The sequence below is a fragment of the Pseudomonas sp. 15C genome, from assembly GCF_055484735.1.
The window spans coordinates 57,672-115,342 of the sequence record NZ_JBUDGD010000009.1 but is presented as its reverse complement, the minus strand read 5'-3'; the positions used below and the strand labels follow the sequence as shown (position 1 = coordinate 115,342).

The window sequence follows — 57,671 nt, the reverse complement described above, 5'->3', positions numbered from 1 at the left end:
TTGCACCGATGCGCAAACCTGAGGATCATGCCCAGACACCCGAACCAGAGAGCCCGCGCCTGCGCGCGCGATGGGTCGGTATCGTCCGTCGCAGCGCCGCAGGAGTGAGCTGTTGAGTCTTTCCCCGAATCAGGCCATCGGTTTTGGCCCCTATCGGATTCATCCCGGACAACGCCGCGTATTCGAAGGCGAGCAACCGCTGCGTCTGGGTCGGCGGGCAATGGACATTCTGCTGATGCTACTGGCGCGTGCCGGTGAAGTGGTGAGCAAGCAGGAACTGATGGCCGGGGTCTGGCCGGACAGTGTTGTCGAAGAAATCAATTTGCGCGTGCACATGGCGGCATTGCGCAAGGCGCTCGGTGACGGTCAGGCCGGCCAGCGTTACATCGTCACGGTGGCGCAGCGAGGCTACAGTTTTGTCGCGCCGCTCCTGCTGCATTCCATGGAGGAGCGTCCTTTGGACGATGCCGGCGGTCGCCACAATCTGCCCTTGCGGCGCACGCGCATGATCGGCCGCCAGCCACTGGTCGACAGCCTGATGAGCGACCTGCCGCGTCGACGCTGCATCACCCTGGTCGGCCCTGGCGGAATCGGCAAGACCACCGTCGCGCTGCGGGTCGCCGAGCAGTTGATCGGCTTTTACCGCGACGGTATTCGCCTGGTGGATCTGGCGCCGCTCAACGACCCCACGCTGATCGGCTCGCACCTCGCCACCCTGCTTGATCTGGTGCTGCCTGAGGGCGACTCGCTGGCAGCGTTGGTCGACGCGCTGCAACCACGGCAGATGCTGTTGCTGCTCGACAACTGTGAGCACCTGATCGATGCCGTCGCGACCCTCAGCGAAAGCATTCTGCGCGGCGCGCCCAAAGTGCACATTCTTGCCACCAGCCGCGAAAGCCTGCGGGCCGAGGGTGAATGCGTCCAGCGCCTGGACGCGCTCGCCTACCCGTCGATGAGTACGATGCTGAGTCGCGAACAGGTACTCGAATTTTCGGCACTGCAACTGTTCATCGAGCGAGCCACGGCCGCCCAGGAAAGCTTCGAACTGAGCGATAGCCAACTGCCGCAAGTGATCGAGATTTGCCACCGACTGGACGGGATGCCACTGGCGCTGGAACTGGCGGCCGCGCAGGTTACCGAGCTTGGCCTCGACGGTCTGCTCGGGCAGCTGCAGGGTCGCCTGCCACCGTTGAACAAAGGCCGGCAAAGCAGTCATGAACGGCACCTGACGCTACGCGCCACGCTGGACTGGAGTTTCAATCTGCTGGAGCGCTGCGAGCAGACCTGCCTGCGTCGTCTGGCGGTGTTTCGCGGCGGCTTTACTCTGGAATCGGCAGCGGCCGTGATCGTTGGCGAGCAGATCGATCCCAGTGTGGTGTTCGTCTCGATCACTCAATTGGTCGCCAAATCCTTGCTCAGCGTCGAGGTCGGCGATGAACAGGTGTTCTATCGCTTGCTCGACACCACCCGCCGTTATGCGCTGGAAAAACTCGAGCAGGCCGCCGAATTCGATGACACCCGCGAGCGCCATGCCGAGCGCTGCCTGGCGCTGATGCAGCAAGCGAAAAACGAGTGGGAACATACCCCGACGGCGCTGTGGATCGAACGCTACGCCCGCGGGCTCGAAGATTTGCGCGCGGCGCTGGAGTGGAGCCTGCACGGGGCCGGCTCCGGGGGGTTGGGAATTCGTCTGGCGGCAGCCTCGGCGCCGTTGTGGCAAGAACTCTCGCTGCTCAAGGAATACGGCGGCCATGTGCGTCGGGCGCTGAGCCTGTTCGATGAACGCGACGAGCCTTGCCCGCGTCTGAAGATCACTTTGAAACTGGCGCTGGGCAGTGCCTGTTACCACACCTGGGGCGGCACCACCGAAACCATCGACGCCTTTGCCCAGGCACAACAACTGGCGCAGGCGAACAACGACGTTGCCGGCCATTTGCGTGCGGTATCCGGGTACATGGCGGTCAATCTCAGTTGCGGGCATTACCGTCTGGCGCTGGCCCAGAGCGAGCAGTTCGACCGCCTCGGCCTGCACGGCGATCCGCTGCTGTCACTGAGCACCCACCGTTTGCGCGTACTGGCGCTGCATTATGCCGGCGACCAGTCGCAGGCGCGCACTCATGCCGAGCAGGTCCTGCAGCGGATGGCGCACAGTGGCAACGTCAACCGCTTCACCCACGGCTTTGGCGTGCAATACGACCAGAGCGTGGCCTCGTTGACGGTGCTGGCGCGCATCTTGTGGATGCAGGGCCTGCCCGAGCAGGCGTGGCGTGCCGCGCGACAGGCGCTGGACATCGCCGTGCAGATCGATCACGGCACTTCGATCTGTTACACCCTGGCCTTGGCCAGTTGCCCGATCGCTCATTACAACGGCGATCAACAAAACGCCCGCATGCTGCTGCGTCTGCTATTGGAGCAATCGCAAAAACATTCGGTGCTGCTTTTCAATCATTGGGGTCGGCATTACGCGCAGGTCATTGATGCAGGCGCCACCGACCTGCCGCCGACGGAGCGCGGCGGGTTGATTGGTGAAATCATGGTCACGCTGGATCCGCGTTTCGTCGACGATGCATTGCTGCAGCGTGCATTGAGTGGCGAGGCGGGATGGAGCACGGCAGAGATCTTGCGCGCTCAGGCGCAGGCGTTGCTATCGCAGAATTCTGGATGCGCCTCAGATCCCTGTGGGAGCTGGCTTGCCAGCGATGGCGTCCTGTCAGACAGCGCCAATATCAAGCAAGCCGAACACCTCCTGCAACAAGCCCTGACCACCTCCCGCACCCAGGGCGCCCTCGCCTGGGAGCTGCGCAGCGCCACATCATTGGCGCAACTCTGGCATCGCCAGTCGCGCGGTCATCACGCACTGAATCTGCTGGGCCCTGTCGTCGAGCAGTTCAGCGAGGGTTTTGCGACCCCGGATTTGAGCAGAGCACGCTTGCTGATCAATGCCCTAAGTGAAGACGTACATGCCTGAATGACTGCGTCGCTGATTGACGTAGCGCGCATGCCGACGCTCAAGCTCGACCCCTTCCCCGCTGCGTTCAAGCTGCTCGCGCGCATAACGTCGAGTGGTGTTGAGCATGCGGTATCGGCAAGCGCTGCCGCTCCCCTCCTGCGTCAGCAGCGATTTTTGCACCAGGCTTGTGATGATTGCGGCGAGGCGCGACGAGGCCAGTGGCGTGCAACTGACCACTGCCAGCGCCGCCTCCAATGTGAAAGGCATTTTGAACACCGACAAACGCTGCAATACGCGCTGCTCCGGCTCGCTCAAGCGCTGATAGCTGCTGTCCAGCGCGGCCCGCATCGACTGATGGCGCGGCACGGCGGTGCGCCGGCCCTGGCTGAGCACTTGCAGCCCGTTGGCCACGTGCGCGTGCAAGCCGATAAGACCCAGCACATCGATCTGCGCCGCCGCCAGTTCGATGGCCAGCGGCAAGCCGTCGAGTTGTCGGCAAATTTCGCGCAGCGGCTGCACATCCTGAGCGCGCAGCTGGAAATCATGCTGGCGCGCCCGTGCGCGACTGACGAACAACTGCACCGCCGGGCAGCCCATGGCCTCGGCGACATCGTCGACCGCCACAGGCTTTGGCAGGCTCAAGGGTGGCAGTTGCTTGAGGACTTCACCGCTGACCTGCAAGGGCTCACGGCTGGTAACCAGAATGGATATACGTGGCGCCACGCCTGACAGGGTTTCGGCCAGTGCCTTGCAGGCCGCGTGCTGATGCTCGGCGTTGTCGAGCACCAGCAAGGCATGACGTTCGCACAACCCGGCCAGATCGCTGCCGAGCCGGTGCAGACAATGCTCCAGCAATGAGCTGTTGCCGCTGATCTGCGCAAGATCGACATGCCAGACGCCGTGGCGAAAATACTGCACCAACAGTTCCGCTACCCGCAGGGCCACGGTGGATTTGCCCACGCCGGTCGGGCCGGTGATGGTCAGCAGCCGACACGCTGGCAGGTGTCGCATCAGACTGCCCACCAGCGCATCGCGGCCGATCACCGGAGTCAACCGCGCGGGCAAGTTGTGCGGTGGTGGCGCATTGGCAGGTGTTTGCGGCGCTGCACTGTCGCGATGCACCGGGGCGATGAAACTGTAGCCGCATTGCGGCACGTTAATGATGTAACGCTGACCGTTGCCACCGTCTCCCAGTGCGCGTCGCAGTGCCGCGATGTGCACCCGCAGGTTGATCTCCTCGACCACCGACGTCGGCCACACCTGGGCGATCAATTGCTCCTTGGTGACCACCCGACCGGCGCGCTCGACCAATACTTGCAAAATATCCAGTGCCCGACTGCCCACGCGCACTGGCTGATCCCCGTTCAGGATCAGTCGTTGTCGCACATGAAAGGCGTAAGGGCCAAAACGCAGCACTGACGCCGGGTTGAAATCATCGAGGCTGTTCATGCCAACCATCTTGGCAGCGTTCGATGACGCGACAACGGCGACACGGGGCGCAATACGGACATACCGAGGCGCCAGACGGACAGAAACGCTCTAGCTGAACTGTTCGCGATACTGCGCCGGGGTCAGGCCGAGCTTTTCGGCGAACAGTGAGCGCATGTGCCGGACGCTGCCAAAGCCGCTTTTGTACGCCACGGTCTTCAGCGGCAACTCGCTGGTTTCCAAAAGATTTCGCGCACAGTCGACGCGGGCGCTTTGCAGAAACTCCATCGGTGTCATGTTGATTTCCCGGGCGAACACCCGGGCGAAATGCCGCGCACTCATATTGGCAATAGCCGCCATGCGCTCGACCGTGAATGCTTCGTCAAGGTGCTCGAGCACGTAGCTCTGCGCGCGGGTGATCGGGGTTTCCTGCGGCGCCACGGCCGCCATCAACGGGCTGAACTGTGCCTGCCCGCCCTGCCGCTTCATCACCACCAGCAGGACCTTGGCGACATCCTGGGCAAGCTTCTTGCCGTGATCGCGGGCCACCACGGCCAATGCCATATCAATACCAGCGGTCACACCGCCAGAGGTGATCAGGTTGCGATCTTCGATATAGATCTGATCGGTGGCGACGTCGGCCTTGGGAAACGCCCGGATCAGCCGCTCGGTGTAATTCCAGTGAGTGGTCACCTGATAGCCGTCAAGCAGACCGGCATGTCCCAGTACAAAAGCGCCAGTGCAGATCGAACCGTAATACTCGGCCCGTTGCACGGCGCCTTTGAGCCAGGCGAACAAGGCAGGAAACTGCTGGTTGTAGGCGCCGGGGCCGCCGGGCACAAGCAACAGATCATAGCGCTCGGTATCTTCGTCGATTGTCCGATCAGCCTGGACCATCACACCGTTGGACGCTCGCAGCGCGCCGGGCTCGGTTCCCAGGGTGACCAACTGATAGTGCGCGTCAGGCTTGAGGTAGCGGTTGGCAACCGCAAACACTTCCAGCGGCCCGGCCATATCAAGCAGGAGAAAGTCGGGAAACAGCACCATTGCCACGGTTTTCATGGGAGCACGTCGCTTCAATCGGGGAACATGAGACAGGCCGGACATTATGACCAGGCAAGACGTCTCAAGCGCGAAAAATTGTGTGAGCGGCCTCGCACAACTGTCAACCTCACCGAGACAGTCTTTCAGTTTTCACCTACTTATTGGATTTCATGGTTAACAGTAACCTTCTCCTCACTCGGACGAATAAACGTCCCGCCAGGAGATCTTAATCATGCTGACTCTTCGCAAAGCCTCCGATCGTGGCCTCGCCAATCATGGCTGGTTGAAGTCGTTTCACACCTTTTCCTTCGCCAGCTATCGCAACCCTCGCGAACAGGGTTTCTCGGACCTGCTGGTGATCAATGACGACCGCGTTGCCGCCGGCAAAGGTTTCGGCCAGCACCCGCACCGCGACATGGAGATCTTTTCCTACGTGCTGGAAGGTGCGCTGGAACACAAGGACACGCTGGGCACCGGTTCGGTCATCCGCCCCGGCGACGTGCAATTGATGAGCGCCGGCAGCGGCGTGGCGCACAGCGAGTTCAACCATTCGGCCACCAAGCCTGTGCATTTTCTGCAGATCTGGATCGTGCCGGAAGTCAGCGGTGCCAAACCGCGCTACCAGCAGGAGCATTTCAGCGCGCAAAGAAAACGCGGTCGCCTGCAATTGATCATCTCGCCCGACGGCAAGGACGGCTCGCTGAAAGTTCGCCAGGACGCGCGCGTGTTCGCCGGGCTGTTCGACGGCGAAGAAAGCGCCACGCTGAAACTGCCGGCCGACCGTTACGCGTATGTGCATGTGGCACGCGGCAGTGTCGAACTCAATGGCCAGCCATTGCAGGAAGGCGATGGCGTGCGGGTTCGCGAAGAACAGTTGCTGACCTTGAGCAACGGTGTCGATGCCGAGGTGCTGGTGTTTGACCTGCGGCCGCAGGAGTTGCCGCAGATGCCATGACGCAGTGTTTCTACACTTATGAGAACGGCCTTCCAAAGAAGGCCGTTTTTTATTCGGGTGATTTGCTCCACGGCAGCATCGGCGGTATGGGCACGGTAAACTCCTTGCCCGCCTGAATCGCCGCCAACGTCGTCTGGACCGCTGCATAAGTGTTGGCCTGATTGGCATAACAGGCACCGACAACGATGGCGACGAGCCCCACCAACTGAACGGCGGCGGCGGCCCAGACATTGGCTTTCGTCGTGCTCGCCTGCCTGATGGCTTCTTTCGATTCCTGTGCAATGTTCTGGATCGCTGAGGACATCAATTCGAAGCGTTTGTCCCGCTCCGACTGCGCCCTGTCTCGCTCCGACTGCGCCCTGTCCATCTCTGACCGAATCCGGGAGTCTGCCTTGTCCCGCTCGGCCTGAGCCGCCAGAAATGCATCGATACGCATCGATACGCCCTCCATCCGCGCATCCATCCTTGCTTCTATGGTCTCGATCCTGGCATCGAACTCTTCGCGGCTTATGCTGCTCATGGTGTGCGTATTCCGGCTGTCGTTGAATGGATCACTGTCTGAACATTGCCTCATTTCCCTGGCTTTCAATTCGTCACCTTTGGTGGTTACCGAGACCTTCCGTGGTCGATCGTTTCAGTGCGAGCCCTGCGACTCTCACCAGACTGTGGAAACGATAAAGCCGTTACCCAATACCAACAAGCCGGCCGATTCGGCCACGTTTGTAGGCTTTTTCGTCAGCCGACGTAGCCTCATCCAAGCAGCCTTGAGCTCACTCATTTTCCTGCGCAAACGCTTCGACAATCTGCTCGATTACCGCCCTCACCCGCGCCGTATGGCGCAAATCCGCATGGGTCACCAGCCACACGTCGTACGGCAGCGGACGCGTGCGTTGCGGCCACAATCTGATCAGGCCATCGCGTTCGCCCATGTACACCGGGATTTCTCCTACACCCAGACCCGCCGCAATCGAGCGGCGCACCAGCAGGCTGGAGCTGAGGCTGGCGACGATTCGTCCGCGATTCAACGGCTCGCAGACCAGCGTCATATCTTTCTTGCTTTGCAGATAGGGTTGATAGACCACCAGATCATGACCTTCGAACGCCGTGTCTGGCTGCGGTGAGCCATTGGTGTCGATGTAGGCCTGCGAAGCGAACAGGCCCACCGGCCAGCGGGCGATGCGTCGGGCAATCAGATCTGGATTGTCCGGCCGGGTGTTGCGCACAGCGATATCGGCTTCGCGTTTGGCCAGACTGAGAATCTGCGTGGACGCCTCCAGTTGCACGCGCACGTCCGGATGCCGGGCATGCAAGCGCGCCATGGCCGGGATCAGGAAATCAATGGCCAGCGAATCGGTGGTGCTGACCCGCACGGTGCCGGTCAGGCGATCGTCCAGCCCTTCGATTTGCCGCTGCAGATCCAGCGCGGACTGCTCCATTTTCTCCACACTCCTGAGCGCCGCTTCGCCGACGGCAGTCAATGCGTAACCGTCGGAAGTGCGCAGGAATAAAGTCGCACTCAGGGTCTTTTCCAACGCGGTAATACGCCGCCCGACGGTGGCCTGATCCACACCCAGCACCCGCGCCGCGCCCCGCAGCGTCGACTCCCGGCAAACCGCCAGAAACATTCGCGCATCATCCCAATTCATGTTTTCCCCTTGATGCAAAAATGCATCAGCGCGCCGCTTAATCGCTGCGTTATCGCAGCAACGATAGCGGATATGCTCAGCGCTATAAACCTTTCACGAGATCGCTGTCATGCGTACTTCTACCTCATCCGGCATCTGGATGCCGATCTTCGCCGGCCTCTGTGCCAGCCTGGTCAGCATTGGCTTGGCGCGCTTCGCTTACACCCCGTTGATCCCTTCGCTGATTGAAGCCCGCTGGTTCAGCGCCAATGATGTGGTCTACCTCGGCGCAGCCAATCTGGTCGGCTACTTGATCGGTGCCCTGCTAGGTCGGCCGACAGCGCGCCAACTCGGCAATAAAAATGCCCTGCGGTTAATGATGCTGGGAGTGACGGCGGCGTTTTTTGCCTGTGCATTTCCGTTGTCGGTGAGCTGGTTCTTCGGCTGGCGGCTGCTGTCGGGCATTGCCGGGGGCGCAATCATGGTGCTGGTGGCTGCAACCGTTCTGCCGCATGTGCCGGCAGCACGCAAAGGATTGGCCAGTGGTGCGATCTTCCTCGGCATCGGCCTCGGTATCGCTGGCTCCGGGACGTTGGTGCCGCCGCTGTTGAGTCTCGGATTGCAGGCCACCTGGCTGGGCCTTGGCATTCTGGCGCTGGTGCTGACGGCCCTGAGCTGGTTCGGCTGGCCGGACGACTTTGCGCATCCGCCAGTGACACATGAAGCGACGGGTGTACAGTCAACACCGCGCGCGGTGTATCTGTTGTTCGCTCAGTACGCGTTCATGGCCGCGGGCCTGGTGCCGGCGATGGTGTTTCTGGTGGATTACGTTGCACGTGGCCTTGGTGCCGGCGCGCATACCGGTGCGCTGATCTGGGTGATGTACGGTCTGGGCGCGATTGTCGGGCCGGTGAGTTATGGTTTTCTCGCCGATCACCTTGGCGCACGCTCTGGCATCCGCTGGGTGCTGGTGGTGCAAGCGATTGCTCTCGGCCTGCTCGCAGTATCTCACTCGTTTCTGGCACTGGCGTTGTTGGCGGTGATTCTCGGTTCCTTCCCGCCCGGCATCGTGCCGCTGGCCCTGGCGCGGGTACATGAGCTGGTGCCGGAGCATCATGGTCAGCAGATCGCCTGGAGTCGCGCCACGGTGTCATTCGCCACGTTTCAAGCCTTGGCCGGGTTTGCCTATTCGGCGCTGTTCAATGCCAGTGGCGGTCATCACGCGTTGTTGTTCGTGATTGCCGCTGGCGCGATCGTTGTAGCGCTGCTGCTGGAACATGCCGTGAAGTGGCTGCCCGTCGCGGCTCAACCACACCGTTGCACAAATTGAGGGGAATCATTGCCTACCCGGCAAGCTCCCATTACAGAACGCACGCCTACAGGAGTCGACATGTCGCTGCCCAATGAAATGACCCGTATCGAAATCACTGAGCCCGGCGGGCCCGAAGTCTTGCAGCCCAAGCGCGTGCCGCTGCCGGTCGCTGCCGCCGGCGAAGTGCTGATTCGCGTGCATGCCGCCGGCATCAATCGCCCGGACGCCTTGCAGCGTGCTGGCAAGTACCCGATGAAGCCCGGCATGAACCCGATTCCAGGACTGGAAGTCGCCGGCGAAGTCGTCGCGCTTGGTGAAGGTGTCAAGCAGTTCGCCATGGGTGACCGCGTCTGCGCGTTGACCAATGGCGGCGGCTATGCCGAATATTGTGCGGTTCCAGCCGGCCAGACTCTGCCGATCCCCGCCGGCCTCGACTGGGTGCATGCTGCGGCCATTCCGGAAACGTTCTTCACCGTTTGGGCCAACTTGTTCGGTCTCGGCGGCGCGAGTCGCGGCCAGCGTGTGCTGATTCACGGTGGCACCAGCGGCATTGGCACTACCGCGCTGATGCTGTGCCGTGAATTCGCCATTGAAGCCTTTGCCACGGCCGGCAACGCCGACAAATGCGCAGCGATCCGTGAGCTGGGTGGCGAGGCGATCAATTATCGCGATGCAGATTTCGCTGAAGTGATCGCCGAGAAGACCGACAAGCACGGAGTTAACGTAATTCTCGACATCATGGGCGGCTCGTACTTCAACAGTAATGTCAGCGCACTGGCAATGGACGGCCGACTGGTCATGCTCGGCTTCCTCGGCGGCGCGCGGGCCAATGACGTCGACTTGCTGGCCATTCTCGGCAAACGCGCGGTGGTCACCGGCTCGCTGCTGCGCGCTCGCAACTCAGCGGAAAAAGCCGAAATCGCTGCGCAACTGCATGAACACGTCTGGCCGGCGCTGGCTGCCGGGCGCTGCCTGCCCATGATCGATAAGGTCTACCCACTGACCGACGCGGCGAAGGCCCACGCCCATATGGAGGCAGGTGACCATATCGGTAAGATCGTGCTGCAGGTGACTTGAGGCATCGCAGCATTTTGTAATCAATACAGCCGGACAGCGGTCGAAAAAATTACGCGCAGACCGAGGCATCTGGTAAAAGGCGTTCTCTGTCTGCGCTCAGGTGAAACGTTTAATGTTCCGGTCCTTCATGACGCGTCTGCGCCGTCGCCGCCTGGCGTTCGCCTGCATGGCCGCGTTGATCATCGGCGTGCCGACCAGTTGTGCCGTGCTCGAACACACCGAGCGCACCCTGCTGTTTCGCATCGAACCGGGCAACGCTGGCTGGTATCGCGGCTTGCCCGGCAGCGTGCAGGAGCTCGATCTGCAGCCGAAAAGCTTCAAGGCCGGGCAAAACATCCATGCCTGGTGGTGGCCGGCGGAAAAAGCCGATGCGCCAGCGATTCTTTACCTGCACGGGGTTCGCTGGAACCTCACCGGTCAGTTGTTCCGCATCGAGCAACTGCGCGCAGCGGGCTATTCGGTGCTGGCTATCGATTACCGCGGCTTCGGTCAGAGCAAAGGTGATCTACCGTCGGAAAGCAGTGTTTATGAAGACGCTCGCGTTGCGTGGGAGCGCTTCCAACTGCTGCAACCGGACCCGAACAAGCGCCTGATCTATGGTCACTCTCTCGGCGGCGCGGTAGCGATTGACCTGGCCGCTGAGCTCGGACAGCGCGCTGCACGCAGCCACTCCCCCTTACCCGTGCGCGGTCTGGTCATTGAGTCGACCTTCACGTCGCTGGCCGACGTGGCTGCCGCCGTCGCCAATACCTCGCTACCCGTGCGCTGGCTGTTGTCACAGAAATTCGATTCCATCGACAAGATAGCCGACATTCACATGCCACTGCTGGTGGTGCATGGCCAGGCGGACGCCTTCGTACCGCCGCGCTTCAGCGAGCAATTGTTCAATGCCGCTGAGCAGCCCAAGCGCCTGCTGCTGGTGCCCGGAGCGACGCACAACAACAGCATGGCCCTCGGCGGCCAGGGTTATCGCAAGGCACTGGATGCATTGATGCAGACCAAACCGTCGCCGCAGGTGGCCGGGCCGGCAGTGGCCAAGGGCTCTCGCGACTCCTGAGCTGTCCGGTCAACCTACGCCCACCGGCATCAGCGCCGTGCCAGTTCGTGGCGTACGCACTGTTCGTAATAAGTCTGCTTGACCGCCGCGGGGTTCAACTTCGAACTGCTGTTATAGGTTTGCTCGGTAATGCCCATCGCGGTCATGCGCATCCAGGGCTGCTGGAACCGCCGAACCTGCAATTGTTTGCGTGCCCCGTACAACGAGACTCCAGACAGTTTTGACCGCTGCGCGCCGGCAGCAATGTCCGAGCCCCATGTGCAGGCAAAGCGGTGGCCCTTGCTCAGCTCTTTTGCCTGTACGCCCGAGGCGATCAAAGCCAGGGAAAGCGTCGCAACGGTGATAACAATCGTCCGCATTTAGCCGACCTAACCTTTTGAAAAAAGGCGATTTTGCCGGGGCAGATCAAGTCCGGGGGCCAGCAATTTGCCTTCCTGCGAAGACTAATCCTTGAACCGAATACATCCCAAGCTCTGCCGCTCGTCCAGAACCTCGCACCTTTGGCGGGCTGGCTCATCCAAATCAGTACATCCCGTCGCGCAGAAGGCTCATGCAATGAACAGGACAATCGCCGCCTTATCGTTCGCCAGTCTGTTTCTGATCGGCCCGCTTCATGCATCGGCAGCAGAAGCGACAGCGGGCGCCGCCACCCCCGCCACCGCCCTGCCCGGTGTCAATCATGCAGAAAGCTCCCGCGACCATGATGAGAAGGCGAACAAGAAAGGCGAAGAGTCGTCAGGTGCCAACGCGGGCGCGGAGCCTCATGAGACGCAGAAGGATACCGCCACGTCCAGCGACTCCAAAGACCTGGAGAAAAAGCCCACGCAGTAATTTCCAATGGACAACTCACAGACCATCCGATCTGTGCTCGGACTCCATAAATGAAAAGGCCAATGTCATCGACATTGGCCTTTTCATTTCAGTCCCGAAGAAACCGGTCCGTCATTGCTTGGTGCATTGAGCGCCCAGTCCCATGCCCATGGAGCCCAGCGCAACCATCGGGCCGCTCGGAAGTTCGCACTTGTATTCGCCGCCATCGGTTTGAGCGGTGTAGTAGGTTGTATTGAAGTCGTTGCGGATGTTTGAAACCTTGATAACGGGTTTGCCAATGGTGGTCTGCGCTCGATCCTTCAGATCACTTTCGCCCGGTTTGACGGTCTGGCATCCAGAGACCGCGAGCGCGAATGTTGCGAGTAAAACGAGAACCGGGACAGTCCTTGATGAGTTCATTGCAGATCGACCTTTTTGATTTTTATGCCAGAAAATTTTGACAGCAAGCTGTCAGGCGATAGGACTTTAAAGTCGAGCCGGGACTGGGGCAATTAGGTCGGATGTGCTAATGGCTGAAAGCTAGCGTCGCTTCCGATGAGGTTTACGACTCCTTTGGAGTGGCGCAAAGATATTTGCGCGACCTCAATCATTAACTTAGAAAAAATGAATTAGCCACCTGATCCCTCGGTCAAGAATTATGAACGCAGTAAATCTGACGAGGTGACAGTGATGACTATCCAGGCAGAGACACTCGCAAAACTGACTGAAGCGCTTCAAGAGCGAGGCATGAATAGAGTTTCAGACATCCATTTCACCCGCGCACCTTACCGATACAACCATCGCTGGATCTGTATCGTGGAGTGAACGTGCCGACCGCCCGCGCCTGGATCGAAGTATCCAGCGCGGGCGCCCCGGCGTTCGAAACAAACGCAGGGTGGCGAGTTCGTGTCTGTTTCTGACTCATCCATAGGTCGACGGCAACAAAAAACCCGGCACGCTGGCCGGGTCTTGTGAACGGTAAAGGTTCATGGCGCCTGTTTCGCGCCGCCGTTATCCCGACCTGTCTGGGCATCCTGGTCAGAACCAGGATTTCCGGGTGGCGGATTCCAATCCTCTGGTCGCTCGTCGGCACCCTGTTTTGGCTCAGAGATAGCCTGTTCCAGGCCAGAATCATGGCCCTCGCCAGAGTCCGGCGTTTGCTCGCCTGGTCCCGGATACGGAGCTTCAGGACCGTTGTTGTCGTCAATCATCATTTTCTCCCGTCATTGGCGCAGGGCCTGCGCTTACTACTGAGAGACGATTCCACGCCAGGGAGTGCGATTCGCTCGACGAGCGGGAATTACCCTCGCGCGCTCGTTAGTCAAATTCAGCTGTACTCACGTGGAAAAAAGCCCGTTCGATGGCGGGCTTTTTGTTTTAGGCGCACTAAACGGCAACTACTATTTTCTCATTCGCTTCCAGGCGTCTCTTCTTCACGGCTTTTACGATGGGTTTTTCGACCAATATGTGAAGCGACACCGAAACCGCGAGAAGCAGTGCAAAGTAAGTCCAAAAATGGAGCTCATATCCCGTAGCAGATGATGGATAAAACCTGGATAGCAAAAGATACACTGGCATCTGCATGATATAAAGCGCGTAGCTGGCATCGCCAAGCAGCGTAGATAATTTCCCTTTCATGAACCGAGGAATGGCATGGTTGCAAACTGCACAACTATAAATAAAAAACAAAAAAACTACCGCATAGAAGCTTGACCCATATGCAAACTTCTCTCCAAAAAAATCATTGATCACTCTTCCAGTTTTTGACAGTGCGTAGATAACAACAATTGACAGAATAAATAAAACGACATTCTTTGCCTGCGCATAAGCACCACCAGCTTTTAGCCTTGAATACGCGTAACCTCCGGAAAACCCAAGCACGAAGCTGCAAAAATGCGCGGGTGGAAAATAATAAACAATATCTACCGCGCGTGATGGGTTGAGTGTTGCAAACTCAGACTTGTTAATCGATGACAACACAAGCTGTGTCGCCAGCCAAAAAACGCAGGAAACAGCAATCCACACTACTGGCGAGCCCACCCCTTTTCTTGCCAGAACGATTAAAGCGGGCGCAAGCAAATAGAAAGCCATCTCAACGGACACAGACCAAGCTGGCATATTCAGCGACAATGGATATGGACTAACCCATGATTGCAGCATCAAAACAGATAAAATCAACTCAGTATCTTTTCCCACTATACCTATCAGGGCTAGCGTTAAAACCAACGCTATAAGATAGACCGGCAAAATTCTGGCGAGTCGATCCACATAGAAACCGCCAACAGAAAACTCTTTCTTGATGGAAGATAATGCAATAACAAATCCAGACAGAACAAAAAAGAACGTTACTGCAATTGAACCAGCAGCAAGAACGGAAGGAAGCAGTTTGTAAAACTGGGTATCTCTTCCATAGTGAAATATCACGACAGATGCCGCAGCGATAAACCTAAAGAACGTTAAAGATTCAAGCCTGTTGCTATCCTTCATTCCCTGCGCATCCAATGTGTCCTTCGGCGCAGCGAATATACCAGAGGCTGCGCCAATGAACATGGCTACCTCATAGCATTAAGACCAAAGCGAGCACCTTCTGCCGTCACGCGCAGCATCTCATGGCAACTCGAAGCCGGGCTCACGCGGGTCGGCCTTGACCATTCCAAGGAGGAAAACAGCATGCCCTCCGCAAAAGTCCCCGCCCATGAAAAAGCCGAACTGGCTAGAGTTCGGCTAAGTCATTGAAAAATATGGTCGGGACGGAGTGATTCGAACACTCGACCCCTAGCACCCCATGCTAGTTATTGGCGAATTTCAGCGGATCGCTAAATACCCAAAAAGAATCCACCGAGCTAGTATCTACAAGGGCTCCAGCACTCCACCACGTCCAGCACCATCCAACGAAATCCATCGGTAGCTGACGTTTCTGTGGGGGTAAATGTGGGGGTATTTTTTTGGAGGGAAAAGTCATGACCAAGCTCACTGCCAAAGAACTGGAGTCATTAGACGCGAACGATGCAGGTCGAGTGCTCAGGGAAGACGGTGGTCTCTCTGGCAAGGTCCAACTCAAGAAAAAAGGTATCACCGTCGCGTTCTATTACCAGTTCCGATGGGAAGGGAGATTCACCGATATTTCGTGCGGGACATGGCCAGGCACATCACTACCGGAAATACGCAAAATACGGAACATCGCCCGCGACCTTGTGGCGACCGGGGTGAATCCCAACGATCATAAACGAGCCGAAAAAGCGCGAGTCCGAGCAGAGGTCAACGCTCAACTTGTCGCCGCCGAAACGCTCAAGGTAAAGGGACTGACCTTAGGAGATATGGCAGAAAAATGGCTGCTGAATGGCGTAGCGAGGAAAGACGGTAACGCAGAACTGCGCCGACGCTTCACCAAGGACCTGTACCCCACACTGAAAAACAAGACATTGTCTTCCGTAAATGAACATGATCTGCGGAGCGTGGTACGAACCGTCATTGGTCGCGGGGCTAATCGACAGGCTATTGGTTTGTTTGCCGATATCACTCAGATGTTTGCATGGGCAGAAAAGCGCCAGCCTTGGCGTGCTCTACTGGTTGATGGCAATCCGACCAATCTGATTGAAATTAATAAGCTGATCCCTGCTGACTACGAGGAGGAAAGAAGCCGCATTCTTTCGCCTGCTGAGCTGTCGGAACTGCATAACTGCTTCCAACAAATGACGGCCGACTACGATGCCCTCCCCGCCGGTCAAAAGTACGAGGGCATTCGACCGTTAAAGAAGGAAACTCAACTCGCACTCTGGATCAGCCTGGGCACCTTGTGCCGGATGGGCGAACTGCTGAAGGCCGAATGGAAAAATGTCAATCTGGAACAGCAGACCTGGTTCCTCCCCAGCGAAAACGTCAAAGGCACTCGCGGCAAGAAACAGGACCATTATGTTTTCCTCTCATCCTTCGCCCTGCATTTCTTTCAGGAACTCAAGACCCTCACGGGCGACTCTCAGTGGTGTTTTCCGAACAAGCAGGATGATCAGCATGTTGATGTGAAAGTAGTGAGCAAGCAGGTGGGTGACCGCCAGGCTAGATTCAAAAACCGAAAAGCTCTCTCCCGACGGCGTCACGACGATACGCTGGTCCTTGCCGGCGGGCAGAACGGTGACTGGACACCCCATGACCTACGTCGTACGGGCGCGACCATGATGCAGGCCTTAGGCGTCAGCCTGGACGTCATCGATCGCTGCCAAAACCATGTACTGGCCGGTTCTCGGGTGAGACGCCACTACCTGCATCATGACTATGCCGAAGAGAAGAAACGCGCCTGGAACCTGCTGGGTGATCGGCTTAGTGCCGTACTGTCCTCAACCTACGAGCACCCACCAGCCGAGTCTATGCTGTCTTTTCCAGCGTTTGCGGCTACAGAGACGTGGTCTCCCTCATAGGGCTGTTGCACCCAGCGCTCTCCGGAATTTAACATCCGCGACAACCCGTTTTGTGACCCAAAATTCGCGATGAACAAAGGCGACAGACTGCATGTACACATTCGTGAGTTTCACCGTTGCAGAACTGTTCGAAAAAGTATGGGAAACGCCCATGGTCAAATTGGCCCATGACATTGGTGTTTCCGACGTCGCCGTCGCCAAAGCTTGCCGCAAAGCCGGCATCCCCCTCCCAGGTCGCGGCCACTGGGCAAAATCTGAAAAGCAGCGGCCACACAAACCCAAGCCTCCTCCGGTCGAAGGTAAGGTCCGATTCCAGGTTCTCGACCGTGACACTCTGCCCGCCAAGACTGGTGCTGATTCGAACTCACCGATAGTCCAGCGAACGATTGAAGCCCCCTCTCAATTGACCGAGCCCCACACTCTCGTGAGTCAATGGCTAAAGACTGCAAAAGCCTCAAAACTCAAAGAGGGCTACCTCGATTACGCAGACAAGCGAGTCTTGGGTGTGATGATCTCATCGACATTGATCGAACGCTGCGCAATCCTTTTTGATGCACTGATCAAAGAGGGTGAGGCTGAAGGTTATTCATGGAAGATCAACGCTGAAGGAAAAACCATTGTCACTGTTAACGGCGAGCCCATGGCCGTGCGACTCATGGAGCGATTAGACAAACATCCGATACCACCGCCGCCGCCCCCCAAGCGCCGCCCCGGTGCTCCTTGGGAGCCTAATTTCATGTCCCTGCGAAGCCCGCAGTTTGAATGGACCTCAACGGGTGAACTGACTTTTCAAATTGAAGTGCGAATGGATTATGGAGAACGGAAAAACTGGAAGGACACCAAGACCGCACGCCTCGAGAAAAAACTGTCTAGCATCCTGGCTGGCTTGAGTTCCGCATCGGTGTCTATCAAGGCCCTCCGAGAGAAGGAGGAGGCAAGAGAACGGGAATGGGCTGAAGACGAAAGACGTCGTCTTGAACGCGCCCGCAACTCAGAGACTCAACGCCGCCTTAGACGTAACCTCGTTAAACATACAGAGCGATGGGAACGTGCCGAGCGCTTACGAGCCTTTATAAAGGGCGTGGAGAATCGCCTGAAATCTACCCCACTAGTAGATCAAGAAATGGCACAAGTCTGGATCGATTGGGCGCGCAAGCAGGCCGACCTCCTGGATCCTCTGCAAGAGAATCTGGCACTGATCACCACCTTGGATGTACAGCTAGAAAGCTGGTTCAGTGGTTCACATTACGGTCAGGTGGAAAAAGGTTGGTGGCCTGAGTAACTGGCGATCCGCAGCGCTATTATCGCCCCAAGTAGGTATGTTGACCCGACTTCCACAGCCGACGATGGAAAAATTCAGGCCGTAAGAAAGCATAGGTAGCATCTGCCAGCATTCATGTAGCGGAATAACTGCATGCGCCTGGATATTGCCGCCCCGATGGCCTGCGACACCATGGCCACGCCACGGTTGCGGCCACATTCAGACTGCTTTCGGCCAACTACGACAGGCAGTAAACGGGCAAATTGCAGCCACTCGCGAGGGGCTAATCTCGGAGTGCAAATCTGGCGTTGCGGGGCGACAAAGGGTAAAGCGTTTCCCTCGGTACTTTCCGTTCCTATCCTAGACTTCGTGAGGTCCCCATCTCTATGGAGTAGGAGCAATGTCCAAGCGCATCTCTTTTGAAGAGTTCAAGCCGAGCTTCATAAGCGTTGGCTTTGGATGGACTCCCGATCTGTTCGAGTTGGCGTTCCTCGACGGGTCAGCCAAGCTCCTACCCCTGCTCGACAATCTGCCGGACTCCACTGGCGATGTCGAGGTCGAAGTCGAAGTCGAAGGAGTGGTCGGCCAAGGGGGCGAACGACCGCTGCGGTTCGGACACTTGCCTGAAGCAACAAACAAATATGCGGCGGACCTAAGCGGGGCTGCGCCCTATCGTCTTACGATCAGCTTCGGCAAGGATGACCGACTTACTTCGGTAAAGCTCACGCTATTTTTCCTAAACCCACGCGTATTGCTCACCGATACGCTGTTCATTCCATGTAAACGTCTGGGCGACGGAAGATTTGATAAACAAACTCCAGGTGCTGCTCCTTGCGGTCTAGTAATCGTTGCCGTACCCGAACCTGAGATTGCCCTGGACGTCCGATTCGCCAATCTTACAAAGGGCGTGCCGAAGGAGGCTTTTGCGCCGCCCCCGACAGGAACTCAGTATGACGAGCAAACGCTCATCGGGCGAATAGACGTATGGATTGAATGGCGCGACGATGATCTAGCTAAGTACTCCACTGATCTGTTCGGTCGCAATATCGGTACACCTGGTGGTTCACTACCCGCAGATGTCGATAATTGCACTGTGCAGCTTTTCTCACCCGGCATATCAGAAGCGGTACAGGTATGGATGGATGTTACTCAAACGATAGGCCTCGAACTCGCGCATAAATTGACCGATGGGATCAAAATACTCCTCGACACTCCCAAGGAACCAAGCGCGGCCAAGTTGTTCAGTAAAGCACTAGTGGAGTTCAACCTAGCCCCGACCTTCAAAGGTGTGTTGTTCGAAGGGATCCGACTGCATTTACTGAATGATGCGCAGGCTGGACAAGACGGTTGGCCGTCGTTGGGGTTAAGTCTCGCCGCCTTTTCCTTCGATAGTGCAGGAGACTCCAAGACCCACTCGGCATGGTATGCAGGTTTTGAGGCTGGCATGCAAGCGGAGCCAACGAAGCCTTATTTCGGTCTTTTCAACGATGCAAGATTACACGGCTGCTTTGCCGAGGATCAACTCGCCGCCTTTTCAGTGAGTGGCACGATCAAACAGCTTGATCCTCCTTATTCATGGCTGGCGGGGCGTTCGGCCGTCTTGGCTCTGCGCTCACAGCCGTGGAAGGATCTACAAGGAACTGAACACCCGGGCATGGCGATCAGCCTGGGACTTGAGTCGATGGGCGACAAGGTGTTGGCCACGCTTAACAAGGACCAACCAGTCCCCATGACGGCCGATGCGTTCAGCCAGGTTGCCGTTGTCATGACGCTTGCACCGATTGTTCTCGCGTCCAACCCCGTAAACCCGCCAGACGGAGCGCATCCACCGGACGACAGGACGCGCGGCTATTTCGTGCCGATTCGGTCAGCACAGGGGATGGGCGAACTCTACGCAATGGTTGGACTGGGTTGGTTCTTTAAAGAAGCCGTAAAGGTCAACGAACTGCGTGTCATCGGCGTTCGTATGCAGCGACAGCCGGCCAAGGTAAACAAGCCAGACGCCGGGGATGAGTACCAAACAGCCCTCCTGTTCGATTATGAAGCGGATTACTCCATCGATTTCGGCCCTGACAACCTTAAGACGGCAAGGTCACTCACGGCCCGCATCGATGGCACAGGCATCATGTTGCATGACAAGGACTTTTTTAGCTGGGTGCAGGTGCCAAGCGGACTGCACGAGCTTTCCGTCGCCGATCCAGCGTTATGGGATGTGACCGGCATAGGGAAATGGTTCAAGGTCGTCGACGTGTTGGTGCGTCGAAAACCGGCGCGGGAAATGGTGATCCGGCTCAGATTAACCGGAAACACCGATATCGTCACAGCTGGTGACTTTGTTTTCGTGGTTCCGCTCGAAGGCGAAGGCAACGTCAAGATCGACGCGTTCCCATCTAAAATCTCAGCCGAGATCGGCGGCGTCAAAGGCATCGGAACACTGGCTATCAAGAACGATGGTACCGGTCGTACTGTTATTGGCAGCCTTGATCTGGAATTCCCATCGGGCTTCCGTATTTTCGGTGCCGCACGAGTTTCGGACATCGAAGATAGTGACGCCAAAGCTACGATTTTCACCGGCAGGGTGCACTTCGCGGCCCCCAAGCCAGTGTTTAGCACAGGGGCTGGCTGGACTGGCATCGACGCAGTCGTAGCGACGCATATGATGCGCCGTGAACCACCGGGGACGCCGGGTGTACCGCCCGCGCTCTCTTGGCTCGAATCCGTCAAAGGCGACGTCGTCAAATCAATCACGGATTACCCGGCCAGTTGGGAGGTCGCAGAGAACCACACTGCTGTCGGTATTGGCGTGACGGTAGAGTTACTAGCGCTTGGCGGTCTGCTTAACATGAACGCAATGCTTGTGATCGAGCAGCCTGGTCCGCGCATCCTCATTTTCACCAAGGTGAACCTTCTTAAAGAGCCAGTCGGCAACCAAAAAGCATCCGAAGATTTGAAGCGCGGAATCATCGGCGTGCTGGATATTGATCCCGAGCACGGCAAACTCACGCTATCGGCGCTGGTTAACGTTCAGTTCAAGGACCTGGTAACAGTACGGGCGCCTATACAGTTATTCCTAGATTCAAAGGAGACGGCGAACTGGCACTTCTTCATTGGGCATCACGCTGAGATGGCCACTGCCAAGCTCAATCTATTCGGTCTGTCGAGCCTGTCAGCCAGCGGTTATTTAATGGCTGCAGGGAAAGTCATAAAGGGTGTGCCGATATACGGGGGGGGGCCGCGGGATCTACCAGGACTCGCAGTCGCTTTTGGCCTGGGAGCACAGCTTGTAATCGGCGGAGGATCGCTTTGCGTCCGGGGAGGAATCCAGACCTACCTGTTGTTGTCCTTCGGGGATGGCATTTACGTGGGCGGTATGGTGGTTTTGTCGGGGGAACTCCGACTGTTTGGTCTCACGATTGGAGCCTCGGGTAGCCTGAGACTCGACTACTCACGTAACAGCCATGGGAAAGAAAACCTTTATCTTGAGGGAAGCATATCCGGACACTATAAGGATATGTTCTTCGAAATCGAGGGCAGTCTAACAGTCAAAATTGGCACTTCGCTCACCGAACCAATAAGTCTCCCACCCCTTGCGTTAAGTGTAACGCTCATTAGCGGGGCCAATGTCTCGTTGCGAGGGCAAGGCAGTCTGGGTCCAATCGATGGCACGCTCGGGGATGCTTCACGCATAGGAAGTTCTGAAGTTGTACCGGGCCCAGTACCGCTCGACACTGTGATCGCGCTATCGATGGCACAACCACCAAGCACAGAGGGAGCTGCAAACGACTTTGCCGGCCTAGCACCAAAATTCAACCAGAACGAATCTGAATTCACATTTGGAAACCAAGCTGCCCAATATAATCTGAAGTCCGTAAAACTCTACCGCCATCGGTTGACCGGATTAGAAGAGGTGGACTACCAATCATGTCCGGCGCGCTGGTGGGAGTCGGCACAACCATCGAAGAGCGGAATTCCGTCACCCAAGATCCTGGCGTTAATGACACGCGACCCACTCAGCGCGAAGAATTCCATAGTATCTCCCGAGCAACTGAGTGCTTGGATTGATAGTATCCTGGGAAGCATATGCGATGTTGTCACGCTCCCGCAGCCGTGCTGGTATTCACTTGGAACCACCGATGCCGGCACACCTTTGGGAGGCGAGTGGATTGTGCCAGCTGTGCTCCGTGACACGAAGACTGAGGGCATGATTGGCCGGCGTGGCGCGACGCAGGGACGATTCGCACTAAATCCGCGGCCTGGTTCGGGAGCGGATAATGATCCAATTCCGGGCTTTCCACCCTACCCGGGTACCTGCATTATCGAGCCAGGACTTGATCCGGAGTCGACAGTTCCGGTGCTTTCCTTTTATTCACGACTGCTTTCGGTAGAGCCCCGTCTCCGTGTTTCCAGCACAGTCCTGATAACAGGCGACATGGCGTTCAATGGATCGCTCGATCTGCTAGTGGCCCATGCCGGCCTTGGTGATGGTTGGTATTTTGATCTCGCCCTCTCCGACAACTCTGTCGTGAGCATGTCCTACGACGACCTTCGGAATAGGAATGCCGTTGGCAACCTGCAAGACAAAAACGTGCAGGGCGAATTCTATAAGAATGCAGAGAGGTGGAAGCTGCTCACACTTGCCTTCGAGGGTCTTAAAACACTTCCACGATATGCAAATTTTGGGTTCTGGCTCATACGGATCGATTTCTCCGCGTTGCCCCAGATCAGCGTGAATTCATATCCTGAGTCTCTCACTATCCATTTCAACGATGACGTTCCTGCAGACCATTTGGTCGACGCCATTCTTGGCGGCGTTCGCTTCACTCCCAAAGCCGAATTGGAGCGCTACCAGAACGACCTAAACCACCAGCAAGATGTGATCGAGAGCCTTAAGGACTTTCTTGTCGGCAAACCGATCCCGTTGCTTGAACCTGCTTCAGACTACGAAGTGCGCGTTGAGTGGCTTTCGGAGATAAACGGAGTGCCCCTCCCCATCGAAAATGCGACATACACGTTCAAAACAAGTAATGAGCCGCCCCTGTCTGCGATCCCTTACTTGTTGGCCACGTTTCCGCAATCTCGCGAGCGCTTTCATTACACCGAGGACGTTCCAGGCTTCTGCCTGGGATCGACCGACGCGTTACGAATGTTGATGAAGTTTCCGGACGCCAGACTCAAAGTCGTAATCACAGAGGATGGTGGAACTGAGGTGTTCGACAAAACCGGAACCCTCCGCTGGGACCGTGGCGTTCTCGTTGATCCCGCCAATTTAGTCGATCCGGCAACTCCCAGCCCCTTGGGATTCGAAAACCAAAGTGTTACCGAGCTGCCGTCCGCACTCAAGGAGGCGCTTATCGCCAAGTTGGGTACGGGCAAGCCACTGTCCTGTCTAGATAATATCAACCTACCCGCAGGCGGCATCTGGATTGGGTTTGATGTGCGACTAAGGCCGCTTTGCGGCTATAAGATCGCTGTTGATGTCGTTCACACCAACGGATCACTTTGGCAAACGGGCTCCGCAGCGGATCATTTCGTCGATTGGCAGTTCTCGACGGCGCTGCACTCCAACCTAGCTGCACATGTCGCTCAACTCACGAATGTGCCGCTTCGTCACAAGGTTGTTGCCAGGACGCTCAACGATGCATTTGCATCCGAAAGCGACGTCGTTATTGCGGAGAAGCTTTTTGAGGACCTGCTGGTAGCCTCGCTTGGGGAAGCACCTTCTCGAAGTGGTGAAGCGCGCAAGACGTTGCTTTGGCGAAAAGATGTGGAGTCAAAAAAACTGCTCCCTACTGCATTACTCATTGAAAGTAATGAACCGCTGTTGCGCACAACCCGGAGCGTTCGCATTGCATCACGTTCTGGTCCGACGTCTGAGACGCTCATCGCCGAGCCGGAGGATCTCTTGTTGCAATCGATCGACAACAAAAAATCGCGCCGCGCCGCGGGAGCCACTTTTTCATCCAGCGGCTTCTCTGCACTCGTTCGGATTGATGCAGCGGTGAGCGGGGATCTCGTCTTGGAATTTGCTCGGTACGCTGTCGATCGAATTCCGTCGGCATTGCCTAACTTAGCATGGCTGACAGTGGCGGCAACTACTCTTGCCGCTCGCTCGACAAGAGAGGAGTAGAGCTATGTCGTTTAGAATTTACGCCCGGATGGCGCAGTTTCCTCTCAATAAGTGCGAGCGGGTCGACCAATCAGACGATCCATCCGGTCCAGTCGATCCCACGAGTTCGATTCCCGATTTCCCACATGATGCAACGTTCATGACCACGGTGCATTGGAAGGTTCAGCCAACGCTTGGTATCGCGTCCGAACCCTTCGACGTCGAATTGTGCACACAGCCTTTATCCGGGGAGCGCTTTAGCCGCAGCCACGATGAAGACATCCAGTTCGACGACATGCATTTCGAGGTATCGCTTGGCTCACTGCTGACGTCACTCGGCACGGTGGAGGCGCTGTGCGTGACGGCAATCGTCCTCGGCGACCAGGACGCCGTAATCTTTGCTGTTGATGCCGCGGGCGAGGAGATTATCGAAACCCGCCAGCCGGCACATTCTCCTAATGGCACAGCATTCATCGGGCCTGGCATATTTGGCTTGCGAGCGACTGGAGCGGTCACCTTAAAGAACCTACGCGCGTTCGCGGTGCCTCCAAACCACAACCTTGAGTTCACCCAGTTGGCCACTGTGGCTCCTGCGATCGCCGGCATAGGTGCCTGGAGGCAACAGCAGTATCTCAATACCAATTATGACGTTGCCGGGATTCTAGATGTGCGGCTGGCGATGGATGCGTTAGCGCGCATGAATACGGAGCCGCCCACTGTCAAGGTGCTAGAACTGGGTGTCCATCGAAGGAAGTCCGCTGAGGTCGCAGCTATGGCGCTCACTAGTGGTCCGGCGCAGCTAATTGCCGGACATTATGGAGAGATAATATCGAACCCTGCTCGGTCCTTTGAAACAGAAGTCCAGTCGGGAGTCTTCCTCACGCACTGCCCTGCCAAGATGCTGCAGTTGCTGGCTGGCAGTGATCCTGTGACCGCAACAACACTTGGCCATGCCGTGACGGTCCCAATAAAGCCGCCATTTAGCGCGCTCCAATCGCTCGAGGAAATCTATGCCGAAGTAGAGTCGCTGGGGCATCTCCCCTATCCGCTCATTCGGGTGCGGGGTCATCACCTCTCCTCGACCGGATTAAAGGTCGTGAGCGAGCAGTTCGCGGCCCTTTCCTTCGCAGCCGACCCGATAGCCACGATCGAACCTGGAATGATTCACGGCCCGTCGGTGCTCGACGAGCCAGGATCGACTGAGTTGGTCGTCCGGTTGGACCGCCGTTCGGCCAGTCTCGCCAGTTTTGTCGACCTTGGGGCGGGGACTTTAGGTTTTTTGATCGACGAGAACGGTAATCCACAGCGGTATATTGGAACGGGTAAGGCTGAGGATCACTCAGATGCGGGAGCTCCAACCTTCCCCCTGGGTGCAACCCCCTTGCCGTTAGCCGTACCGACAGAGAAATCGATCAACATCCACTGCAGCGACACTTTCGGGCGCTGGCGGAACCCGGTTACGGCCCGTTGCAAGCTTTTGCCCTGGCCCGTACAAAAGCCAAGCTGGGGTGCTGTGGAGGTCGATTATCCAGCCGATGGAACGCTTCTTCTACGCGCCGAGATTGGCTGGGACTGGACCACACGCACACCACTGGAGATCCATGTCGGTATTGTAATAGACCCAGACGATCCTTTGAGGATTGACGCGCAAGGCGGTGTGCGGCTTCCTGGTCAGGAAGCCATACCTTTGGTTATTAAGTTTAAAGAGAAGCGCCCGTTCATAGTGCCTGGCGTTCCTCCTGATTGGTCGATCACTCTGCTTCCAGAGTACGCTCCCGATGATAGCCCGCAGGGCACGTCGGTGCCCCCTACGCCGTCGGACTTTCAGCGGTATCGCCTGCAGTTGTCGCTCGGCTCGGCAGGCGACATGTTCGATACTGAGTCAACGCGATTGGTGGGGCTAGGAGCTGTCGCTTGGGAAGCGGTGAGCGGACTGAGACCCGAACGACGCTCCGAGGATTCTCTGACCAATGTTGCTGTGCACGACCCGCGGCCGCCTCAATTGTCAGGGTCTAGGTGGCATCTCGACTGGGCAAGCCGCGTGAGTGGAAGTAAGAGTGCACGCGCGTTTATCGATTTTTCATCGCTGTGTCAAAAGCCGGTCGCAGGATTCCGGATTTGGCGTGCGCATGAGTCGGCACTCTGCGATCTTGGTCTGGCGACGCGATTCCAGGGCGATCCGGTTGCCGCGAACCGCTGCTTCAGTGAACTGCGCGCCGAGCGCGACACGGCCTTACGCCTTGCGATGATCCAAGGCCTGATCGCACCCTATCTTCACAGACAGACGTTCCTTCGCGCATTCATTAACCTGTTTGAAGTCGACAACAGCAAAATTCTGACTGAATCAGGCGAGATTGAAATCTCCGGTGCCCAGGGGGGGCTTGAGTTTGTCATGCTAACGGCCGTCTCCCTCACAGCGGTACCCAGCGACAAAATGAAACTGGCAGACCTACGTGCGATTGCTGTACCGGTCGAACCCGCAACGAAAGCCCCATTGCTGAGGTTGTTCCGGCCTTCAGTTGGTACCCTCATGGAGCATGCCGGGGTCATTTCTCTGGCTATCGGTTCTTTGGAGCCCTTTGCCGCGCAGGATGTACGTGTCTTCTGGGATGGCGACGGCGGCGCTTCGAGTGAGGAGGAACTCCTTTATCGCGTAGAACCTGTTTCCGAACTTGTAGTTCAGCACCTGGAGCAGATCTGCCCTGGCTCCGTGTCTGCAATCGAGCGGATGGCAATACCACATTGGCGATACTTCGCGGTCAGGCCCATCCCCAGCTGGATGCCACATAGCTTTAGTGCGGATATCCTAAAGTCCGCACCAAAAAAACCGTCCGATACAATTCCGTCACCTCGTTCCGAGTTGCAGCGGGTCCGGCTTGTTCCACCAGATGGTGCAGCGCTTGAGGTGATTGAAGATCAATTGGAGAACTCAGTACGAAGTGTCTCTATCGAGCTTCGCAATATCTTCGAGGCGAACATACCGGGTTTTGCCCCGTGCATGATTCAGTTGGGTTTGGTTGATGCTCCAGATGGGAGCGCCGGCAGTGCCCCCTTCGTGTTCGGTCAGCTTGTCGCCAATGGTTGGAAAGTCACCAATGGAACTGGCGCAGTGGAGGTATTGAGCGCAAGCGGCTCGGGGCGCCTTTCAGTGAAAACCCATGGACTGTCTGGAAAGTACTTGGTGATAGCGGCATCCGACCCCGCTGGTAGGATCGACAAGTTGACACTGCGGCTTTGATGCGTCCGATTGCTGGGAGCGTCCATGCAAACTGGAGAGCCGGCGCACCCAGCAACGGTGGTGGGAGCCCCCCAATACAGCGCCAAAGGAGCTATCTAGCAGCGCGCCATTCCTTTTAATCCGTTACTACAAGTGATTTTTCAACCGGTAATCCTACTAGCCGCTACTGCCTGGCTCGGCAGCACCCATTCCCACTCTGCCACAGATCGTTCCCTCCACTGGTGATGCTGGTGGTCGTTAGAGGGGCTGAGGTGTCACAACGGCAAAAGCCTGCTGCAGCTCAGACAGACGGGTACGAGCCGCTTCACCGTTCGCTGCCAGACGTTGTTGTCGTGTCCATCGCCCTTCGTGAATCACTGCGCTGTAGTCCCCGACCTCTGGAATTTGAAGGTGTCTCGGCATGACCGATTGCTTCATTACCAACAAGACAAAGCTGGTAAGAATCACGTCCTGAACCGTACGTTCGCCGAGCACAGCATTTAGTAGATGCTCACGCTGGATCATTGGCTGCGTGTCATCGTGAACGATTACAAATACAGGGAGATTGAGGTCATGGGAAAGCTCGGTTGCGGCTGCCCAGGAGTAAGTCAGACGATCCCGTAATACATGGAGCTTTGCAAACTCGGCAGGAAGGTCTTCAGGTTTATGCTCAAGGATTCGGAGCATATCGGCTTCGACTGCTTCATCGATGAATGTCTCTAGCGACCACTCCTCAAGTGACGCATCCATTTCTATCCGGTAAACCTCTCCAGAAGAGGTATACCAAACAAGCTCCCCTCCAGATGCCTCCACCCAAAGATAGGTACAAAGCTGGTAATCGCCATTAAAGTCCCACCGGATCCTTACATAGCCGAGCTCAGCCCCAGGTTTGATATCCACCTGTTGCGCGGTCACGGAACCACCGCTCTTGTTCCTGACCTCTCCGTACCCCCGTATAGCCCATTCCAGCGCTTGTCCAACGCGCGTGGATCGTTTGGCATTACTCTGGAAATCCATATTTTCTAGAAGCCGCTGAAGGCGCTCTTTTCGGTCAGTCGGCGCTGGCTGCAAGTGCCGAGATAGAATCTTGAGCAAGTCAGCCCGCATCAACTCAGGACTCTGGTACCGGTCGCTGACAGAATACGCGAATGCCTTATCGAAGAAATTCCGAATGCCACTTCGCTCAAACCCTTCAAAAAATGGCCTCGACTTTTCTCTCTGGTGAGGAAGCTTGTTTTGCCCATCTTTAAGCTGGGTCGGATTTCTACCAGTGAAGAGATAGAAGAAAATCCCGGCGACCAAAGTGAGATCGGAAACCGGACTGCACTTGTCCAAACTGCCTCCATTCAACTCGGGCAGCGACAGAAATCTGTTGCCGAGTTCGTCGCCTTCTCGGGTAAGCGGCGACTGTGCATCACGGCTGTGGTCGAAGGAGATACCAAAGTCGACTAACACGGGAGACGGTACATCACCATCCTGCATGATAATGTTTTCCGGTTTGATGTCCCTGTGCAGAATTTCGGCTGCATGCGCCTGAGCGACCGTATCCAGAAGCTGCAGAGTGGTCGTAATCGCCTGATCAAGGCTGACCTTTTGGACCCGATTGCGCCATTGGCGCATGTTGTCGCCTTCGATGAATTCGGTCGCGATGTACAGCGTGATGTTCTTGTCCTTATGGCGATCCGTATTAGTCTCAATCAGGCTTGGTACTTCAAGCCCCGCCAGAGATCTGTAAGCCAGAGCCTCCCTATAAAATCTTTCGCGTCGCTCACTGTTCTTCCGGCTCTTCTCCTGGATGACTTTTATGAAAGCAATTTTCTGATCACTCTTGCGAATAACCTTGTAACCAACACCCTGCCCACCTTCTCCAGCTCCTTTAAGAGTATCCCAGCGTTCCTCGAACGAAGCAGCCTTGACCCATATTTCATTCGGTGACTCTACCTTCACGTTCCTTGCTCCTGGCTTCCCCATTTGGGGTTATCTTACTCGATGAATCGGCTTTGTATGGAGTTGTAGGGCCAGTTCAGTATCAGGTGGCCGGCTCTTGATTTCAGGCGTAGAAAGCGTCTTCGCACTAACTCTGAATCTCCATGCTCCGTGTTGCCTTCTGCTTCGCTTAACAGCATCGGCATCCCGGATTTCTGATTTGCGGCTCAATGGCTGGCCCATCGGTTTCCCGTGTCAACGCTTCACCCTGCACCTCACAGTGCAACATGCATGTTGACGCCGATGCCGAATTGACCCCAGCCGGCGAGGATCTCGCATGAATACGTACCGACACACGTTCGCAGCCGTCTGCCCGTCCGACGGCGAAACCATTGTTTATCGGCTTGAGTTGAGGTCCTTGTCGATGATCCATGTTGAGCACATCCGGGCAGCTACCGCGCTGATCAAAAAGGGATGGCACGAGCAGATCGTTGATCGACTGGCTGAATCCCTGGGCGGCGATCAAACCATCATCGCCACGCACCAGGGCGTCGAGATCGAAACAGTGAGGCTTAGTGGATGATTGCATACCACGGCACGCCGGTCGCTGGCACCCGCCAGGACGGCGCCCGGTCCTTGCCGGCCGGCATGCCCTGGTGCCGTTCCCGCGTCAGGACGATATTGGCATCGTTGCCAATGTCTGCCAGTCGTTCGTGTTCGACAACGGCGCGTTTTCGGTTTGGAAGAAAGGCGGCAAGCTGGATGTTGATGGCTACACCGCATGGGGTGAGCAATGGCACCGGCATCCCGCTTTAGACTGGGCGCTGATCCCGGATGTCATTGACGGCGACGAGTCGGCCAACGAACCGCTTCTGGAAGCCTGGCCCAGAGAGTTACGCGGCGTGCCGGTCTGGCACCTGCATGAGTCACTGGATAGACTGCAACGCCTGGCCGTCGATTGGCCGCCAGTGGCCATCGGCAGCTCGGGCTAATGGGCACACCCGGGAACGGCCGCCTGGTGGAAGCGCATGGGTTCGGCGATGGATGCAATCTGCGATGACCAAGGCAGGCCAGCATGCCGCCTCCACGGACTCAGGATGCTCGAACCTGCGACATTCCAGAATCTGCCCTTCGCGTCAGCCGACAGCACAAACGCCGCGGTGAACGGCGGAAGCATCAGCCGGTTCGGTATGTACGTACCACCTACTGCGGGACAACGGGCTTGTGTCATCGCAGACAGAATCGAAGCACACAACAGTTCATCGATTTGGAGCGGGCCGCATTCGTCGACCTTCGAGTTAATATAACTAGAACGGTATACCGCGACGCACTGCAAACTTCATAGCAGGTGTCAGCAATACATCATCTATAAGCTTCGCACTACGCTTTAGCATCTCAGCTGACACCTTACTGAAGCTCATGTATTCCATACTGGCTTCTTGAATGCTGTCTATAGCAAATTTCTTTCCGTCGAATTGCGCCAAAAAATATCTATTAATTTTAGTACCATTCGCCAGCAGAAGATCAAAAACAACAGCCCCCTTAACCGATTGCCTATCCAGCTCTTGAGAAATTTCTTCAAGACACTCAAAAGGGCTATGGTAATTGGCCGCCAAAATAAAAGCTGATACTCCCAAGCTATTAGGAAGCTCAGTACTTACCAAATAGTCAGATTTCATTTCATGAGCCTCTTAGAAGCCGCCTCGATTAATTCAAAAACTTTGCTAACTATAGCTTTTGCTGTCGAAAAATCCAGAATTCTACTGGTAGTGCTTGGTGCGTCCATATGAGCGGTTCGATGACGCTCCGCGCTATAGTAAGCATAGCATTCGTCTATCACCTCAGCGAGCGCTACGCCACCATTTGCAGTGACGTGAGTTGCTTGATCCTTTCCCAACTTACCATCCCGAAAATAGTCACCAAAAGTAGACTGCTTAGCCGGCTGGAGGTTCCCTCGGATCAACAGATCCTTAACGAACCCTTCTAAACCGCGCAATGCAGGAAGAGCTACACATGAGTAGTCTTCTACAGGCAGTTCGATTTTCGCGAGCGCGAAAGCAGAGCTAAGTTGAATTCTTACTGCATCCGATATGAAACCGTGCGCAGCGGGAAGAACCGCTAAAAGCCCATCTTTAACTTGTTGAACAGTTAATTCTACAGCGTAAATTTTTGACTGTGCTTTAATAACATCATCAAGCGAAAGAACCGAGCCAAGATAGTCACTAACAATCGCTGCGAGCTGCCTATACTTCCCCTGAAACTGAAGCGTACCCGAGTTATAATGCTTGATGACTAAGCTATCACCCAGAGAACCTACAACCCTGTACATCTTACACAGGGCGCCACCGTCGACCTCACTAACTTGGGCCCCCGCCTCCACCAGAAAGTCTAGAATAGGTACAACATGTTCTGATGGAAAGCGTGGTAAAGACACATTCAAACTTGCCGGGGTAGGCGTAACACACTCCTCGATGATTTTATTCGCGAAGTGTTCAAATGTATCCGGACAATGACCCGCAGCCTTCCCCAAGGAAAAAACTCCTCCCGATACAGGAAAGATCTTCATAAGAAAAACGTTATCTTTAACATGGAACCGAAGATGCTGTTCTTTATCGTTCTTTTTTTCGAGAACAGGATTAGTCCCACCATGCCGCTCAATACATGGAGCGATACTATCAAAGTTAAGATTTAGGTCTTTGTACTTCTTAGCTTCGGACTTACTCATTTCTTAAATATTCCATCCATAGGAACGCAGATACTACTCGATTCAAATGATGGCGAAAAGCCTCCGCCATTTATTGGTGCTACCCACTCGTCAGATTTCTCCCTAGGCATTGATAGCTCAATTTGGCTTTTTTGCAACAACGAGTCGATCCACCCTCTAAACAAACAAAACTGCCGAACCACATTTGTTCGCCACCCCCGTCAAGGAGAGCTACCTCGATTACAGAGGCAAGCGTGTCTTGAATGTGAGGATCTCGTCGACCTTGATCGAACGCTGCGCAATCCTTTTTGATGCACTGATCAAAGAGGGTGAGGCTGAAGGTTACCCCAAGAAATCAGCGCAGGCCCTGCAATGGCAATCAAGCGGTTGGCGCTGAGAAGACGCCGAGCGCGACGCCCCCTGTGGTGCTGTTCAACGATAAGGGGGTGATGCAAAAGTTCGAAAACGTCGACATACAACGCGACGATCAAGGACACCTGCTCGCCCTGCGCCAGGGCGACAAAGCCGTGGTCACCTTCCGCTACGGCGATGCCGGCCGCGTGGTGAAATTCACCACTGCAGAAGGCTATGGCGGCGATTTCTACTACAACGAAAAAGGCTGGCAAACCTCGCACAAAAACGCCTGGAACTGCACCTATGGCTTCAACTACAACACCGCCGGCAGTCTAGCCGGCGCCATCTGGCCGGACGGCAGTCGCATCACGACTTTCTACGACCCCAAGACAGCCAATGTCACTTCATTCATTGATCGCCAGGGCGAGATGGAAAGCTACACCGTACTGCAAGGCGCACCCGACCAAAAAAGTCATGCTAAACCGCACGCAAAACGGCAAGAACAAGAAAATGTACGACATGACCTACAACTGCCAATACAACACCCAGGGTTTGCCTATGAACGAAAAAGTCATGAAGCGTGACGAAGGCAGTGAATGGATTGATTCGGAAAGCACTTTTTTGAGCGGTAGCACGTTTGTTTTGGCGCACCGCCAACCAGTACGCAATCATTGTCGTGAAAACGACCGCTAAACATTTCCGTTAGGCGGTCGATATGTTGGCGAACCATTTTTCTGCGGCGTAGCCAGATTCGCCTCAAGGCTTCGTCAGGGCTTGGCCACACTCGCCAAGTACCGTTTAACAAGGAGTTCCGGCATGTACGCCACCCTTATCGACCCGGTCAACGAAGCACTGCGGCAAATCCTCAACATCGCCGTGCAATTCGACCGCACCAACACCGAGCGCGAAAAAATTCGCGCGGTGTTACGCAAGTTGCTAGTCATTCGCGAAATGCACTCGACTTATTTCATTTGCGTAGGCGGCACCCAAGGCGCCGGCAAAACCCACTTGCTACGTGAACTCTACGGTCTGGATGATTGGCTGCAGGACAATCCGGGCCGTGGCGAATGTCGCCCGCTGTTTATCCTCGAGCGAGACTGTGAAGCACCCTACGCCCGTGGCGTGGATGAGTACGGCGAAGAACATGAGATCAACCAGGAGACCCTGGCCAAGGAACTGCGCAGTTTCTCTACCGGTGAACGTTTCCTGCTGCTGCGTTTGTATGTGCCCCGCCGCCACTTCAGTGATGGCTTCGGCTTTTTGCTGCTGCCTGGATACGAACGGCTGAGCCGTACCAACAGCCTGTGGCAGGAGGAGATGCGCGACACGCTCAAGCATGCTATGGGCAGCATCATGGTCACCAACGCCAATGCCCTGGCGACTAACGCAACTAACGAAGTACTGGTCGACATGTTGGAAAACGCCCTTCAGGGCCGCCAACCGATCATTACCATCGGCCGTACCGAAGGTAAAAGCGACGATGAGCGTGACACGCTGCGCCTTTCGGCCGCGGAAGCCTGCGAAGTACCTGCCGAGGAACTGGATCGCATCCTGTGCGTCGGGCGTGGCGAAGAGTACCGCGCGCACTGGGTTCCACAACTGATCGAAGCGCTGGCCAAATACGCTCAGGTGCCTGAAAGCATTCACCACCAGCGCCTGACGGATCTGCGCTCCATCGTGGAGTTGGAACTGGAAGCCGCTGTGACCTTGCTCGAATCTTTGGTCGAAGACGCCGGCGCACGCGCCAGCGCCCAGGACGCACTGATTGACTCCATCCTTAACAAATTCCGCCAGTCAGTCGTCAGCTACCGCAAAAAGTATCAGAAGTCCTTGCACCATTACGTTGACCAATACGCACTTCTAGCCACGGTTAGCGCCAAAAAAGCCTACGGCGACGAGGAAGAAGGCTGGGGCAACAAACTACGGACCGCCAAGGACTTCTTCCTGCTCAATGCCAGCGAAACCGAGCAACGCTTTATCGATCGCATCAATCTACACTGGGAAAACCAGGCCGGCCAAACCCCTGTTGATGCCACCTATCTTGCGTTGACCCACGTTGCCAACGACCTGCTCGCACTGGGCCATGCCCCCAAAGAGCATCTCGACGCCCAGGCCCTGTTAAGCCTGCGCAATGAAGATCGGCCTGGGCAGTACCTCGGTTACGAAAAAGCCGATGGTGGAGCCATCTCCCCCTTGAGCAACAGGGTCGACCCGCAGTTACTTCAAAAACACGTTTGCCTGCTGCTCAACGAGACCTCCAGCGAAAATCATCTCGACACCGGCACCACTCGAACCCAGCAGTTCAATACTGCCCTACAACACATACCAGCGCTGACCATGGAATACCTGCGCATGAGCCAGGGCATCGCACTGTGCCGGCGCAGCGTCATAGACACTTCGCAACTGGTGAACTACGACCCCGTCCAACTCGCCAAAGACATTGGCGAAACGCTGCCCAAGTTTACCCAAGGTGCCCAGCAAGCCATCCGTGCCCTGCTTGCAATCACTGCCGTGGATTTGGCCATTGACGGAAGCTTCGACGTGATTCCCGCGCTGGCCGGGGGCGCAGCCACTGGCCTTGGCGCCACCTTATCGATGGCCGTAACCGGCATGTTGGGGCTTGGGTTCATTGGCTACAAAGCGGCCAGTTCGGTGCATCACTACGACGTGGGCAAACGAAACTTCATCGGCGCCAGCATCGAGCGCTTCAAGGATCACTTGGTCGAGACCAGTCTTGAGCACTATGACGAACTGATGGAGACGATAGAGGCACGTATCCAGCGCAATCTGAGCCTTGCCTACGGCGTTGACATTGACCAATTCGCCGAACGCGATGCGCTGGCCCGGTCACTGCGGGCTCTGGACGTTTCGCGGCGCAATCTGGAAACCGAGATCGACCGTGCCCATTCCCGCTACCTGGCTTGAGCGCCATCGACAACGTCACGATTGGGCATTGCAAGCCTTCGACCGGTTTGTTCACGAACTAGCGCCGGAGGTCAGTGATCAGGTCAGGCGCTCCGACCAAGTGACGGTGGTGGTCTATGGCGCGACGCAAGTCGGCAAGACCACCCTCATTCTCGACCTGCTTGGGCTAGCGTCGAGCACTCACGACGAAGTGGCCCGTGTGCTGCGTGGCGGCCAAGCCGTGGGCAAGTCTGCCACGGCAATGCCGCTGCGCTACGGTCGTGCGCCCGATGACAACTGGTACATCGGGGGTGACCAGCCAATGGACGAGGCCCAGGCTACTCAGGCACTGGCCGATATTCGCCGCACAGTCGAGCAAGGCAGCCGGCAGAATACAGACCTGACCGATATCCTCATCCCCGACCGGTTGTTCCCCGCCGAGTCTGGCAATGCGCTGGACGTGGACGTCAAGCTGATCGACTTGCCCGGGTTGGACGCACGCAACCGAAACGAACAGCAACTGGTAGAACAACTCGCTCGTCGTTATGTCACCGTGGCGGACCTGGTGCTACTAGTGACCCAGGCCAGCAGCCTGGGCTTCCTTCGACCGGAAAACCTGCGGATCGAGGAACTGGCCCACTGGGCAAACCAGCCAGTACGTTTTCGCGTGGTAGTGACTTCTTGTTTCTCCCTCAGTAGCGTGCGCAAGCACTTCCTCAATACTCCGCTCGACGTACACGAAGTACGTCTAGCAATGATCAGCGAGATCGAAACTCTCGAACTAAAAATCCCTTCACGCTTTGCCGACAATCTGTATGTGCTTGAACTGGGCGATTCCGCTCGTGATCTGGCCAACACCGACCCTGAGTACTATGCGCACATTGCACCGGTGGTCAGTGAATTCAGACAGCAACTGATTACCGACATCAAAGATGCGTCCGGACCGTTCTCGCGGTTGTTCGCGGCCTTTCAACTGGATAGCCTCGTACAGGGTCAAATTTCGGTGTTCCGAGCGCGCTACGAAGAGCGCAAGGCAGAGCTGGATGAAGAACTGGAGGTGTTGGAAAAACAACTGGGCAAGCACTACCCGACGCTGTCCGATAGTCCCTGGTTAGAGATGCTTGAGGATCACCAAACAAGCCTCGACGAGCAGCACACGACTCAAAAGCAGCTGGGTGCCGTTCTGTCCAAGTTAGTGCACACCGAGTGCAAGACGCTGTTTGAATCATTATTCGAAGGCTCGCCGGTCAAGGTAGACTCCGAAACCGTGTCAGCGCTGCAAGAGGCACTTGAAGAGGAAAAAGAGCGTCTGAAACAACGGTGCCAGGGTTGGACAGACATCTTCAATGAACTATTTGAGCGTGTGGCTGCAGATCATCTGAAGGCGCCTTTAAGCGAATGTGTTGACCGGTTGCCTCGCATCACCTTCGATGACAAAGACTTCCACGCCATCGCCTATGTCCTGGATGACTACAGCAGAGACAGCTACTTCTGGTCGTCGAACTTCGAAAACGACAGGATAGTGCTGGACATGGCTTTTCGTAAAAGTCAGCAACGCCATGCATCTCTTGCCCATCAAAGCTTCATTGACGGCTTCCGCGCGCAAGCCGAGAAAATCGAGAAGACCGTGCGCGCGCTCAAAACACAGAAGCGAAACGTGGCAGAAAAGCTGCAACAACTACACGGCCACCAGGACACCCTTGCGAAACTACAGTCAGAACTGGATGCAAATCTGGCCAGGATGACCAGCTCGCTGCAAATCGCCGAACACTTTGAGCGACGGGTCAATGACGCCTTCGTACAAGCCCTCCAAACCGTCAAGACAGGTATCGCCAAGGGCTCAACCGCTATGGACAAATTCCTGGCCGTGCTGAATACCCATTTGCTGATCAACGAAGCGGAAAAACTCTACGCCGGAAAACCCTCGACGTGACTGACAACACAGTTCAAGACGAAATGCAAGCCGCCAGGCAAGACATGGCACAGCTGCTCAACGATATCGTGATCGCGCCACTGAAAGACGAACTCACTGCCCTGCTGGACGGTGCGCTGTATCCGCTCGACAAAGAGATCAAGGACCGCCATGACGGCCTGATGGCGCAGATAAGCAAGATCAAGCGAACGCTCGATCGCCACTACCCCGCTAACAGCCTTGCCCTCGACGAACAATTTCAAGCATTGCTGGACGGCCAACACGATGCCGAACATCAGGCACACACCCGAACTAACGACCTGGCAACGACACTGAGCGCCCAAACGGAAGCATTCAGTCAGCAAACCCTGAAAGCGCTATCGAGCCAAACCGAAGCGCTCGATGGCCTTTTAAGTGAACACCAGCAGGCCTTCCAAGCCCATACCCAAGCGCAACTGCACGCCCTGAACGACGCCAACCGGCTAGCCCATCACGAAAGCAATGAGCGGCTGTTCGAGCAGATGTCCAGACTGGCAGATACCCAGCAAAGCACCGAGGCGCTGGCAGTCACCCGGGCGGAGCATCTGCTCGAGACGTTGAGCACTCAAGCCGAAACGCTCGGCCAACAGACCCTGCAAGCTCTTAACACCCACAGCCAAACGCTCGAAGGGCAACTGAACGACCATCACCAGGCGTTTCAGCTCGACACGCAAACACAACTGAAGGCACTGAGCGAAGCAAACCAGTCAGTCCATCGCGAGGGCAACGATCAGTTGCTCGAGCAACTGCAAAAACTCGGCAAGGAGCATACGAAGCGCCTGGAAGCACTAATCGCCGTGTTGGCCAGCAAGGGCCGCACCTCTGTGGAGCAGGCCATTGCCCAGCAGGACCAGCGCGTGCAAGTCACTCTCTGCACGCAAGCAGTCCACGCCAGTACGCAGCACAAATCCACTTTGCAAACGCTAGCAGCCATTCACCAGCATTTACTGACGCAGGACGCCCGGGTCGACGACCTGCAAGTCAATCTGCAGCGAACCGCAGGACATGCCAAGGCCTTGGTCTACACCGTCGTCCCAGTAGGCCTGTTGAGCCTCGGAGCGCTGGCCTACTTGATCCTGCATATCGGCTAGCTGCCCTTCAGGCTCACTGTCCTTTTCACCGCATAACAAGCGCATGCAACGTATGGAACAGGTGCTCGAGAATTTTTCCAGCGGATACGTCCCTGTCGGGATTCGAGGTGTCGGTCGTGAACGGCTTGTGCCCTCTGTAGAACGTTTCTTGCAGGCTCAGCACCTGCGCTCGTTGTAATCGCATGGGCATGCAGGGTGCGGTCCAGGAAAGCAGCAGGCAGAGAATCACCGTTTCTCGCAATGCTCCCCTCGGCCGACCATCATTTGACCTTGCCAGGGCCTCAAACAACTTTTGCAGGAAGCAAGACAGATGGAACAGTTCGTCCTTGTCCAACTCGAGCCCGTGGCGATAGGAGACCTTGACGTGACAATCGAAGCGGTGCTGTTTGTCCATTTCAGGTAGAGCCTGGCCAAGAAAATGGAGTTCGCTGGCCGCCCTCAGCACATCCGGTTGCACACCCTTGACGACAAAGTCGAAGTGTTCAAGTAGATGCTCGTCACCCTGATCTGGTGGGTTGTGATGCAACATCACCGATGGCAAAACAGGCTCTCTGGGTGAAGCGTCACGCAACTCGGCCTCGACATATAAACCGAAACGGGCCAAACCGTTCAGTGCCCGCAGAATGATCTCGACCAGTTGTTGACGGTAATCCCGGTTAATGTGGCCTTGATGGTCGAAGATGCGACCGTCAATTTCCTTGATTTCCCACAGGATGTTATGCAGAGGATCGGTTGTATCGTGATACCAAGACTTCAACCTCTGCGCGGCTACGGATTCCGGTTCCATCAATGCCGCATGATTCCTGGTTTGCCGAAGTGCTTGCAGCTCGTCTTGCAACCGCGTGACTTCTTGCTCGGAAGCCTTGAGCCTGGCTTGAAGCTGCCTGTTGTGCGCCTTGAGGCTTACGGCGAGGTCCTGCCCCACCGCGAGCTTGTCCAGCCGGATTTGCCCCGCGACCTGATGGTCAAAACGCGCAACCGGCACTCGCCGTCCCAGCCCCAGCAACTGATCACACCAGTTAGCAAAGGTCAGGTCCATCGACGCGCTTGCAGACAAACGCCCCTTCAGAGCACGGTCAAGCCCCCACTCATCCAAGCCGGAAAAATCCGCCAGGACACCATATTTGCTCAGAACACTCAGTTGAACTGCCTTGGCCTTGTTCGCTAAACCCACACCTGCTCTCCCTGGCTCAACAATGTCTGCTGACGAATCGTCGAGAGCATGCCAGCGGACTAGGCAAACTGCCAGCATCGCGTGAGTCGGAATCGAGCAACGAAAGCCAGGCCCACACGTGACTCACTGCTGAGCTGGGCCGGTGCAGGACCTCAGGATTTTCGTCGACATTCCTTTTTCCGCCCTAGTTCTGAAAACAGCTGGCGAAGTCTTGTTCTTGAGATAAGCAAATCGTGGCTTTTTTCTGCAGGCACATATCCAGAGACGGCTGACAGGTCATACGCGCCCATCGACACCATCGCCTCCGCCATCTTTATACGACAAAGCCCTGATTTTTCAGGGCTTTGTCGTTTCTGGCTTTTGATAAAACTTCACAGCCCACACTTCAGCCCAAACCCTGGATGAAGTATGGCTTTTCGACCAGCGGCTAATTTTTCGAAAAGTTTCTTGCCTGGCGATTTAGGATCCGTTCGAAGCATTTTACTTTTTTACTGTGCCGCGTCGCCGCGAAGTCAGCGAAGCAGCCTTTAATTGCGGATTTAATGACCTTTCTCATTTCAGCAAATTGTTCAAGAAAACCGGCATCACCACCAGTGCCTAAGACTGTGAGTACAGGATCGCGTCAAAGCTCCTTGTTGCCAGATCCCATAGCGATGGAAGATGCCGACTATCTCGGAACGCTACTGGATATGTTCGACTCGGCAGAACCTGAAGTTCGTGAAGAACCGTCAGAAAGCGCTCTCGGAATTTCAAATCCCACTTCGGACAACCCTGGCCAGGCATTCCTGAATTGGGTCAAGGAAGGCATCCTAAGCCACAAGCTGATCATCAACGACAGCAAGGCCAAGGTGCACACCGTGAGCGGTTTGGTGTTTTTGGTAACACCTGGCCTCTTCCAACGCTACGCCCAGGAGTTTCCCGGTGTCTCACAGGGTGCCAATCAAAAGATTGAAGAATGGCGCTGGGTGCAGAAGCAGTTCGAGAAACTGAATGTCCACAGGAAGCGAGGCAACGGTCTGAACATCTGGGCTTGCCAAATCGAAGGTCCGCGGAAGAGAGCGACACTCAAAGGTTATTTACTTGAAGAATCAAAACTGCTGTTCGAGTCGATACCATCCGATAATCCCTTTCTTAAAATCGACAAACTTCCAATGACATAGCGCCAAATAGGCCAGGCGCATAGTTCGGTGGGGCACCGCGACTTACCTGAGCACGGACAGGGCCGTCACATACATCGTCTTACTAAGCTCATGGTTGGCGAAGGACAGTAGCAGCTACATTGACAGCATTATGTCTTTTAGCCACTAATCAAGTAGATGGAAATCATCAATGGCCACCGACTCTGCGATCAAGAAGATCACAAGGGAACCCACATGACATCGCTTACTAAGGTAAAGGCCCCCAAGGGTTCACTTAAGACCCTACTGGAGCAATGGACGGCGATGGTGGAGCGTTACGCGGCGATCCATAAGTATGTCGATAACTGCTGGTGGTACAACGAGCGTGCCACTCTTAGCTCGCTGGCCGGCGCCGCCTGGTCCATGGAAAACTGGGTGGCCTTGGAGGAGTTCTCCACGGGCAAGCGCCACAAAGTTAAAGCCGATGGCGTGGAATCGGGCGACCTGCGCCCGGGACGATGTGATCTCTATGTCACCAATCACAAGGTTTGCTTCGGTTTCGAGGCTAAGCAAGCTTGGCAACGGGTCGGGCCACGCTCCAACCCGACACGCAATGTGCACAAGGGCTTACAGGCTGCCTGGGAGGACAGCGGGCATCTGGCTAACGACACAGACCACCGTTTCGCCGCCACCTTCATCGTGCCTTCGCTGCCACTAAACGCCGTCACCGGCGAATTAGGGAAGGTGGACCCGGAACAAGTCATGGCGCTGCTAAATACCTGGTTAGAGGGGCAGCGGGGATTTATACGTCCCGGAGGCAAAGAAACCAGTTATGCCTACACCTTTCCACACCTCGGTCATGAAGGCTTCATTTCCGGTCCCAGGTATTACCCCGGTGTGGTGCTAGTGCTCGAAGAGAGGTTCAGGGCGGCTAAGTTGTTGGATGGGGAGAACTGAGTTTCGGTGCAATGCAACGTTGCCGGATTAGCACCTGTGGTACGGGATCGCCTGACACCATAACCTGCCTTTCTCACTCGATACATACGCCTTGATCAGAGCCCAAACATTACTCCACCTCAGTATCTAATTGTATCGACACGACTAACGCTCGACGATAATGTAAAGGCGATGCATGAAAATCAACGACCAGCACGTGAGGTGCAACGGACACCAATGTCTTTATCCGTTCCACAGGAACTGAGACGTAGACCGAGATCAATCGACCATTTGCGCTCATCGAGCCAATACTTGGAGTAACAGATTCTTTGGCGATGAAGGCAAACCCTTCCACCAATTGAATCTCTATCTCCGGATACTTAAATTCCTCTGGATAAACCACAGTACCTTTGAAAGTGAGGACAGCGAATTCTTGGATAGCGTCCTCCCCAGACGATACTTCGCGTCGGGTAGCCATTCGAAATGACCACGAAAATCCCCAAGAAGTAATCTTCGCCTGGTACCATTTAAGAGAATATGGTGAAAGAGTCTGAGCACGTCTACCACTTTTACCTCGACCGCTGTTAGGCTTTACCATATCCACCTCCCTACAGGGCCGAGCTAGACAAGAAAATCACCAATAAACTCGACAATGAAAGCCTAGACTTATCCAGTGAACGACACACTGCGCATAGTTCTACTTTCTTTACACGAGAGTGGTTATACCTCCGGCCCTCTATAAATACATCCACTTGAACATGTCTCGTGAATACGTACTGCGGATAGCTCTGGAAGCAATGGCTTTAGCTCCTGCCAAACCCAAACGGCTAAAACCTCGCTCGTCGGATTTTCCAGTCCGGGAATTTCATTAAGATAATTATGATCCAAGCGTTCATACAGAGGCGCGAATATCTCCTTTATCTCGGAAAAATCCCTGACCCAACCCGACGTTCTATCGACAGGGCCATCAATATAAATTGCAATACGAAAGGAGTGACCGTGCAGGCGCCCACATTTGTGCCCATCTGGAACATTGGGCAGTCGATGAGCGGCCTCAAAAACGAACTCTTTAAAAATCTCCACTGTTCCTCCAGCATCTCACGCGACAAAAACCAAACAGCTAGACTAAACTTTCCAAGACTCAAGGTCGACGCATAACGTTTCAAACAAAAACTCTACAACTTTGGCTCGCCCCTCACCCAGCGCTGATGCAATGGTGATCACGGAAACCAAAATGGAGTTAACAGTGTGCAAATCGGTTACATCACTCAAACAATTCAATATTTCTTCGAATTTCCCCAACATAGCAGTTTGGGAAAAATTTAATGCCTGCACCACATGGGTAGATGGCGTCAGGTAGAGAATATTCGCACGCGTCCGTAAACCGTAGGCTTCAGTCAGCATGCCATACCCTTCCGAAGGGAAAGCTTCGTCCTGCCCTGAAAGCCTTCTCAATGCTTCCTGAAAAGCCATGGATAGATGAAGAATGACTTCAGAGAACTCTTTTACACTGGCGTCACTGGCCAGGGCTGGAGACAGATCCGAGGAAACCAAAGTAGTCATAATGCCTCCTAAATATTAGTAATGAGCACCAGTTAGCTAGGTACGAGTTCCGAACTTCGAACCACCCTGGTCAAATGATCAGTCAAAAGATGAATATCACCATGTAAATTCTGAACTCCATTCCATGGCCGGTTGCCTGTTTTGAATGACCACTCTCCCGAATCGAGCGTCCAAGCTGTATATCCTTGTAGCTTTCTAAGGCCTAACTTGAATACTGGGGCCAGTGGCGCTCCTGTAGAACACAACTGCTCCATGACGAACCCCATGGAAATAATCCCCGCGCTATGGACGAGACGAGAGCTTTTAGGCGTGTGCCCATGCCAAGCATTTCCAAACACCTCCTGGACCGCCTGGAAAAACTCACTGATGGCCAAGAAACACCGATCTTCACCTCCCGACAACTCAATCACCTCCCGACAGTAACCGTCAGATAGCGAATTCATTACCAGTTTCTGGAGCGACGTATCACCGATGACCCCTGAGGGGTTGGTATGCTGCTTAATCTGTCCTTGCAAAGAAGATCGATCGTCATAATTCAGCATTTCCACGATGCGGGCTGCGCGGGCGCGGGAAGTCATTCTGAATGGAAGGCCGCTGACAGACGGGAGCAGTTCATATACCAGCGACTTCGGTAATGGACTGGTGTTGTTGACGAGAATAAATTGCCGGCGAAGCTCTTCCTGATTTTCACACACAAGAGCAGACACCAGTAGCTGGAACGAACTCCCCTCGAGCCCTGCTAACGCAGATAGGCGCTGCTGACCATCCACAACGAACCCAGGAGGGCCGGACGAAATATCCACCTCAATTTCTGCATAGGCTCCATTTCCTTCCACCACCCGGACTCCACTGGTAAACGCTAACACCACAGCATTGGGCATTACCGCATCGGGACGGGAGAGGTAGTCGCGGATCTCTCGTATGTGCTTGGAGACCTGTGGCCGTTGAAAGCCATGAAGGGCGCCACGATCATCACGCTTGACTCGGTCGATGCTAGCGATCGCCAAAATCTGCTCAACGGTAGCCGCAAACGATACCACTTGGTGGGTTGGGCTCTGTAACGCCTTGATTGCGCTGAACTTAAGCAATGAGTCTCTTCCTTCATCGAACGGCCCCCCAGAAAGAGGGGTAGCAGCAGTATTGAGGCTCTTATACCAACCCTTCCGCATAAAAACTAGCCTAAGCGCATTGGCCCATACAGTTATTAAATGGTAAATTGTCAGCCTCAGATAAATGCAGCACCCGTCAAAACAGGCCTACAGTTTTCCCATGAGAACCGTCATCATCACCAACTGCACCAATCGAAAACGTCTCGACGGCCTGCCGCCGGTGGTGCTGAACGACGAGTGTTATTCATCGATTGCAGCCATGGCAAAGGCGTGGAAGGGGCAAATAGACGAACGTCCCACCACTCTGATGGCATCTTCACTTTACGTGGGCAGAAGCGTTTCTGACGCGAGGCGCGTAGCAACGAAGTTGGACGCGAAGCTAATGTTTGCGTCGACCGGCTTAGGGTTGATTGAAGGCGATCAGAGATGTCCACCGTACAACCTGACGGTGGCTCAGGATCCGAATTCTATCATCCCACGCCTCGAAAAATTGGGTGTGCGCGCATCAGATTGGTGGGAAGCCGTGAATGTCACCCAATCAAAGGGAAGCGCCCTAGCGGACCTCGTCAGCCAACCCGACATTGACTTGGTGCTCATTGCCCTCTCTTCAAACTATGTCCAGTTGATAGGCGAAGACCTTGGAAAAATCAGGGACACGCAGATCGACAAGCTCAGAATATTCACTTCGCGCCCAGGCATCGAGATGCTTCCCAGCCATTTACGACGCATAGCGATGCCCTATGACGAACGCCTTGAAACCTCAACACTGCCAGGCACTCGCAACGATTTCCCTCAGAGAGCCCTGCGTCATTTCATTGAGATTCTTGAACTGTCGAGTGCTCCTGCTGAGATCGCTCGAAAGAGTGTCAGCGCGGCGATGGATCTTTTATCCCTAGCAAAAACGACCATCCGGCGGCGCGCATCGGACAGTGAAATTGCCTACATGCTTGAGTGTGTGTGGGCTGACTACCAAGGCAGTTCCACCCGATTGTTACGCTACTTAAGGGACGACGCCTTGGTGTCGTGCGAGCAATCGCGCTTTCGGAGGATCTGGCAGGACATCAAAGGTCAAGACAGCATAGAGAGCAAAGCATGACGAGCGAAGATGCGATTGTGGTGCGTGCACTACGCACCACGCAAGGCGACAACCTTGATGTGTATGCATTATTCATCAGGGGATCTGACCTGGTCCGAATTGCCGACATCAGCCGCCTGTCTCGGGAAGACAGCAGTCCCCTCAAGGGTTTTCAGCGCCCCGAGATTAAGAGTCATGTCAAAGGGATCACTGAGTACCTCAATCAGGGAAATGTACTTTTTCCCAATGCTATTATCTTAGCGCTGTCTCCTGACCTGCGTTTTGTTGCAGCACGCGGAAGCAAGCCGACAGGCGACGCGGGGCTATCGCAAGCGGGTACGCTGACGATCCCTATCAGGGAGGAAGGAATGAGGTCTGCCTGGATCGTGGACGGGCAACAACGCTCATTGGCGTTGGCGAAAGCGGCCAATTCGGATCTTCCTGTGCCAGTTATCGGTTTTGTATCCGACAGCCTGACCACCCAGCGCGAGCAATTTATTTTGGTCAACAAGGCCAAACCCTTGCCCACTCGACTGATCAACGAACTACTGCCGGAGACGGGCAGCATCCTTTTGCCCCGCGAACTGAGTGCTCGCAAGGCACCAGCTGAGTTGTGCGGGCTTCTTAGCCGCGATCCAAACTCCCCTTTCCACAAACTCATAAAGCGGTCGTCCGAGCAAAATAGCAAGGCAGTGATCACTGACACCGCTGTAATAACGATGATCCGCAATAGCATCAGTAATCCGTTGGGGGCGTTGGCTCCCTACACCTCCAGCACCGACGGTGCGGCGAACGTTGAGTCCATGTACAACCTACTGACGACCTTCTGGCGGGCAGTGCGTGATACGTTTCCAGAGGCGTGGGCACTTGAATCCAAGAGCAGTCGACTCATGCACTCAGCGGGGATCATCGCCATGGGAGTGCTTATGGATCGGATCTACGCCAAAATCGGTGGTCAGCGCGAAACCTACGAAGCAGTGCTACAAGAACTGGCCAGAGTAGCTCCTTACTGCGCTTGGACAACAGGTCAGTGGCCGATGATTAATGTCCAGTGGAATGAAATCCAAAGCACCCCTCAAGATATCAAGGCGCTGCAAGAAACCTTGATCCGCCTCTACATGACCAGCGCTCACCAATGAAATTTTTATACGCCGACACCCAAGACTACGTAGACCCGGACTACGATTTCATCAATGATCGAAATGCGCCAGGCCGGAAGAGATACTGGGATGACCAGTATGCGCACGAAATGATGACCCCCGTCCCTTATGATGGGCTCTTGGTCTCGATGAGCGCAGTGCGACCTGCAAATGGCGTCGCTAATTCGAAGGTTCGGTACTCGACTTCCGAACAGCAACGCTTCCTCAGAGAAGGCGCGCGCAAATTTCTACGACTCGATGGCATTCAGTTCAAAGATACGATGGTCCTAGGTGACTGCGGGGCTTTCGCCTATGTAGAGCACCCTACCCCTGCGTATAGCCCAAGCGAAGTAGTAGAGTTCTACTCAGATGCGGGATTCACCCACGGTTGCTCGCCGGACCACATCATATTCAACTGCGACTCCAGCAATCCTCCAGCATTGAGCCAGTCGGAAGATGTGCTGTTTCGGTACGAAATCACGCTCAAAAATGCGCAAGAGTTTCTGCGTTTAGTGAAGGAGGCTGAATGGCCTTTCGAACCTCTTGGAGCGGTACAGGGTTGGTCTCCTCAAAGCATGGCGAACGCTGCAAAACAACTCGAAGACATGGGTTATCGCTACTTGGCGATCGGAGGTCTAGTACCTTTGAAAGTCGATCAAATCCATGAAGTTCTGAAAGAGCTTCGAGCGGTCCTTAAGCCCGAGACAAATATTCATCTGCTGGGGTTTGCTAAAGCCGAGAACATCCATGAATTCACCGGATATGGCATTACCAGTTTTGACTCAACCTCCCCCCTTATACGCGCATTTAAAGATGCTAAGTGTAATTACTACATGGGCAACAATACAAGCAAACTGGACTACTACACAGCTATCCGCATTCCTCAGGCGATTGAAAATCCACGCCTGATGCAAGGAATAAAAAAAGGCACTCTGAGCGCAGAGGAGTTACAAATCAAAGAAAAAGCGGCGTTGCTAGCAATCCGCGACTACGATAAAAACCTGCTCGACTTTGATTCAACTTTAGCCGTGTTAGTAGACTATCTCCGACTGACTCTTTCCGGATCGATATCATCATCAATAGAAATGGAAAAAGAAATCGCCAAGCATGTCCGACTAATCTCACCCACGCTGAGAGATAAACCGTGGCAAAAATGCCAATGTTCGATTTGTCAGTCAGCGGGTATTGAAACTATTATCTTTCGAGCCAGCAATCGAAACAAAAGACGTGGATTTCACAACTTAGGCGTGTACCACCGCCACCTTCAGAAAACTCTGGAACTTTCGAAACAATGATCTATCGATTTAAGGGTGTGCGCGCCCAACAGGCCTCCGGGCATGATGTATTTTCGTTCGCGGCCACTCCAAATGAAATTTTAGATTTTTCTGAAATTGAGAGAGTCGGCCGCGATGAAGAAGGCCACCTCAAAGGCTTTCAGCGCCATCAAGTCGCGTCGCACATCAGAGATATTCGTGACTATCTTCAGCGCGACGATGCATTGCTTCCTAACGCAATTATCTTGGCCTTTCTGGATGGGGTAACGATTAAAGACCTCGGCGAAGGGATTGTAGAGATCATTATTGATGCTACCGAATCCAAGCCAGGCTTTGTGGTCGATGGACAACAACGACTCAGCGCCCTTGCGACGATGGAAAAACCTGGATTCCAGGTATTTGTATCTGCATTGATTTGTAAAGACTACAACGAACTGCGACAGCAGTTTGTGCTCGTCAACAATACGCGACCGCTGCCAAAATCGCTGATCTATGAACTTTTACCGACTGTTGATGGCCTGCCAGAACGGTTCACAAGTCGTAAATTTGCTGCTCGCATTATTGATTTGTTGAACTTCCTGCCTAACTCCTCTCTATTTGGCGAGATCAAACAACATACGAATCCTAGAGGAGTACTAAGCGACATGGCGATGCAGAAGTTCGTAATTAACTCTGCGAATGATGGCGCGATTCGTAGCTTCATGAAGTTTGATGACTTTGAGGGGCGCAGCATCGAACTTATCAATAACTTCTTCCATGCAGTGCGTGTAGTTTTCAAATCGGAATGGGAAGGACTAGCGCCCAGGAATTCACGTTTGAAACACGGGGCGGGCCTGGTGTCTTTGAGCTTCGTTATGGAGTTGCTCTACTCCGATCAAGGCACAACCAGCAAGGAAGGCTTTATCAAAGGTCTAAAACTTTTGAAACCTCATACAGCATGGACAAGTGGTGATTGGCACATTTCTGAAACCGACCGCCGCCCCTGGAATGGTATACAGAACACGCCCACTGATATCGGATTGCTCACTAAATATCTGACCGAAAAACTCAAGCAAGAACTGAAACGGCGCTAAATTAGACCCAGTTCCGAGGAGAGCAGTATGCACACCAAAGCCTTAGTTCTTTTTTCAGGCGGACAAGATTCAACCACCTGCCTTGCCTGGGCGCTGGAACGTTACGAGCACGTCGAGACCATTGGCTTTGATTATGGCCAGAGGCATCGAATCGAACTCGAATGTCGGCTGAATATCTTGCAGGAGGTACGTAACAGATTTCCAAACTGGGCCAAGCGACTCGGTGAGGACCACGTGCTTGACCTCAAATTACTCGGCCAGATCAGCGATACGGCGATGACCGCTGAGAAAACTATAGAGTTTGAAAAGAATGGACTTCCCAATACGTTTGTACCCGGGAGAAATCTGCTGTTCTTGACGTTCGCAGCCACTATTGCCTACCGACGGGACCTCACAGTGCTGGTCGGGGGAATGTGCGAAACAGACTACTCAGGATACCCAGACTGCCGGGACAACACCCTCAAAGCCACCCAGGTGGCCTTGAGCCTCGGGATGGACGCTCCGGTAGTCATTGAAACGCCCTTGATGTGGCTCAACAAAGCGCAGACCTGGCGTTTGGCGGAAGATCTAGGTAATCGAGACTTTGTCAGCCTGATCCAAGAAGAGTCCCACACCTGCTACCTCGGGACCCGACAGCAGAAACATGAATGGGGCTACGGGTGTGGAACGTGCCCAGCTTGCGAACTGCGCAAAACTGGATATGAGCAGTACATTCAAGAACGAGATTGATGATGGTTCAGCGGTGGCGGGCCAGTGTACTCGCCACCAATTTGAATCAGATGAGTAACCAAAATGACTTACAGCATCAAAGAAATGTTTTACACCCTTCAAGGGGAAGGCAACCAAGCGGGTCGACCCGCGGTATTCTGCCGATTTTCAGGATGTAACCTCTGGTCGGGACGGGAACAGGACAGAGCTAACGCGATTTGTACATTCTGCGACACCGACTTCGTAGGAACAGATGGACAAGGTGGGGGTAAATTCAAAAATGCTGAAGCTCTCGCTCATGCTATTGATTCGTTTTGGCCAATATCCCACCAGAATCATAAGTATGTGGTATTGACCGGCGGAGAACCTTTACTTCAGGTCGATGACGCATTGGTAGATGCTCTGCACAAGCTAAACTTCAACATAGCTGTTGAAACCAACGGCACCGTCGCTCCCCCCTTGGGTATAGACTGGCTTTGTGTTAGCCCAAAATCAAGCGTTCAATTAAAGATCACCCAAGGTGATGAACTGAAGCTTGTATTCCCGCAAAGTGACTCCATGCCATATTTGTATGAGCACCTAAATTTTAAACATTTCTACCTTCAACCAATGGATGGCCCACATGCAAAAAAAAACACTGAGGCCACTGTTGATTATTGCAAGAGCAACCCTAAGTGGCGACTTAGCTTGCAGCAACATAAAATATTGATGATTCAGTAGAAATTACTTAACTCAGCCTTAACGCAGGATACAACTGCTTTCCTCGCGGCTGAACTGCTTGAGAACGACCTCATCCTATATCGCAGAAAAAGTATCGCACGTCGTTAGAAAATATATAGTAGATCTCATCCCTACCCTACCTCTTGCGGTCGCATCGCAGGTCTGCAATGCTCGGGATACAAATCTCTATTTTGAGTTTCGAATGGCCCTTTCGCTTAGCGCTTCTACGATTAAATCTTGGTTTCAGTACCGCTGCGAGCGCAAGACGCGCTACGAAATGATGGAATCCAATGAATTGGTCACTGCCGGTGTTGACAAGGTGCCCACGGATGTTGGCGCATGGGCTAGCCTAGGGAATGAGTTCGAAACTGCCATCATACAAAAACTTATCGCCATGGGACAAGCCTTGCCCCTTGCCCCTGGCGAAGACAAACTGAGCCAAGCACGTACAGAAGCTTTTTTACGAGGCAGCCTCCCGCATAATTATGCCCCACAGGCAACTCTAGACGCCCACCGTACTGCGAGTACCGCGCTGACCCTCCCAGACGGGATATCTCTTCGTCGCTCGTTTCCTGATCTCATACGAGTCGATCGTAGCGTAGAGCCGCCTGTATTCAGTATTATCGACATCAAAGGCACTCAGTCCGCTCGTGCGTTTCACAAAGCTCAAGTGGCTTTTTACGCCGAGTTGCTTGAAAAGCTTCTGGTAGATTTGCGAGTGCCAGGAGTTATTTCCTCTCAAGGAGAAATCTGGTGCATCAAGGAAGGAACCCTTGCAGACGAAGGCATACATCGGTCTGAGGTTTTTGACCTACAACCCTACCGCCGACTCGTGAAAGACTTTTTTAGTCGTGAACTGCTAACAATCAGCAAAAAAGAAGTATCACGTTATCGCGATGACACTTTTTTCCACATCTACTACAAATGCGAACAGTGCCAATACCTGCCGCACTGCATTAAAAACATCAATAAAGCCGATGCCGCGGATAGAGATATCTCAGCTGTTCCTGGACTTACCCACGAAGGCAAAAAAACGTTACTGCGTAGAGGAATAAGCAATTTAGGTGCGCTCACTGAAGCCCATCTTAACGCCCAAAGCCCTAACCTAAATTGGTCACTACAGCGAAGGGCTGAAGTATTGATCGCCCGTGCAAAGGCTCAGACTCAAGGAAGGCTTCAACGCATTCCGGACCTAGCGACATATTTAATGCCTCCGCGCGTGGACGCGGCACTCTACATTGTTGCAGACTATGACCCGGTAGAAGACAATTTAGTCACCCTCGGATACCGATTCAAGAGCGCGACTAAGAGTCACTCGATAGTGCGCGTACTGAAGGAAGGTGACAAATCAGCAGAAGCAAATGCAATTTCTGATGTTATGGGCAGTCTCATTGAAGACCTCACCGCGATTGATGCACATAATAAACAACACGTTGGAGATCTAAATGCGGAATTGCACGCACATATATTTCTGTTTGAGCCGACAGAAGCTCAGTACTTGCAGAACGCCATCGGTAGACATTTAGACGACCCAAGGATTAGAACCGGACTACTGCATGCGGTGAGGCTCTTTCCGCCTGAAGATTTGGTACCAGAACCGGAGTTGCGCGGTATACACCACCTTCCTGCGACAGCGCTCAGGAGCGTGTTCGAGCAATTGTTTGCATTGCCTGTACGAGTATCCTATGACCTTCGCCAAGTCAGCGAGGCGATCGCCGTCTGCGACGCGAATTTCTGCAACGTTTATAGGCCGCACGGACCGTTCCGGCGCGAGTTTTCATCGCTCTTAGCCATGGATGTAATTCGAGCTCTTCGTAACTCAGAAGATCGAGGAAATCTTGAAGCGATTAAAGCAGATGTCGAGGCTCGGCTTGAGACGACAGCGTCACTAGTTGAATGGTTACTTGAGGAAAACCTTAACTCCGCAAAACCTTTTTTGAGACTTAACAAAAGGCCATTTCGCTTCCAAGCTATGTTCGACCCACTAAACGCGAAGGACTTGGACATATTGCAGGCATACGAGTTGCTAGAGGCGCGTTCCTCGATGCTAGCTACGCTGGTTCGGCTTACTCAGGCGTTCCCGCAACGACGCGCAAGCGGACAGTGCATGGCAGAACTCAAACTTTTGAAAAGTGGCAATACTAACGGAAAACTATGGTTACTCTTCAAAATACCTCTGGAAAGCCAAGATAGCGATATATCCTCTGATGATTTCGCTCTAATTTTGACGAACGATGATCCTGATATTCGCCTCAACCCATATCGCTGGGGCGAATGCCGAGTATCGATCGCTCCTAGGCAAGATAAACACCAATTCGACAGTATCCTCGTGACCATTCACAAGCCACAAGAAAAACCGCTATTTCAGCAGTGGCTACGCGAAATCGAGGGCCCAGGCTGGTTCCTTGATCGGGTTTACGAAGACTTCACCAGCTACCGCGCTCAAGAATTTCTAGCCTACCTTGACGCTAAATAGAGTCCCGCCTGTGCAAACCAAGGATGACATCAAGCTTTTCCTTCGCAACCCCCAAGAATTTGCGTCCACGCTGCTCCCGAACGATGCCGAACTGTGGATGCAAGGCCTGACCGAGGTGGTGGAACCAGCAATTAATGCTCGAGAACAAGATAAGCCACTACGGCAAGCGCAGCGCGATGCCTGGATGGGGCTTTCTAATCAACGGGTAGGACTCATTCTTGGACCGCCTGGAACCGGTAAGACTCATGCTCTCTCATGGATGGCAACTGGATATCTAGAAGCTTGCCGACGCAGTGATACGCCCTGCCGGGTTTTAGTGACAGCATTCACCCGTAACGCTATTTCCAATCTCATGGAAGGCCTCACGAAGCGCCTATCTAAGCACCTTCCAGTACCAGTACCAATGTACTACCTAGGGAAACCTGCCGGCCCTCTGCCTGAGGGAGTTGAACAACTACCTGCCATCAGTGATAGCTCAATTGACGAGATCTGGAATAAGCTTTCCGAACCACATGCGATCTTAGGCTGCACGGTCTGGCAACTGAATCGGCTTATCACAAAAGCTCCGAAGCCACCAAGCGATGGCCATTCCGTTGCGCTATTTCGGCTCGTCTGCATGGATGAGGCCTCCCAGATGTTGGTATCGCAGGGGCTTATGGCGCTTGCGGCGCTGGCACCAGGCGGGCGCGTATTAATTGCGGGCGATGATCGCCAACTGCCGCCGATTCGTGAGGAACACAAGCACCAAACCTCCGGCCCTCGGCTAGGCGGATCGCTGTATTCCTTTTTGCGCTCCTGCAATACCAGCGAATTCTCGCTAGACGAGACATTTCGTCTCAACGGACCTCTAACCCGATATCCCCAGCGCAAGTTTTACGAAGGTAAATATTTTAGTGCTGCGCCTGTTTACGAACGTCGTTTAAACCTACGATCGAACTGGCGCGAGGGACTACAGGAATGGGAACAGCGTGTTCTCGACCCCGAACACCCATTGTGCGTCCTATTGCACGACGGCCCTTCTGCCGCTACTAGCAATGAATTCGAAGCAAAGCTTACCGCTCATCTTACGAGGCTTCTTCGAACCCGACTTGAACCAGGAGACTCAGACGACTCTGACCAAGCTTTTTGGGCCGAGCGCCTTGCAGTAGTAAGCCCTCACCGAGCGCAGAATGCCCTTATTCGCAAACTTCTTGGTGATAGCCGGGGCAGCAAGGTTGTGGTCGAGACAGTTGATCGAATTCAAGGCAAAGAACGCGATGCAATTATTGCGAGTTACACAGTTGCAGACTCAGAGTTTGCGTTAGCTGAAGCAGATTTCATCTTCAGTCCACTTCGGCTCAACGTCACTATCACTCGGGCACGCTCAAAGTTCATACTGCTCGTGTCGCGTAATTTGCTGGATGCCGTTCCGTCCGAACAGGACCAACTCGACTCTGCTCAAATTCTACGAGAGTTTGTATTCGAAGCCCGAGACGCAGGACAGATTGGACTCCCACTACCCAATGGGACGCCTGTTCAAGTCAACATTCGACTGGGCAGTTTCGATGAGTCCAGCGAATTACCGCAGACCAGCACACTACCAAATCCTTTGGTTGTCGACCTTCCACCGATGAGCGCTTGGCTCCAAAGCATGCTGGCGACGATTCGTAGTCAAGCCATGTTGGACAATAAGGGTGTAGCACGCGACTATCTTTTGGCAAAAGCGTTAGCTAGGCAAACAAAGGAAATCTTGTCAGATCTGATTACACTTCACCGACATGGCGTTATTAGCCTAATTCCTGTTCAGACCCAACACGGCGAGTACTTTCGTATTTATCCACTGGAATCTGCGCGCCGACTCTATAATATCGCCAAAGATACGCTTCTGGCTCACTTGGAAGAAGTGATTCAGCAGACTCGCAATGGTCGATTTCCCCCGCTCTACTACCTAGTGAGAGACCGCTTTGACTGCTTAAGCCCAGACGGTAGCGATTTGTTACATCCGATCTGTGCAGACTTGGCAGCGCAGGGCCTAGTCTGCTTCTCCCAGGATAAGTACAAGCGTCTCGTAGTGGATTTGAATGGAAACAATCCGGAATCAAAAGAAAGAGACATTCCACCAACCCCCCTTGATGAAAAGTTGTCGGACGTTGACTTTAGCGTTCTGAATCGCCTTGAGGATTTGGAGGCCCGCCGAATAAATTTCGGAGTCTTCGAGGGCTGGCACAATATAGGAGGACTGGCAGAGAGTCTTGTCTTAAGCAAATCAGTAGTAGCAGGAGCAGTGCGCCGCTTAGAACTACATGGCCATTTGCTGCATACCGAAGATGGGCGACTGCGTAGCCGTATGGCCGAACTTGCACGCGAAGTGCGCTATGTTAAGCAGCGCTTCACTCCCGAAGACTCTGACCGACGACCTTTTCTCGTTCGAGGACTTAAGGTTGAGATACGCAATCGCGACAAGCCGAAACCTACTCACCTCTTAAGCACTGTTGTTGCTCAACTCAAAATTTTGGTGCCTAAAGAACCACTGTTTTCAGTTGCGGTTGACGCTTTATCGGCCGCATTATGTCGCGATTGGAAGGTCGAAGACCCCACGCTACGCGGCTTTCAAGCACGTTCTTTACTTACATTAGTACCCGCTTGGATGCAAACAGACGAAGCCTGTGATCGGTTTGTCATAACTGCAGACACAGGAGCAGGCAAGACCGAAGCTGCCTGTCTACCGCTTATCATCGGCGCTTTATATGATCGGCTACGACACATCCATGGCACCCGAGCCATTCTCGTCTATCCCCGTGTGCGTTTGGCGGCGAATCAGGCCCAACGTCTAACCCGCTACTTAGCTGAACTCGCCGTAGATCCTTCGGTGCCCTTACTAACAATTGGACTTCAGAACGGTGACGTGCCTAGAAGCTTCTCCCTCAAAGTAAATGAGGAAGTATGGAAGCCCGGCGTAGGAGCGCCTGGATGTTATGAATTTCCCTTCTTCCATTGTCCAAAATGCGACTCTCTCCTGCATTTAAATCCAGGCGCAGGCATCAAGGGTGCCGACCGCCTCGCGTGTATCGGAGCTAAATGCGACTGGGGGTACAGTGGATGGATCGGAAGCAAGCAAGGCCTAATAGAAACTCCACCAGCATTGTTTTTACCGACAACTGAGTCTCTACACCAGTGGTTAGGAGATCCCAGGTACGGATCTCTCTTCGGGGATCACCCAGAGCATGCACCTCCGAGAGCGCTACTGGCTGATGAAATTCACCTCTACTCGCATATTCACGGTGCACAAATCGGATATGCATTACGACGACTACTGGCGCGAGCCGAGGCTAACGGCGGAAAATGTCTCGCCATCGGGATGAGCGCCACACTCGGCGAACCAACCGAAGTGTGGCGTACTCTGGCAGGAGGTAACGCCGTCACGGCAATCCAAGTTGACGATCACGAGCGCGAACTCAGTATCGAGGGCCGCGAGTACTTCTACTTCATTCAACCAGAAGTTGAGTCGCGAGGTAAGGACATCGCGGGCGCCTCCTCTACCATTCAAAGTCTGATGGTACTGGCTCATGGCATGCGACGGCGTACGGGTACAGAAGGTGGTTTCCGCAGTATCGTCTTTCTGGACTCGGTCGATAAAGTCAAGCGTCTGCACCACGACTATCAGGATGCCGAAGAGAACAATAATCTAGCGCGACTTCGCACCTATTCTTTCCCAGACTCCGCCACTGGAGGCCTGCGTCAGCATTGCTGTAAACAGCCTATTGGCTGCGATTGCTTTACGAAGGGTGAATGCTGGTTCTTCGCCGCCAACGACAATCGGCAATGGACGGCAAACGGACTTTATAAGCCGAATTCCCCCCTAAAGGTTACTAATAGCCCGGTATGGTCTGGTGCCGGTGCTCGTGCCGAGGAAATGATAAAAGACAGCGATATCGTCTTTGCTACATCGTCCTTGGAGGTCGGTTATGACGACCCAGATATGACCCTCGTTTACCAACATTATGCCCCGGTCAATCTCGCAAGTTTCATTCAGCGGAAAGGTCGTGGAGGACGCGGGGCAGACGACAGGCCCTTAACCGGAATTACATTGTCGCCCTACTCAGCCCGCGACAGTTGGTATTTTAGAAAGCCTCAAACCCTCCTCGATAGTAAGCACTTTGAAGTACCACTGAACATGACCAACCACGCGGTCGTACGTGGTCAAGCCATCACTCTGGTATTAGATGTAATCGCCCGTCACGAGGCAAAAAAGCGATCGTCGGGAATCGACGGATCGGGTTGCCTACACCCGAGTGTAGCAACCGACGCGGATAGAGCGTTGAAACAAATATTCGGGAACAGCGTCTATTCCATTCTCGATACCGCTTGCATAGATACCTTCTGGCGGACAGTCCAACTGGCGGCAGAACACCCACTCCAATCTGCAGAGAATGCCAACCAGAGGCGTGCCTGGACGCCTTGGGTACCCAAAACTCTATTTGAGACCGTGAACCTCCCAGTACTTACAGTGCATTTTGAGCGGGAGCAAAAAGACGAATGCGTGAATGAGGATATTTCCCTGGCGCTCAACAATATTGCTCCGGGCAACATGACGCACCGCTATGGAAGTAGGGAACTTCACTGGCGAGCCCCTTCCGCTGGACGTCAGCCCTGGCTGGATGCACAGGAAATGGCCGATGCCAATCAACTCGACTTTGGCGGTGCGGATGCCCTATTGCAGTTGCTTCCAGCAGAGGCACGTAAAGAAATCGGCAAAAGCAGCAGCCTGCATCCAGCTGTATTCTGCCCAAGGCACATAAAAACTGAAGTTGGCGGTAAGTTGCAAGGTCAATGGGTCTCTCGATGGCAGGCAAATAAAGACTACACAGAGCTCTTTCAAATTCCTGCCGGCACCCAAACATTGGATGAAGCGCTGAAAGTTCATCACAAGAGCAGCGGCCAGTTACGAGGTTTTCCAGTTATCCAAGCCGACGCCTCGTCTGCGCACAGCAATGACCCAGGTGTGCTATCTGGGATAATCGAACGGTTGGACATCCATACCGGCGGCACACTTACACACGTTGAGAGCGGACTACAACTGGCCCGTGTATATTGGGGTGCTGATAGCGAAGTTCGATTCTGTGATGCACGTGTAGATTCA

General features: G+C 54.6%; 41 protein-coding genes, 1 tRNA gene and 1 pseudogene (1 of these 43 only partly in view). 27 read left to right on the top strand and 16 right to left on the bottom strand.

The window, feature by feature from the left end; all coding sequences use genetic code 11:
* The first annotated feature begins 112 nt into the window (after positions 1-112).
* Positions 113-2,968, top strand: coding sequence for an ATP-binding protein (locus tag ACYYKW_RS07615; RefSeq protein WP_464989783.1), 2,856 nt, complete (start codon positions 113-115; stop codon positions 2,966-2,968).
* Here ACYYKW_RS07615 and ACYYKW_RS07610 read toward each other — a convergent pair.
* Positions 2,945-4,399: an ATP-binding protein gene (locus ACYYKW_RS07610; protein ID WP_464989782.1), complete on the bottom strand. Its 1,455-nt coding sequence runs from the start codon at positions 4,397-4,399 to the stop codon at positions 2,945-2,947. The two genes, ACYYKW_RS07615 and ACYYKW_RS07610, sit on opposite strands and share 24 nt — an antisense overlap.
* 90 nt (positions 4,400-4,489) lie before the next feature.
* A complete protein-coding gene (locus ACYYKW_RS07605; RefSeq protein WP_090282694.1) occupies positions 4,490-5,440 on the bottom strand; it encodes a GlxA family transcriptional regulator in 951 nt (316 codons plus the stop codon).
* A gap of 214 nt (positions 5,441-5,654) precedes the next feature.
* Between ACYYKW_RS07605 and ACYYKW_RS07600 the strand changes: the two genes are divergently transcribed.
* Positions 5,655-6,377 carry a pirin family protein gene (locus ACYYKW_RS07600; RefSeq protein WP_090282693.1) on the top strand — a complete coding sequence of 241 codons (723 nt, stop codon included), beginning with the start codon at positions 5,655-5,657 and terminating at the stop codon, positions 6,375-6,377.
* 49 nt (positions 6,378-6,426) lie between these two features.
* Here the strand turns inward: ACYYKW_RS07600 and ACYYKW_RS07595 are convergent, their stop codons facing one another.
* A complete protein-coding gene (locus tag ACYYKW_RS07595; protein WP_090282692.1) occupies positions 6,427-6,897 on the bottom strand; it encodes a hypothetical protein in 471 nt (156 codons plus the stop codon).
* Between the two features lie 250 nt (positions 6,898-7,147).
* Positions 7,148-8,023 (bottom strand): LysR family transcriptional regulator, encoded by an 876-nt coding sequence (locus ACYYKW_RS07590; protein ID WP_336354446.1) that lies wholly within the window; start codon positions 8,021-8,023, stop codon positions 7,148-7,150.
* A gap of 109 nt (positions 8,024-8,132) precedes the next feature.
* Here ACYYKW_RS07590 and ACYYKW_RS07585 point away from each other — a divergent pair, with 109 nt between their 5' ends.
* The 3 genes from ACYYKW_RS07585 to ACYYKW_RS07575 all read left to right on the top strand — a co-directional run bounded on the left by ACYYKW_RS07585 (position 8,133) and on the right by ACYYKW_RS07575 (position 11,448).
* Positions 8,133-9,332, top strand: a complete 1,200-nt coding sequence (locus ACYYKW_RS07585; RefSeq protein ID WP_464989781.1) for a YbfB/YjiJ family MFS transporter — start codon at positions 8,133-8,135, stop codon at positions 9,330-9,332.
* Between the two features lie 60 nt (positions 9,333-9,392).
* Positions 9,393-10,391, top strand: a complete 999-nt coding sequence (locus ACYYKW_RS07580) for an NAD(P)H-quinone oxidoreductase (RefSeq protein WP_464989780.1) — start codon at positions 9,393-9,395, stop codon at positions 10,389-10,391.
* 112 nt (positions 10,392-10,503) lie between these two features.
* Complete coding sequence (locus ACYYKW_RS07575; protein ID WP_093102760.1) at positions 10,504-11,448, top strand: alpha/beta hydrolase; 945 nt, start codon at positions 10,504-10,506, stop codon at positions 11,446-11,448.
* 29 nt (positions 11,449-11,477) lie between these two features.
* Here the strand turns inward: ACYYKW_RS07575 and ACYYKW_RS07570 are convergent, their stop codons facing one another.
* Positions 11,478-11,807, bottom strand: a complete 330-nt coding sequence (locus tag ACYYKW_RS07570) for a hypothetical protein (RefSeq protein WP_090282687.1) — start codon at positions 11,805-11,807, stop codon at positions 11,478-11,480.
* Positions 11,808-12,003: 196 nt separating this feature from the next.
* Here ACYYKW_RS07570 and ACYYKW_RS07565 point away from each other — a divergent pair, with 196 nt between their 5' ends.
* The gene (locus ACYYKW_RS07565) at positions 12,004-12,279 is read left to right on the top strand and encodes a hypothetical protein (RefSeq protein ID WP_464989779.1); all 276 of its coding nucleotides are present in this window, start codon (positions 12,004-12,006) and stop codon (positions 12,277-12,279) included.
* A gap of 111 nt (positions 12,280-12,390) precedes the next feature.
* Here the strand turns inward: ACYYKW_RS07565 and ACYYKW_RS07560 are convergent, their stop codons facing one another.
* The 3 genes from ACYYKW_RS07560 to ACYYKW_RS07550 all read right to left on the bottom strand — a co-directional run bounded on the left by ACYYKW_RS07560 (position 12,391) and on the right by ACYYKW_RS07550 (position 15,140).
* Positions 12,391-12,678 carry a hypothetical protein gene (locus ACYYKW_RS07560; protein WP_090282685.1) on the bottom strand — a complete coding sequence of 96 codons (288 nt, stop codon included), beginning with the start codon at positions 12,676-12,678 and terminating at the stop codon, positions 12,391-12,393.
* 966 nt (positions 12,679-13,644) lie between these two features.
* The gene (locus ACYYKW_RS07555; RefSeq protein ID WP_464989778.1) at positions 13,645-14,808 is read right to left on the bottom strand and encodes an acyltransferase family protein; all 1,164 of its coding nucleotides are present in this window, start codon (positions 14,806-14,808) and stop codon (positions 13,645-13,647) included.
* Positions 14,809-15,000: 192 nt separating this feature from the next.
* Positions 15,001-15,140 (bottom strand) — tRNA-Ser (locus ACYYKW_RS07550).
* 78 nt (positions 15,141-15,218) lie between these two features.
* Here ACYYKW_RS07550 and ACYYKW_RS07545 point away from each other — a divergent pair.
* The 4 genes from ACYYKW_RS07545 (at position 15,219) to ACYYKW_RS07530 (ending at position 27,278) form a co-directional block, all read left to right on the top strand.
* Entirely contained in the window at positions 15,219-16,673 is a 1,455-nt protein-coding gene (locus ACYYKW_RS07545) for a tyrosine-type recombinase/integrase (protein ID WP_464989777.1), read from the top strand.
* Between the two features lie 91 nt (positions 16,674-16,764).
* Positions 16,765-17,955, top strand: coding sequence for a hypothetical protein (locus ACYYKW_RS07540; protein ID WP_464989776.1), 1,191 nt, complete (start codon positions 16,765-16,767; stop codon positions 17,953-17,955).
* 379 nt (positions 17,956-18,334) lie between these two features.
* A complete protein-coding gene (locus ACYYKW_RS07535) occupies positions 18,335-24,061 on the top strand; it encodes a hypothetical protein (protein WP_464989775.1) in 5,727 nt (1,908 codons plus the stop codon).
* A gap of 4 nt (positions 24,062-24,065) precedes the next feature.
* Complete coding sequence (locus tag ACYYKW_RS07530; RefSeq protein WP_464989774.1) at positions 24,066-27,278, top strand: hypothetical protein; 3,213 nt, start codon at positions 24,066-24,068, stop codon at positions 27,276-27,278.
* Positions 27,279-27,515: 237 nt separating this feature from the next.
* Here the strand turns inward: ACYYKW_RS07530 and ACYYKW_RS07525 are convergent, their stop codons facing one another.
* Positions 27,516-29,204: a serine/threonine protein kinase gene (locus ACYYKW_RS07525; RefSeq protein WP_464989773.1), complete on the bottom strand. Its 1,689-nt coding sequence runs from the start codon at positions 29,202-29,204 to the stop codon at positions 27,516-27,518.
* A 316-nt stretch (positions 29,205-29,520) separates the two neighbouring features.
* On the opposite strand from ACYYKW_RS07525, the gene ACYYKW_RS07520 reads away from it, so the two are divergent.
* Both ACYYKW_RS07520 and ACYYKW_RS07515 read left to right on the top strand, forming a co-directional pair.
* Positions 29,521-29,766 (top strand): hypothetical protein, encoded by a 246-nt coding sequence (locus tag ACYYKW_RS07520; RefSeq protein ID WP_464989772.1) that lies wholly within the window; start codon positions 29,521-29,523, stop codon positions 29,764-29,766.
* A complete protein-coding gene (locus ACYYKW_RS07515; RefSeq protein ID WP_464989771.1) occupies positions 29,759-30,175 on the top strand; it encodes a hypothetical protein in 417 nt (138 codons plus the stop codon). Before ACYYKW_RS07520 ends, ACYYKW_RS07515 begins: the two co-directional genes overlap by 8 nt.
* Before the next feature lie 315 nt (positions 30,176-30,490).
* On the opposite strand, the gene ACYYKW_RS07510 is transcribed toward ACYYKW_RS07515, so the two are convergent.
* Together ACYYKW_RS07510 and ACYYKW_RS07505 are read right to left on the bottom strand one after the other, a co-directional pair.
* Entirely contained in the window at positions 30,491-30,862 is a 372-nt protein-coding gene (locus ACYYKW_RS07510) for a type II toxin-antitoxin system RnlB family antitoxin (RefSeq protein ID WP_102623987.1), read from the bottom strand.
* The gene (locus ACYYKW_RS07505; RefSeq protein WP_464989770.1) at positions 30,859-31,908 is read right to left on the bottom strand and encodes an RNase LS family HEPN domain-containing protein; all 1,050 of its coding nucleotides are present in this window, start codon (positions 31,906-31,908) and stop codon (positions 30,859-30,861) included. Before ACYYKW_RS07505 ends, ACYYKW_RS07510 begins: the two co-directional genes overlap by 4 nt.
* Positions 31,909-32,336: 428 nt before the next feature.
* Here ACYYKW_RS07505 and ACYYKW_RS07500 point away from each other — a divergent pair, with 428 nt between their 5' ends.
* The 4 genes from ACYYKW_RS07500 to ACYYKW_RS07485 all read left to right on the top strand — a co-directional run bounded on the left by ACYYKW_RS07500 (position 32,337) and on the right by ACYYKW_RS07485 (position 38,187).
* Complete coding sequence (locus tag ACYYKW_RS07500) at positions 32,337-32,825, top strand: RHS repeat domain-containing protein (protein ID WP_169900583.1); 489 nt, start codon at positions 32,337-32,339, stop codon at positions 32,823-32,825.
* A 232-nt stretch (positions 32,826-33,057) separates the two neighbouring features.
* Complete coding sequence (locus ACYYKW_RS07495; protein ID WP_464989769.1) at positions 33,058-35,166, top strand: hypothetical protein; 2,109 nt, start codon at positions 33,058-33,060, stop codon at positions 35,164-35,166.
* Complete coding sequence (locus tag ACYYKW_RS07490) at positions 35,141-37,078, top strand: dynamin family protein (RefSeq protein WP_464989768.1); 1,938 nt, start codon at positions 35,141-35,143, stop codon at positions 37,076-37,078. The genes ACYYKW_RS07495 and ACYYKW_RS07490 overlap by 26 nt, the downstream gene beginning before the upstream one ends.
* Complete coding sequence (locus ACYYKW_RS07485; RefSeq protein WP_464989767.1) at positions 37,075-38,187, top strand: hypothetical protein; 1,113 nt, start codon at positions 37,075-37,077, stop codon at positions 38,185-38,187. The genes ACYYKW_RS07490 and ACYYKW_RS07485 overlap by 4 nt, the downstream gene beginning before the upstream one ends.
* A 25-nt stretch (positions 38,188-38,212) precedes the next feature.
* On the opposite strand, the gene ACYYKW_RS07480 is transcribed toward ACYYKW_RS07485, so the two are convergent.
* Entirely contained in the window at positions 38,213-39,361 is a 1,149-nt protein-coding gene (locus ACYYKW_RS07480) for a hypothetical protein (protein WP_464989766.1), read from the bottom strand.
* Positions 39,362-39,854: 493 nt separating this feature from the next.
* On the opposite strand from ACYYKW_RS07480, the gene ACYYKW_RS07475 reads away from it, so the two are divergent.
* The 3 genes and pseudogenes from ACYYKW_RS07475 to ACYYKW_RS07465 all read left to right on the top strand — a co-directional run bounded on the left by ACYYKW_RS07475 (position 39,855) and on the right by ACYYKW_RS07465 (position 41,436).
* Entirely contained in the window at positions 39,855-39,962 is a 108-nt protein-coding gene (locus ACYYKW_RS07475; protein WP_464989765.1) for an AraC family transcriptional regulator, read from the top strand.
* Positions 39,940-40,521 (top strand): annotated as a pseudogene (locus ACYYKW_RS07470) (conjugal transfer nickase/helicase domain-containing protein); the annotation flags it as partial. The gene ACYYKW_RS07475 and the pseudogene ACYYKW_RS07470, both read left to right, overlap by 23 nt.
* Positions 40,522-40,677: 156 nt before the next feature.
* Positions 40,678-41,436: a hypothetical protein gene (locus ACYYKW_RS07465; RefSeq protein ID WP_464989764.1), complete on the top strand. Its 759-nt coding sequence runs from the start codon at positions 40,678-40,680 to the stop codon at positions 41,434-41,436.
* A gap of 109 nt (positions 41,437-41,545) precedes the next feature.
* On the opposite strand, the gene ACYYKW_RS07460 is transcribed toward ACYYKW_RS07465, so the two are convergent.
* The 4 genes from ACYYKW_RS07460 to dbpB (ACYYKW_RS07445) all read right to left on the bottom strand — a co-directional run bounded on the left by ACYYKW_RS07460 (position 41,546) and on the right by dbpB (ACYYKW_RS07445) (position 44,066).
* Complete coding sequence (locus ACYYKW_RS07460) at positions 41,546-42,013, bottom strand: hypothetical protein (RefSeq protein WP_464989763.1); 468 nt, start codon at positions 42,011-42,013, stop codon at positions 41,546-41,548.
* A 122-nt stretch (positions 42,014-42,135) separates the two neighbouring features.
* On the bottom strand, positions 42,136-42,498 hold the full coding sequence (gene queD, locus ACYYKW_RS07455) for a 6-carboxytetrahydropterin synthase QueD (RefSeq protein ID WP_464989762.1): 363 nt from the start codon (positions 42,496-42,498) through the stop codon (positions 42,136-42,138).
* A gap of 42 nt (positions 42,499-42,540) precedes the next feature.
* Positions 42,541-42,978 carry a hypothetical protein gene (locus ACYYKW_RS07450; protein WP_464989761.1) on the bottom strand — a complete coding sequence of 146 codons (438 nt, stop codon included), beginning with the start codon at positions 42,976-42,978 and terminating at the stop codon, positions 42,541-42,543.
* Positions 42,979-43,010: 32 nt separating this feature from the next.
* A complete protein-coding gene (gene dbpB, locus ACYYKW_RS07445) occupies positions 43,011-44,066 on the bottom strand; it encodes a DGQHR domain-containing protein DpdB (protein ID WP_464989760.1) in 1,056 nt (351 codons plus the stop codon).
* Between the two features lie 181 nt (positions 44,067-44,247).
* Here dbpB (ACYYKW_RS07445) and ACYYKW_RS07440 point away from each other — a divergent pair, with 181 nt between their 5' ends.
* The 8 genes from ACYYKW_RS07440 to ACYYKW_RS07405 all read left to right on the top strand — a co-directional run.
* Positions 44,248-45,183, top strand: coding sequence for a hypothetical protein (locus ACYYKW_RS07440; RefSeq protein ID WP_029290756.1), 936 nt, complete (start codon positions 44,248-44,250; stop codon positions 45,181-45,183).
* The gene (gene dbpB, locus ACYYKW_RS07435) at positions 45,180-46,301 is read left to right on the top strand and encodes a DGQHR domain-containing protein DpdB (RefSeq protein ID WP_029290753.1); all 1,122 of its coding nucleotides are present in this window, start codon (positions 45,180-45,182) and stop codon (positions 46,299-46,301) included. The genes ACYYKW_RS07440 and dbpB (ACYYKW_RS07435) overlap by 4 nt, the downstream gene beginning before the upstream one ends.
* Positions 46,298-47,596, top strand: a complete 1,299-nt coding sequence (dpdA, locus tag ACYYKW_RS07430; RefSeq protein WP_102623977.1) for a tRNA-guanine transglycosylase DpdA — start codon at positions 46,298-46,300, stop codon at positions 47,594-47,596. Before dbpB (ACYYKW_RS07435) ends, dpdA begins: the two co-directional genes overlap by 4 nt.
* Positions 47,593-48,648: a DGQHR domain-containing protein DpdB gene (dbpB, locus tag ACYYKW_RS07425; RefSeq protein ID WP_464989759.1), complete on the top strand. Its 1,056-nt coding sequence runs from the start codon at positions 47,593-47,595 to the stop codon at positions 48,646-48,648. Before dpdA ends, dbpB (ACYYKW_RS07425) begins: the two co-directional genes overlap by 4 nt.
* Before the next feature lie 27 nt (positions 48,649-48,675).
* The gene (gene queC, locus ACYYKW_RS07420) at positions 48,676-49,377 is read left to right on the top strand and encodes a 7-cyano-7-deazaguanine synthase QueC (RefSeq protein WP_073638900.1); all 702 of its coding nucleotides are present in this window, start codon (positions 48,676-48,678) and stop codon (positions 49,375-49,377) included.
* 63 nt (positions 49,378-49,440) lie between these two features.
* Entirely contained in the window at positions 49,441-50,076 is a 636-nt protein-coding gene (gene queE, locus ACYYKW_RS07415) for a 7-carboxy-7-deazaguanine synthase (RefSeq protein ID WP_464989758.1), read from the top strand.
* A 202-nt stretch (positions 50,077-50,278) separates the two neighbouring features.
* Positions 50,279-52,552, top strand: a complete 2,274-nt coding sequence (locus ACYYKW_RS07410; RefSeq protein ID WP_464989757.1) for a hypothetical protein — start codon at positions 50,279-50,281, stop codon at positions 52,550-52,552.
* 118 nt (positions 52,553-52,670) lie between these two features.
* A protein-coding gene (locus ACYYKW_RS07405; protein ID WP_464989756.1) for an AAA domain-containing protein crosses the window boundary here: on the top strand, positions 52,671-57,671 show its 5' portion. Its footprint extends 1,320 nt past the window's final position; 5,001 of the gene's 6,321 nt are visible here — the first part of the coding sequence; its start codon is at positions 52,671-52,673; the stop codon falls past the right edge of the window.

What these genes read in the sequence shown, in the direction of transcription:
- ACYYKW_RS07590 (WP_336354446.1), bottom strand. Translation starts at nt 8,023, where the DNA reads ATGAATTGGGATGATGCGCGAATGTTTCTGGCGGTTTGCCGGGAGTCG.
- ACYYKW_RS07410 (WP_464989757.1), top strand. Translation starts at nt 50,279, where the DNA reads ATGGCCCTTTCGCTTAGCGCTTCTACGATTAAATCTTGGTTTCAGTAC.
- ACYYKW_RS07450 (WP_464989761.1), bottom strand. Translation starts at nt 42,978, where the DNA reads ATGACTACTTTGGTTTCCTCGGATCTGTCTCCAGCCCTGGCCAGTGAC.
- ACYYKW_RS07505 (WP_464989770.1), bottom strand. Translation starts at nt 31,908, where the DNA reads ATGAGTAAGTCCGAAGCTAAGAAGTACAAAGACCTAAATCTTAACTTT.
- ACYYKW_RS07610 (WP_464989782.1), bottom strand. Translation starts at nt 4,399, where the DNA reads ATGAACAGCCTCGATGATTTCAACCCGGCGTCAGTGCTGCGTTTTGGC.
- ACYYKW_RS07440 (WP_029290756.1), top strand. Translation starts at nt 44,248, where the DNA reads ATGAGAACCGTCATCATCACCAACTGCACCAATCGAAAACGTCTCGAC.
- ACYYKW_RS07585 (WP_464989781.1), top strand. Translation starts at nt 8,133, where the DNA reads ATGCGTACTTCTACCTCATCCGGCATCTGGATGCCGATCTTCGCCGGC.
- dbpB (WP_464989759.1), top strand. Translation starts at nt 47,593, where the DNA reads ATGATCTATCGATTTAAGGGTGTGCGCGCCCAACAGGCCTCCGGGCAT.
- ACYYKW_RS07580 (WP_464989780.1), top strand. Translation starts at nt 9,393, where the DNA reads ATGTCGCTGCCCAATGAAATGACCCGTATCGAAATCACTGAGCCCGGC.
- ACYYKW_RS07460 (WP_464989763.1), bottom strand. Translation starts at nt 42,013, where the DNA reads ATGGTAAAGCCTAACAGCGGTCGAGGTAAAAGTGGTAGACGTGCTCAG.
- ACYYKW_RS07520 (WP_464989772.1), top strand. Translation starts at nt 29,521, where the DNA reads ATGAATACGTACCGACACACGTTCGCAGCCGTCTGCCCGTCCGACGGC.
- ACYYKW_RS07530 (WP_464989774.1), top strand. Translation starts at nt 24,066, where the DNA reads ATGTCGTTTAGAATTTACGCCCGGATGGCGCAGTTTCCTCTCAATAAG.
- ACYYKW_RS07535 (WP_464989775.1), top strand. Translation starts at nt 18,335, where the DNA reads ATGTCCAAGCGCATCTCTTTTGAAGAGTTCAAGCCGAGCTTCATAAGC.
- ACYYKW_RS07575 (WP_093102760.1), top strand. Translation starts at nt 10,504, where the DNA reads ATGTTCCGGTCCTTCATGACGCGTCTGCGCCGTCGCCGCCTGGCGTTC.
- dpdA (WP_102623977.1), top strand. Translation starts at nt 46,298, where the DNA reads ATGAAATTTTTATACGCCGACACCCAAGACTACGTAGACCCGGACTAC.
- ACYYKW_RS07565 (WP_464989779.1), top strand. Translation starts at nt 12,004, where the DNA reads ATGAACAGGACAATCGCCGCCTTATCGTTCGCCAGTCTGTTTCTGATC.
- ACYYKW_RS07540 (WP_464989776.1), top strand. Translation starts at nt 16,765, where the DNA reads ATGTACACATTCGTGAGTTTCACCGTTGCAGAACTGTTCGAAAAAGTA.
- ACYYKW_RS07510 (WP_102623987.1), bottom strand. Translation starts at nt 30,862, where the DNA reads ATGAAATCTGACTATTTGGTAAGTACTGAGCTTCCTAATAGCTTGGGA.
- ACYYKW_RS07570 (WP_090282687.1), bottom strand. Translation starts at nt 11,807, where the DNA reads ATGCGGACGATTGTTATCACCGTTGCGACGCTTTCCCTGGCTTTGATC.
- ACYYKW_RS07500 (WP_169900583.1), top strand. Translation starts at nt 32,337, where the DNA reads ATGCAAAAGTTCGAAAACGTCGACATACAACGCGACGATCAAGGACAC.
- ACYYKW_RS07600 (WP_090282693.1), top strand. Translation starts at nt 5,655, where the DNA reads ATGCTGACTCTTCGCAAAGCCTCCGATCGTGGCCTCGCCAATCATGGC.
- ACYYKW_RS07555 (WP_464989778.1), bottom strand. Translation starts at nt 14,808, where the DNA reads ATGTTCATTGGCGCAGCCTCTGGTATATTCGCTGCGCCGAAGGACACA.
- ACYYKW_RS07560 (WP_090282685.1), bottom strand. Translation starts at nt 12,678, where the DNA reads ATGAACTCATCAAGGACTGTCCCGGTTCTCGTTTTACTCGCAACATTC.
- ACYYKW_RS07605 (WP_090282694.1), bottom strand. Translation starts at nt 5,440, where the DNA reads ATGAAAACCGTGGCAATGGTGCTGTTTCCCGACTTTCTCCTGCTTGAT.
- queE (WP_464989758.1), top strand. Translation starts at nt 49,441, where the DNA reads ATGACTTACAGCATCAAAGAAATGTTTTACACCCTTCAAGGGGAAGGC.
- ACYYKW_RS07465 (WP_464989764.1), top strand. Translation starts at nt 40,678, where the DNA reads ATGGAAATCATCAATGGCCACCGACTCTGCGATCAAGAAGATCACAAG.
- queC (WP_073638900.1), top strand. Translation starts at nt 48,676, where the DNA reads ATGCACACCAAAGCCTTAGTTCTTTTTTCAGGCGGACAAGATTCAACC.
- dbpB (WP_029290753.1), top strand. Translation starts at nt 45,180, where the DNA reads ATGACGAGCGAAGATGCGATTGTGGTGCGTGCACTACGCACCACGCAA.
- ACYYKW_RS07545 (WP_464989777.1), top strand. Translation starts at nt 15,219, where the DNA reads ATGACCAAGCTCACTGCCAAAGAACTGGAGTCATTAGACGCGAACGAT.
- ACYYKW_RS07595 (WP_090282692.1), bottom strand. Translation starts at nt 6,897, where the DNA reads ATGAGCAGCATAAGCCGCGAAGAGTTCGATGCCAGGATCGAGACCATA.
- ACYYKW_RS07495 (WP_464989769.1), top strand. Translation starts at nt 33,058, where the DNA reads ATGTACGCCACCCTTATCGACCCGGTCAACGAAGCACTGCGGCAAATC.